The 49,700-nt window shown below is 65.3% G+C and carries 50 protein-coding genes (1 of these 50 running past the window's edge); 27 read left to right on the top strand and 23 right to left on the bottom strand.

The features are described 5' to 3' along the window. Positions 1 to 1,362: aldehyde dehydrogenase family protein (locus tag DN387_RS16280; RefSeq protein ID WP_254506117.1), on the bottom strand; the 1,362-nt coding region annotated here is incomplete at its 3' end. A 265-nt stretch (positions 1,363 to 1,627) separates the two neighbouring features. On the opposite strand from DN387_RS16280, the gene DN387_RS16275 reads away from it, so the two are divergent. The 4 genes from DN387_RS16275 to DN387_RS16260 all read left to right on the top strand — a co-directional run bounded on the left by DN387_RS16275 (position 1,628) and on the right by DN387_RS16260 (position 5,875). Beyond that, positions 1,628 to 3,547 (top strand): sigma-54-dependent Fis family transcriptional regulator, encoded by a 1,920-nt coding sequence (locus tag DN387_RS16275; protein WP_054916336.1) that lies wholly within the window; start codon positions 1,628 to 1,630, stop codon positions 3,545 to 3,547. Between the two features lie 65 nt (positions 3,548 to 3,612). Continuing rightward, the gene (mpl, locus tag DN387_RS16270) at positions 3,613 to 4,962 is read left to right on the top strand and encodes a UDP-N-acetylmuramate:L-alanyl-gamma-D-glutamyl-meso-diaminopimelate ligase (protein WP_043863918.1); all 1,350 of its coding nucleotides are present in this window, start codon (positions 3,613 to 3,615) and stop codon (positions 4,960 to 4,962) included. After that, on the top strand, positions 4,959 to 5,588 hold the full coding sequence (gene ubiX, locus DN387_RS16265) for a flavin prenyltransferase UbiX (protein ID WP_054916337.1): 630 nt from the start codon (positions 4,959 to 4,961) through the stop codon (positions 5,586 to 5,588). Before mpl ends, ubiX begins: the two co-directional genes overlap by 4 nt. Continuing rightward, complete coding sequence (locus tag DN387_RS16260; protein WP_043863916.1) at positions 5,585 to 5,875, top strand: YceK/YidQ family lipoprotein; 291 nt, start codon at positions 5,585 to 5,587, stop codon at positions 5,873 to 5,875. The genes ubiX and DN387_RS16260 overlap by 4 nt, the downstream gene beginning before the upstream one ends. A 90-nt stretch (positions 5,876 to 5,965) precedes the next feature. Here the strand turns inward: DN387_RS16260 and DN387_RS16255 are convergent, their stop codons facing one another. The 3 genes from DN387_RS16255 to DN387_RS16245 form a co-directional block, all read right to left on the bottom strand. Beyond that, positions 5,966 to 6,607: an oxidoreductase gene (locus DN387_RS16255; RefSeq protein WP_043863915.1), complete on the bottom strand. Its 642-nt coding sequence runs from the start codon at positions 6,605 to 6,607 to the stop codon at positions 5,966 to 5,968. 26 nt (positions 6,608 to 6,633) lie between these two features. Next, complete coding sequence (locus DN387_RS16250) at positions 6,634 to 8,355, bottom strand: C13 family peptidase (RefSeq protein ID WP_054916338.1); 1,722 nt, start codon at positions 8,353 to 8,355, stop codon at positions 6,634 to 6,636. A gap of 87 nt (positions 8,356 to 8,442) precedes the next feature. Beyond that, positions 8,443 to 8,898: a MaoC family dehydratase gene (locus DN387_RS16245; RefSeq protein ID WP_043863913.1), complete on the bottom strand. Its 456-nt coding sequence runs from the start codon at positions 8,896 to 8,898 to the stop codon at positions 8,443 to 8,445. Positions 8,899 to 9,068: 170 nt separating this feature from the next. Here DN387_RS16245 and DN387_RS16240 point away from each other — a divergent pair, with 170 nt between their 5' ends. From DN387_RS16240 to DN387_RS16230, 3 genes are read left to right on the top strand one after another with little or no spacing between them, the layout of a single operon-like run. Further along, positions 9,069 to 9,431 carry a CidA/LrgA family protein gene (locus DN387_RS16240; protein WP_043863912.1) on the top strand — a complete coding sequence of 121 codons (363 nt, stop codon included), beginning with the start codon at positions 9,069 to 9,071 and terminating at the stop codon, positions 9,429 to 9,431. A gap of 2 nt (positions 9,432 to 9,433) precedes the next feature. Then, positions 9,434 to 10,144, top strand: coding sequence for an LrgB family protein (locus DN387_RS16235; protein WP_177333010.1), 711 nt, complete (start codon positions 9,434 to 9,436; stop codon positions 10,142 to 10,144). Between the two features lie 9 nt (positions 10,145 to 10,153). Further along, on the top strand, positions 10,154 to 10,744 hold the full coding sequence (locus tag DN387_RS16230; RefSeq protein ID WP_043863910.1) for an LON peptidase substrate-binding domain-containing protein: 591 nt from the start codon (positions 10,154 to 10,156) through the stop codon (positions 10,742 to 10,744). Positions 10,745 to 10,747: 3 nt separating this feature from the next. Here DN387_RS16230 and DN387_RS16225 read toward each other — a convergent pair whose 3' ends face one another. Beyond that, positions 10,748 to 12,064: a bifunctional DedA family/phosphatase PAP2 family protein gene (locus DN387_RS16225; RefSeq protein WP_054916340.1), complete on the bottom strand. Its 1,317-nt coding sequence runs from the start codon at positions 12,062 to 12,064 to the stop codon at positions 10,748 to 10,750. A 4-nt stretch (positions 12,065 to 12,068) separates the two neighbouring features. Next, positions 12,069 to 12,761, bottom strand: a complete 693-nt coding sequence (locus tag DN387_RS16220; RefSeq protein ID WP_043863908.1) for a DNA-3-methyladenine glycosylase — start codon at positions 12,759 to 12,761, stop codon at positions 12,069 to 12,071. Positions 12,762 to 12,951: 190 nt separating this feature from the next. Here DN387_RS16220 and DN387_RS16215 point away from each other — a divergent pair, with 190 nt between their 5' ends. The 12 genes from DN387_RS16215 to lipA all read left to right on the top strand — a co-directional run bounded on the left by DN387_RS16215 (position 12,952) and on the right by lipA (position 24,311). Next, the gene (locus DN387_RS16215; RefSeq protein WP_043863907.1) at positions 12,952 to 14,223 is read left to right on the top strand and encodes a glutamate-5-semialdehyde dehydrogenase; all 1,272 of its coding nucleotides are present in this window, start codon (positions 12,952 to 12,954) and stop codon (positions 14,221 to 14,223) included. A 2-nt stretch (positions 14,224 to 14,225) separates the two neighbouring features. Further along, entirely contained in the window at positions 14,226 to 14,912 is a 687-nt protein-coding gene (gene nadD / locus DN387_RS16210; RefSeq protein WP_043863906.1) for a nicotinate-nucleotide adenylyltransferase, read from the top strand. A gap of 44 nt (positions 14,913 to 14,956) precedes the next feature. Further along, a complete protein-coding gene (gene rsfS / locus DN387_RS16205) occupies positions 14,957 to 15,382 on the top strand; it encodes a ribosome silencing factor (protein WP_088514344.1) in 426 nt (141 codons plus the stop codon). A 9-nt stretch (positions 15,383 to 15,391) separates the two neighbouring features. After that, on the top strand, positions 15,392 to 15,859 hold the full coding sequence (gene rlmH, locus DN387_RS16200) for a 23S rRNA (pseudouridine(1915)-N(3))-methyltransferase RlmH (RefSeq protein ID WP_010222895.1): 468 nt from the start codon (positions 15,392 to 15,394) through the stop codon (positions 15,857 to 15,859). 15 nt (positions 15,860 to 15,874) lie between these two features. After that, entirely contained in the window at positions 15,875 to 17,827 is a 1,953-nt protein-coding gene (gene mrdA, locus DN387_RS16195; protein ID WP_054916341.1) for a penicillin-binding protein 2, read from the top strand. A 31-nt stretch (positions 17,828 to 17,858) separates the two neighbouring features. After that, positions 17,859 to 18,962 carry a rod shape-determining protein RodA gene (gene rodA, locus DN387_RS16190; protein ID WP_043863944.1) on the top strand — a complete coding sequence of 368 codons (1,104 nt, stop codon included), beginning with the start codon at positions 17,859 to 17,861 and terminating at the stop codon, positions 18,960 to 18,962. 17 nt (positions 18,963 to 18,979) lie between these two features. Continuing rightward, positions 18,980 to 19,990 (top strand): lytic murein transglycosylase B, encoded by a 1,011-nt coding sequence (mltB, locus tag DN387_RS16185; protein WP_043863903.1) that lies wholly within the window; start codon positions 18,980 to 18,982, stop codon positions 19,988 to 19,990. Then, positions 19,990 to 20,991, top strand: a complete 1,002-nt coding sequence (locus DN387_RS16180; RefSeq protein WP_043863902.1) for a septal ring lytic transglycosylase RlpA family protein — start codon at positions 19,990 to 19,992, stop codon at positions 20,989 to 20,991. The genes mltB and DN387_RS16180 overlap by 1 nt, the downstream gene beginning before the upstream one ends. A 135-nt stretch (positions 20,992 to 21,126) precedes the next feature. Continuing rightward, a complete protein-coding gene (locus DN387_RS16175) occupies positions 21,127 to 22,287 on the top strand; it encodes a D-alanyl-D-alanine carboxypeptidase family protein (RefSeq protein WP_043863901.1) in 1,161 nt (386 codons plus the stop codon). Between the two features lie 76 nt (positions 22,288 to 22,363). Further along, positions 22,364 to 22,639, top strand: coding sequence for a DUF493 domain-containing protein (locus DN387_RS16170; protein WP_043863900.1), 276 nt, complete (start codon positions 22,364 to 22,366; stop codon positions 22,637 to 22,639). After that, complete coding sequence (lipB, locus tag DN387_RS16165) at positions 22,639 to 23,286, top strand: lipoyl(octanoyl) transferase LipB (RefSeq protein ID WP_043863899.1); 648 nt, start codon at positions 22,639 to 22,641, stop codon at positions 23,284 to 23,286. Before DN387_RS16170 ends, lipB begins: the two co-directional genes overlap by 1 nt. A gap of 2 nt (positions 23,287 to 23,288) precedes the next feature. Then, on the top strand, positions 23,289 to 24,311 hold the full coding sequence (lipA, locus tag DN387_RS16160; protein ID WP_043863898.1) for a lipoyl synthase: 1,023 nt from the start codon (positions 23,289 to 23,291) through the stop codon (positions 24,309 to 24,311). 135 nt (positions 24,312 to 24,446) lie between these two features. On the opposite strand, the gene DN387_RS16155 is transcribed toward lipA, so the two are convergent. From DN387_RS16155 to leuS, 5 genes are all read right to left on the bottom strand, one after another. Next, the gene (locus DN387_RS16155; RefSeq protein ID WP_054916342.1) at positions 24,447 to 25,763 is read right to left on the bottom strand and encodes a lytic murein transglycosylase; all 1,317 of its coding nucleotides are present in this window, start codon (positions 25,761 to 25,763) and stop codon (positions 24,447 to 24,449) included. A 61-nt stretch (positions 25,764 to 25,824) separates the two neighbouring features. After that, the gene (arfA, locus tag DN387_RS16150) at positions 25,825 to 25,989 is read right to left on the bottom strand and encodes an alternative ribosome rescue factor ArfA (protein WP_054916343.1); all 165 of its coding nucleotides are present in this window, start codon (positions 25,987 to 25,989) and stop codon (positions 25,825 to 25,827) included. A 137-nt stretch (positions 25,990 to 26,126) separates the two neighbouring features. After that, entirely contained in the window at positions 26,127 to 27,164 is a 1,038-nt protein-coding gene (gene holA, locus DN387_RS16145) for a DNA polymerase III subunit delta (RefSeq protein ID WP_054916344.1), read from the bottom strand. Positions 27,165 to 27,203: 39 nt separating this feature from the next. Beyond that, positions 27,204 to 27,809: an LPS assembly lipoprotein LptE gene (gene lptE / locus DN387_RS16140; protein WP_054916345.1), complete on the bottom strand. Its 606-nt coding sequence runs from the start codon at positions 27,807 to 27,809 to the stop codon at positions 27,204 to 27,206. A gap of 58 nt (positions 27,810 to 27,867) precedes the next feature. Further along, positions 27,868 to 30,474 carry a leucine--tRNA ligase gene (leuS, locus tag DN387_RS16135; protein WP_054916346.1) on the bottom strand — a complete coding sequence of 869 codons (2,607 nt, stop codon included), beginning with the start codon at positions 30,472 to 30,474 and terminating at the stop codon, positions 27,868 to 27,870. A 237-nt stretch (positions 30,475 to 30,711) separates the two neighbouring features. Between leuS and DN387_RS16130 the strand changes: the two genes are divergently transcribed. Then, positions 30,712 to 31,029, top strand: a complete 318-nt coding sequence (locus DN387_RS16130) for a hypothetical protein (protein WP_043863893.1) — start codon at positions 30,712 to 30,714, stop codon at positions 31,027 to 31,029. Positions 31,030 to 31,163: 134 nt separating this feature from the next. Then, on the top strand, positions 31,164 to 31,925 hold the full coding sequence (locus DN387_RS16125) for a YdcF family protein (protein WP_043863892.1): 762 nt from the start codon (positions 31,164 to 31,166) through the stop codon (positions 31,923 to 31,925). Here DN387_RS16125 and lnt read toward each other — a convergent pair. The 5 genes from lnt to miaB form a co-directional block, all read right to left on the bottom strand. Next, positions 31,922 to 33,439 (bottom strand): apolipoprotein N-acyltransferase, encoded by a 1,518-nt coding sequence (lnt, locus tag DN387_RS16120; RefSeq protein ID WP_043863891.1) that lies wholly within the window; start codon positions 33,437 to 33,439, stop codon positions 31,922 to 31,924. The two genes, DN387_RS16125 and lnt, sit on opposite strands and share 4 nt — an antisense overlap. Before the next feature lie 8 nt (positions 33,440 to 33,447). Continuing rightward, positions 33,448 to 34,287 carry an HlyC/CorC family transporter gene (locus DN387_RS16115; protein ID WP_043863890.1) on the bottom strand — a complete coding sequence of 280 codons (840 nt, stop codon included), beginning with the start codon at positions 34,285 to 34,287 and terminating at the stop codon, positions 33,448 to 33,450. Between the two features lie 5 nt (positions 34,288 to 34,292). After that, positions 34,293 to 34,787: an rRNA maturation RNase YbeY gene (gene ybeY / locus DN387_RS16110; protein ID WP_043863889.1), complete on the bottom strand. Its 495-nt coding sequence runs from the start codon at positions 34,785 to 34,787 to the stop codon at positions 34,293 to 34,295. Beyond that, positions 34,780 to 35,781 (bottom strand): PhoH family protein, encoded by a 1,002-nt coding sequence (locus tag DN387_RS16105; protein ID WP_043863888.1) that lies wholly within the window; start codon positions 35,779 to 35,781, stop codon positions 34,780 to 34,782. The genes ybeY and DN387_RS16105 overlap by 8 nt, the downstream gene beginning before the upstream one ends. Positions 35,782 to 35,903: 122 nt before the next feature. Next, positions 35,904 to 37,232 (bottom strand): tRNA (N6-isopentenyl adenosine(37)-C2)-methylthiotransferase MiaB, encoded by a 1,329-nt coding sequence (miaB, locus tag DN387_RS16100; protein ID WP_043863887.1) that lies wholly within the window; start codon positions 37,230 to 37,232, stop codon positions 35,904 to 35,906. Between the two features lie 129 nt (positions 37,233 to 37,361). Here miaB and DN387_RS16095 point away from each other — a divergent pair, with 129 nt between their 5' ends. Next, positions 37,362 to 37,688 (top strand): DUF1820 family protein, encoded by a 327-nt coding sequence (locus DN387_RS16095; protein ID WP_043863886.1) that lies wholly within the window; start codon positions 37,362 to 37,364, stop codon positions 37,686 to 37,688. An 8-nt stretch (positions 37,689 to 37,696) separates the two neighbouring features. Here the strand turns inward: DN387_RS16095 and DN387_RS16090 are convergent, their stop codons facing one another. The 4 genes from DN387_RS16090 to DN387_RS16075 all read right to left on the bottom strand — a co-directional run bounded on the left by DN387_RS16090 (position 37,697) and on the right by DN387_RS16075 (position 41,209). Further along, positions 37,697 to 38,245 (bottom strand): tetratricopeptide repeat protein, encoded by a 549-nt coding sequence (locus tag DN387_RS16090; protein WP_043863885.1) that lies wholly within the window; start codon positions 38,243 to 38,245, stop codon positions 37,697 to 37,699. A 224-nt stretch (positions 38,246 to 38,469) separates the two neighbouring features. Further along, positions 38,470 to 39,750 carry a glutamate-1-semialdehyde 2,1-aminomutase gene (hemL, locus tag DN387_RS16085; protein ID WP_054916347.1) on the bottom strand — a complete coding sequence of 427 codons (1,281 nt, stop codon included), beginning with the start codon at positions 39,748 to 39,750 and terminating at the stop codon, positions 38,470 to 38,472. A gap of 11 nt (positions 39,751 to 39,761) precedes the next feature. Then, positions 39,762 to 40,388: a thiamine phosphate synthase gene (gene thiE / locus DN387_RS16080; RefSeq protein ID WP_054916348.1), complete on the bottom strand. Its 627-nt coding sequence runs from the start codon at positions 40,386 to 40,388 to the stop codon at positions 39,762 to 39,764. Between the two features lie 23 nt (positions 40,389 to 40,411). Next, positions 40,412 to 41,209 carry a hydroxymethylpyrimidine/phosphomethylpyrimidine kinase gene (locus tag DN387_RS16075; protein ID WP_054916370.1) on the bottom strand — a complete coding sequence of 266 codons (798 nt, stop codon included), beginning with the start codon at positions 41,207 to 41,209 and terminating at the stop codon, positions 40,412 to 40,414. A gap of 261 nt (positions 41,210 to 41,470) precedes the next feature. Here DN387_RS16075 and DN387_RS16070 point away from each other — a divergent pair, with 261 nt between their 5' ends. From DN387_RS16070 to DN387_RS16055, 4 genes are all read left to right on the top strand, one after another. Next, positions 41,471 to 43,459, top strand: a complete 1,989-nt coding sequence (locus DN387_RS16070; RefSeq protein ID WP_054916371.1) for a sensor histidine kinase — start codon at positions 41,471 to 41,473, stop codon at positions 43,457 to 43,459. A 74-nt stretch (positions 43,460 to 43,533) separates the two neighbouring features. Then, positions 43,534 to 45,186 (top strand): acyl-CoA dehydrogenase family protein, encoded by a 1,653-nt coding sequence (locus DN387_RS16065; protein ID WP_054916349.1) that lies wholly within the window; start codon positions 43,534 to 43,536, stop codon positions 45,184 to 45,186. A gap of 69 nt (positions 45,187 to 45,255) precedes the next feature. Beyond that, the gene (gene amn, locus DN387_RS16060) at positions 45,256 to 46,728 is read left to right on the top strand and encodes an AMP nucleosidase (protein WP_043863881.1); all 1,473 of its coding nucleotides are present in this window, start codon (positions 45,256 to 45,258) and stop codon (positions 46,726 to 46,728) included. Between the two features lie 6 nt (positions 46,729 to 46,734). Beyond that, positions 46,735 to 47,364 (top strand): pseudouridine synthase, encoded by a 630-nt coding sequence (locus tag DN387_RS16055; protein ID WP_043863880.1) that lies wholly within the window; start codon positions 46,735 to 46,737, stop codon positions 47,362 to 47,364. Here DN387_RS16055 and DN387_RS16050 read toward each other — a convergent pair. After that, positions 47,361 to 47,564, bottom strand: a complete 204-nt coding sequence (locus tag DN387_RS16050; RefSeq protein ID WP_043863879.1) for a DUF2788 domain-containing protein — start codon at positions 47,562 to 47,564, stop codon at positions 47,361 to 47,363. The genes DN387_RS16055 and DN387_RS16050 overlap by 4 nt on opposite strands. 55 nt (positions 47,565 to 47,619) lie before the next feature. Continuing rightward, positions 47,620 to 48,096 carry an Lrp/AsnC family transcriptional regulator gene (locus DN387_RS16045; protein ID WP_043863878.1) on the bottom strand — a complete coding sequence of 159 codons (477 nt, stop codon included), beginning with the start codon at positions 48,094 to 48,096 and terminating at the stop codon, positions 47,620 to 47,622. Between the two features lie 400 nt (positions 48,097 to 48,496). On the opposite strand from DN387_RS16045, the gene DN387_RS16040 reads away from it, so the two are divergent. Continuing rightward, the gene (locus DN387_RS16040) at positions 48,497 to 49,294 is read left to right on the top strand and encodes a DUF6515 family protein (protein WP_054916350.1); all 798 of its coding nucleotides are present in this window, start codon (positions 48,497 to 48,499) and stop codon (positions 49,292 to 49,294) included. Positions 49,295 to 49,383: 89 nt separating this feature from the next. Here the strand turns inward: DN387_RS16040 and DN387_RS16035 are convergent, their stop codons facing one another. Beyond that, on the bottom strand, positions 49,384 to 49,700 hold the end of the coding sequence (locus DN387_RS16035) for a cation diffusion facilitator family transporter (protein WP_054916351.1). The gene runs 556 nt beyond the window's last position; the window shows 317 of its 873 coding nt (coding positions 557-873); its start codon lies off the right edge, out of view; the stop codon is at positions 49,384 to 49,386.

Here is a 49,700-nt window from a genome sequence, read left to right as displayed (position 1 = left end):
TACGCGGCCAGCCTTGATGCCGCGGCCCATGCGATAGGCGCGGTTGATGTCGCGGGTCCATACACCGGCGCCCAGGCCAAATTCGGTGTCGTTGGCAATGGCCAGGGCCTCGGCTTCGTCCTTGAAGGTGGTGATGCTGACCACCGGGCCGAAGATCTCTTCCTGGAACACGCGCATCTTGTTGGTGCCCTTGAGCAGGGTCGGCTGGATGTAGTAACCGGTCGACAGGTTGCCCTCGAGTTTTTCCACCTTGCCGCCCGTGAGCAGTTCGGCGCCTTCCTTCTCGGCGATTTCCAGGTACGAGAGAATCTTGTCGAACTGCTGCTCGGAGGCCTGGGCGCCGACCATGGTGTCGGTGTCCAGCGGGTCGCCACGCTTGATCTGCTTGATCTTCTTCATCACCTCCTGCATGAACGCCGGGTAGATCGATTCCTGCACCAGTGCGCGCGACGGGCAGGTGCACACCTCGCCCTGGTTGAAGAACGCCAGCACCAGGCCTTCGGCGGCCTTCTCGATGAAGCTCTGCTCGGCCTGCATGATGTCTTCGAAGAAGATGTTCGGCGACTTGCCGCCCAGCTCCACGGTGCTGGGGATGATGTTCTCGGCGGCGCATTTCATGATGTGCGAACCCACCGGGGTGGAGCCGGTGAAGGCGATCTTGGCGATGCGCTTGCTGGTGGCCAGCGCTTCGCCGGCTTCACGGCCATAGCCCTGCACCACGTTGAGCACGCCCGGTGGCAGCAGGTCGCCGATCACTTCGAGCAGCACGCTGATGCCCAGCGGGGTCTGTTCGGCCGGCTTGAGCACCACGCAGTTGCCGGCGGCCAGGGCCGGGGCGAGCTTCCAGGCGGCCATCAGGATCGGGAAGTTCCACGGGATGATCTGCCCGACCACGCCCAGCGGTTCGTGGATGTGATAGGCCACGGTGTTGCCGTCGATTTCAGCGGCGCTGCCTTCCTGGGCGCGCAGACAGCCGGCGAAGTAGCGAAAGTGATCGGCGGCCAGCGGGATGTCGGCGTTGAGGGTTTCGCGTACCGCCTTGCCGTTGTCCCAGGTTTCGGTGATGGCCAGCAGTTCGAGGTTCTGCTCGATGCGGTCGGCGATTTTCAGCAGGATCAGCGAGCGCGCCTGCACCGAGGTGGTGCCCCAGGCATCGGCGGCCGCATGGGCGGCGTCCAGCGCCTTGTCGATGTCTTCGGCACTGGAGCGTGGGAACTCGGCAATCGGCTGGCCGTTGACCGGCGAGGTGTTGGTGAAGTACTCGCCTTTGACCGGTGGCACGAACTCGCCGTTGATGTAGTTGCCGTAGCGGCTCTTGAAGGAAACGATCGCGCCGTCGGTACCGGGATGTGCGTAACGCATGGTGTGTCTCCTGGCTATTGTGCTTGTAGGGAGGATGTAAAGCGTAGTGCAAGGCACGGGCCACTGCCCGGTGGCCTAGTGAAATCAAGGGCTTGGCGCGGCGCGGAGGGCGCCCCGCAGGCGCTGTGTGCCAGCCCCGGCACAGCCTGGGTGACACTCTGTACCCGTTGTGGCACACAACGTGACCCGACGGTCCCGCCACCATTGCAATGCACTGGCGGCAGGAGGATGCTGGGTTCATCTCGTGTGCGGAGAACAATAAAAAGTGCAGAGCAATCATCTGAGCCGGCACGCCCGGCAAGTGCTCACCGTCACCCAGGGCAAGGCGCTGTTGCAGGGGCCGGGCAGCGACCCGTCGATCGCCCGTTCCTGGTTGCGCTGCCTGGAGGACTACCACCTCGACCCGGCCCAGAGCGTTGCGCCCACCGTGCTCGAGCACGGGCGGCTGCTGGAGAGCCGTGAGCGCCTGCAGCAGGTGCTGCAGATCGCCGGCAACGAGATGAACAGCCTGCACCAGCAACTCTGCGGCGCCGGGCACGCGGTTCTGCTGACCGATGCGCGCGGGGTGATCCTCAACTGCGTCACCGCACCCACCGAGCGGCGCATCTTCGAGCGCGCCGGGCTCTGGCTGGGCGCCGACTGGAGCGAGGCCTGCGAAGGCACCAACGGTATCGGCACCTGCCTGGTCGAGCGCCAGGCCCTGACCATTCATCAGGATGAACACTTTCGCGGGCGCCATACCGGGCTGACGTGCTCAGCCAGCCCGGTGTTCGATCCGCAGGGCGAGCTGCTGGCAGTGCTCGACGTATCGTCGGCGCGCCCCGACATGTCGCGCCAGAGCCAGTTCCACACCATGGCGCTGGTCAACCTCTCGGCCAAGATGATCGAGAGCTGCTACTTCCTGCGCCATTTCGAAAACCACTGGCTGTTGCGCTTTCACCTGCAGGCCGAATCGGTCGGGCTGTTCAGCGAGGGGCTGCTGGCGTTCGATGGCGAGGGGCGTATCTGTGCGGTCAACCAGAGTGCGCTGAACCTGCTGGCAACGGCACGCGGCGGGCTGCTCGGCCAGCCAGTGGAGGCGTTTTTCGACTGCGCGCTGGATGAACTGCTCGGGCGTGCCACGGCGGCCGCCAGCACCAGCTGGCCGCTGCGTACCCGCGATGGCCGTGTGCTGTTCGCCAGCCTGCGCGGCCAGGCCCGTGCGGTGGCGCCACCGCTTGCGCCGTCGGCCACCAGCACGCCAATGCCGGCACAACGCATCTGCCTGGTCGACCCGGCACTGCAACAGGATTTTCGGCGTGCGCTGCGGGTGTTCGAGCGCGACGTGCCGGTGCTGCTCAACGGCGAAACCGGGTGTGGCAAGGAGGCCTTCGCCAAGGCCGTGCACCAGGCCAGCCAGCGCGCGGGCAAACCGTTCGTCGCGCTCAACTGTGCGTCGATCCCGGAGAGCCTGATCGAGAGCGAGCTGTTCGGCTATCGCGGCGGCAGCTTTACCGGGGCGCGCAAGGAGGGCATGCGCGGCAAGCTGCAACAGGCCGACGGCGGCACCTTGCTGCTGGACGAGATCGGCGACATGCCGCTGGCCCTGCAGACGCGCCTGCTGCGGGTGCTCGAGGAGCGCCAGGTGGTACCGATCGGCGGCGAGCCGCAGGCGGTGGATGTGCGCATCATCAGTGCCACCCACCGTGACCTGCTGGGCCGGGTCGAGGCCGGCAGCTTTCGCGAAGACCTGTATTACCGCCTCAATGGCCTGGAGGTCGCCCTGCCGGCATTGCGTGAGCGCAGCGACAAGGCGCAGTTGCTCGACTTTGTCCTCGCCGAGGAAGCCGCGGGCCAACCTGTGCGGCTAGAGCCGTCGGCACGCCGGGCGCTGCTGGAATTTGCCTGGCCCGGCAACGTGCGCCAGTTGCGCAATGTGCTGCGTACCCTGGTGGCCCTGTGCGAGGATGGCCGCATTGCATTCGACGACCTGCCGCCGGTAGTGCGCCAGCCCCCGGCAGCGCTCGAGCCCAGGGTTGCCAGGCCGCAGGCCGAACACCCGCTGGACGACGCCGAGCGGGCCGCGCTGCTGCAGGCGCTGGAGCACAAGCGCTGGCACATGACCCAGGTGGCGGCGCAACTGGGGGTCAGCCGCAATACGCTGTACCGCAAGCTGCGCAAGCACGGGATTGCACGGGGCGCCTAGGCAAACTCAGGATGCGATTTTTCCCACCCTAAGCTACCCTGCCTCCACGTTTCGTGAGGTCGACCATGCACATTCATATTCTCGGTATCTGCGGTACTTTCATGGGCTCGCTGGCGGTGCTGGCCAAGGAGCTTGGCCACCGCGTCACCGGCTCCGACGCCAACGTCTATCCCCCCATGAGCACCCAGCTCCAGGCCCAGGGCATCGAGCTGCATCAAGGCTATGACGCCGCCCAGCTGGAGCCGGCCCCCGACCTGGTGGTGATCGGCAACGCACTGTCGCGGGGCAACCCGGCGGTGGAGTACGTGCTGAACAAGGGCCTGCCCTACGTGTCGGGCCCGCAGTGGCTGGCTGACCACGTGCTGCAGGGCCGCTGGGTACTGGCCGTGGCCGGCACCCACGGCAAGACCACCACCAGCAGCATGCTGGCCTGGGTGCTGGAGCATGCCGGGATGAGCCCGGGCTTTCTGATCGGCGGTGTGCCGCAGAACTTCTCGGTGTCGGCGCGCCTGGGCGCCACGCCGTTCTTCGTGGTCGAGGCCGACGAGTACGACAGCGCGTTCTTCGACAAGCGTTCCAAGTTCGTGCACTACCGTCCGCGCACCGCCATTTTGAACAACCTCGAGTTCGATCACGCAGACATCTTCCCTGATCTGGCTGCCATCGAGCGCCAGTTCCACCATCTGGTGCGCACCATCCCGAGCGAAGGCCTGGTCATTCACCCCACCACCGAACCGGCCCTGCAGAAGGTCATCGAGATGGGCTGCTGGACCCCGGTGCAGACCACCGGCGCCGGTGGTCAGTGGCAGGTGAAACTGCTCAGCGCCGACGGTTCGCGCTTCGAAGTCAGTTTTGAAGGCCAAGCCCAGGGCGTGGTGGAGTGGGAGCTGACCGGCCAGCACAACGTGGCCAACGCCCTGGCCACCCTGGCCGCTGCCCGCCATGTGGGCGTGGTGCCGGCCATCGGGATTGCCGCCTTGAGCGCGTTCAAGAGCGTCAAGCGGCGCATGGAAAAGGTCGCTGAAGTCCAGGGCGTGACCATCTATGATGACTTTGCCCACCATCCGACCGCCATTGCCACCACCCTCGACGGGCTGCGCAAGCGCATCGGCGACGCCCCGTTGATCGCGGTGATCGAGCCGCGCTCCAACTCCATGAAGCTGGGCGCCCACCGTGATGGCCTGCCCCAGAGCGTGTGCGATGCCGACCAGGTGATCTGGTATGCACCGCCCAATCTGGGCTGGGACCTGGCCGCCACCGCCGCCGAGTGCACGGTGCCGTCGATTGTCGCCGACAGTCTCGAGGCGATCATCGAGCGGGTCAAAAGCCAGGCCGCGCCGGGCACCCAGGTGGTGATCATGAGCAACGGCGGCTTTGGCGGGCTGCACGGCAAGCTGGCCGAGGCACTGCGATGAGCGGCCCGGAGCGCATCACGCTGGCCATGACCGGTGCCTCCGGGGCGCAGTACGGGTTGCGCCTGCTCGATTGCCTGGTGCGTGAAGACCGCGAGGTGCATTTTCTGATCTCCAAGGCTGCGCAACTGGTGATGTCGACCGAGACCGACGTGGTGTTGCCGGCCAAGCCGCAGTCGATCCAGGCGTTTCTGACCGAGTACACCGGCGCTGCGGCCGGGCAGATCCGGGTATACGGGCGCGAGGACTGGATGTCGCCGGTGGCCTCGGGCTCCGGGGCGCCGGCAGCGATGGTGGTGGTGCCCTGTTCCACCGGCACGCTGTCGGCAATCGCCACCGGGGCCTGCAACAACCTGATCGAGCGGGCCGTGGACGTGACCCTGAAGGAGCGTCGGCAGTTGATTCTGGTGCCGCGCGAGGCGCCTTTCTCGACCATCCACCTGGAGAACATGCTCAAGCTGTCGCAGATGGGCGCGGTGATATTGCCGGCCTCGCCGGGCTTCTATCACCAACCGCAGACCATCGACGACCTGGTGGACTTTGTGGTGGCGCGGATTCTCAACCTGCTGGATATTCCGCAGGACATGCTGCCGCGCTGGGGCGAGCACCATGTTGGCGGCGAGGAGTGAAGGCGCTGCTGGTGGCAGGCCTGGCGGTGCTGGCACTGAGCAGCGGCTGCGCCACGGTGCGCACGCTGGATGCGGCCAAGCCGGGGGCACCGGTGGTGTATTCGGGTACGCGGCTGGATCTGTATGCGCTGCAGGGCGGTTGCTGCCCTGAAGACCGTTTTGGCGCGCCGGCACCGGCGTACCCGGGGCTGGACCTGCCGGGCAGTGCACTGCTCGATACGGTGTTGCTGCCGTTGTCGGTGCTGACGGTGCTGGGGGTGGGGTTTCAGGCTACCGGCGGGTTGTAGCCAGCGGCCTCATCGCGGGTCGAGCCCGCTCCCACAAGGGGCTGAGCTGTCCTTGTGGGAGCGGGCTCGACCCGCGATGAGGCCTTTGAATTACTTACCCAATCTACGCAGTTCATCGGACTCCACGGTCCGGACCCCGTCCTGCTCTTCCAGCGCCAGGCGCCACAGCGCCCGCGCCAGTTGGCAGGCTTCGATGCCGCGGTACTTGCCCGGCAGCAGCCGCGACAACGGCCCGGCAAACTGTTCACCGAGCCGAGGCTCGATACGCTCGCCCAGCAGTACCGACGGCCGCGCGATGGTCAATTGCGGCCAGTCCTGCGCCATGAGTGCCTGTTCCATCTCGCCCTTGACCCGGTTGTAGAACACCGACGACTTGGGGTCGGCGCCAATCGCGCTGACCACCAGCAGGTGCCGTGCACCCATTTCCCGCGCCCGCTTGCTGAACGCTACCACCATGTCCAGGTCGACGGCGCGAAACGCCGTTTCCGAACCTGCCTGCTTGATGGTGGTGCCCAGGCAGCAGAAGGCGATGTCCACCCGGCCGCTCAACTGCGGCAGGAACACCGCCGGGTCGCCGACCGGGTTCTCCAGGTGCGGGTGTTCGGCCAGCGGCCGGCGCGTGGGGGCCAGCACACGGCTCACGGTCGGCTCGTTGAGCAGCCGATCCAGCAAATGCTCACCAGTCAGCCCGGTGGCTCCGGCAATCAGGATGTGCTGAGGCGTCAGGTACATGATGTCTCTCCCTTGATACAGTCAGCTTAGTGGCTGCTTGTATTTTCTGCTTGTGCCGCATCGGCACTTTGCAGTGCTTTTCGTGCCTGTTGCTGGCGCAGTTTCTGCCAGTGCTGCAGCACCCGTTGCGGCGCCCACAGCTGAGGTTCGGAAGCCTCGAAGCCATCGGCCTGCTCGCGCTGCTGCACCGTGGTCTTGGCCAGTTCGAAGGCCTGCTGCAGGTCGTCGGTCTGGTTCAGTGCCCGGGCGAACAGTGCTTCGCCGAAATAGGTGAAGTCGGCCTCTTCGGAGCAGCCGAACGACACCCGGTCGGCACGCGATGCGGTCATGATCAAGGTCTTGTCGTCCTTGAGTGAATCGATGTAACCCCCCGAGTAGCACGCAGAGATCACGATTATCTTGTCACGTTCCTTTAGTGGGGCAAGCGCGGCCGAGAGTTCATCGGCGGGCAGGTCGGCCAGTTGCAGGCGCGGCAGATCCAGCACCAGTTCATGTTCGTGGCTGCCGTGGCTGGTCAGGTAGATGAACACCAGGTCTTCGGGGCCGCTGCGCTCGGCCAGGGTGCGTGCGGCCCGCGCCAGGTTCTCGCGGGTGGCCAGGGGGCGGTCGGCCATGTGGTCGCGGTGGTTGACCAGGGCGACCTGGCCAGTGGCGCCGAAACGGGTCTTGAGCATGTCGCTGACGTAGTCGGCCTCGCGCATGAACACGCTCTGGTTGCCATCGCCGGCCAGGGCCAGGCTGTACAGTTCGATGGCCGGGGTGGAGGCCGGTACCTGGGCCAGCGCCTTGTCGAGCAGGGTGCCCTGCTTGAGCAGGGCCAGCTCCAGGGGGTCGGGCAACAGGCGCCCGTGTTCGTCGCGCACGCGCAGGCCGTTGACCCAGTGGCCGCTTTCGACGCTGCCGTCGACCTGCGTCAGCCGGCCTTTGCCCTGGTAGGTGTCGTTTTCGAAACCGCCGACGTACAGGCTGCCGTCGGGCAATTGCAGGCGGCCCTGGCCGGCGAAGCGCCAGTCGCGAAACTCGCCCTTGTAGTGGCTGGCGTCGCTGCCGAACAGCTCGCCCTTGCCGGTCAGCGAGCCGTCGCGGAACTGGCCGATCCAAACGTCGCCATCGGCGTTTTCGTAACGGCCGCGACCTTGCAGGTGGTTGTCCTTGAATTCGCCGATGTACTGGTCGCCTTCGGCGCTGTTGAAGGTGCCGCTGCCCTGCAACTGGCCGTCGACGAAGCGCCCGCTGAACTGGTTGCCACTGGCATCGCTGCGGATGCCTTCGCCGTGGGGTTTGCCCTTGGCGAACAGGCCCTGGTACTGGCTGCCGTCGGCCAGGGTCAGTTCGCCGGCGCCGTTGTACTGGTCGTCCTTGAACTGCCCGCGATACTGTACCTGGCCTTCCCTGAGGGTGCCTTCGCCGTCACGCCGGCCAAGCTTGAAGCCGCCGCTGTAGTGGCTGCCCGGGGTGGTCAGCTCGCCCTGGCCGTGAAACAGACCCTGCTGGAACTCGCCGCGGTACACCTCGCCATTGCTGCCGTGCCATTCGCCGCGGCCCTGCCACTGGCCCTGCTGGAAGTTGCCGGCATACCAGCTGCCGTTGGGGTAGTCGATGCGCCCCGGGCCCTGCAGCAGGCCATTGACCACGTCGCCACGGTAGCGGCCGCCATCGGGCAGGCGGGCGTCGGGCGGTGACAGCGGTTCACCGTCGCCACAGGCGGCGAGCAGCAGGGTCAGGGCAAGGGGTACGAATGGGCGCATGGCGGGGTCCGGGCAAGTCAGGCCCCGAGTATGCCGCAGTTTGTCGCGGGTGAAACAGCCGCTGGCAGCTGTTTCACCTTGGTCGGGTCAGACGAAGCAGAGCGACAGCGGCTCGGCGATATAGGCGGGTTTGTCCTGGCCTTCGATTTCCAGGGTGGTGGTGGCCTTGAGCAGCCACTGGCCCGGTTTCTTCTCGATGGCCTCGCTCAGGTCGACCTTGAGACGAACCCGCGAACCGACCTTCACCGGCTGGATGAAGCGCACGCTGTCCAGGCCATAGTTGACGACCATCTTCAGCCCCTCGGGCAGCACGAGGATGTCTTCCATCAGCTTGGGAATCAGCGAAAGGGTGAGAAAACCGTGGGCAATGGTGCTGCCAAATGGCGTTTTTGCCGCCTTCACCGGGTCCACATGAATGAACTGGAAGTCGCCGGTAGCCTCGGCGAACAGGTTGATGCGCTCCTGGTCGATGGTCAGCCACTCGGAACGTCCAAGTTCCTTTCCAACGTACTGCGCCAGCTCTGCAACGGGTACATAGGGCATTGCGACTCTCCTGGTTGTCTTTGATTTTGTTGTGACTGCTACAGGTTCGACTGCTTAAGATCAGCACGCCGACCGGATGCGGTCAAGTCACCGTTGTTTCAGCGAATATCGGGGTATAGACCAGTCGTTAGCGTGCTTATAATGGCCGCCAGGCCTGAGGGAGAAGTGCAATGTTGTTGCGTGGTTTGACGTGGCTCGTGCTGTTCCAGTTGCTGGGGACGGCGATCAATCACCTGTTTCTGTCGATGCTGCCGGGGCCGATCATCGGGCTGGTGCTGTTGCTGGCGTACCTGATGCTGCGCGGCGAGGTCAGTGCGCCGTTGAGCGAGGCGGCCAGCAGCCTGCTGCGCTACCTGCCGTTGCTGCTGGTGCCGCCGGCAGTGGGTGTGATGGTGTACGCCGCCGACATTGCTGCCGACTTCTGGGCCATCGTCGGTTCGCTGGTGCTGTCGGTGCTGATCGCCCTGGCGTTCTGTGGCGTGCTCATGCAGAAGATGATTGCCCGTCAGGCCCGTCGTGAGGAAAAGCCATGAGCCTGGACTGGCACGGCGCCCTCAATGCGGTCATCCACCACCCGCTGTTCGGCATCGGTATCACCCTGGGGGCCTATCAGCTGGTGCTGGCGGCCTACGACAAGACCCGCTGGATCTTCCTGCAGCCGGTACTGGTATCGATGCTGGTGGTGATCGGTGTACTGGTGACGTGCGGCGTGTCCTATGCCGAGTACCGCAAGAGCACCGAGATCATGAACATCCTGCTGGGCCCGGCCACCGTGGCCCTGGCGGTCCCGCTCTACCTGAACCTGCGGCGTATTCGCCAGCTGTTGTGGCCGACCTTGACTACGCTGGTAATCGGCGGCCTGGTCGCGACCTGTGCCTGCCTGTTGCTGGGCTGGTGGTTCGGTGCCGAACACATGATCCTGATGACCATGGCGCCCAAGTCGGTGACTTCGCCGATTGCGATGCTGGTGGCCGAGCAGATCGGCGGGGTGGCGGCGCTGGCGGCAGTGTTCGTGCTGATCACCGGTGTGATCGGGGCGATCTTCGGCCCGGCCCTGCTGTCGGCCTGCGGGGTGAGCAGCCCGGAAGCCCGCGGCATGGCACTGGGCATCAGTGCGCACGCGGTGGGCACGGCGGTGGCGTTGGAAGAAAGCGAGGAAACCGGGGCCTTCGCGGCCCTGGGCATGAGCCTGATGGGAGTGGTCACGGCGGTGTTCCTGCCGTTGGCGGTCAGCCTGGTTGCCTGAGGATATTCGATGACATTGCCCCTGTTTCCACTCAATACCGTGCTGTTCCCCGGCTGCAAGCTCGACCTGCAGATCTTCGAGGCGCGTTACCTGGACATGATCGGCCGCTGCATGAAGCAGGGCGGCGGGTTCGGCGTGGTGTGCATCCTCGAAGGCGAGCAGGTGGGCAATGCCCCGTCGGGGTTCGCGACAATCGGCTGCGAGGCGTTGATACGCGACTTCCAGCAGCAGGACAACGGACTGCTGGGCATTCGCGTCGAGGGTGTGCGGCGCTTCGATGTCGGCCCCTACGAGGTGCAGAAGGACCAACTGCTGCTGGCCGACGTGAACTGGCGCAGCGAACAGCCCGACGCCCCCCTGGAGGAGGACGATCACGACCTGCTGGCCTTGCTCGGCGCGCTGGGCGAGCACCCGATGGTGGCGGCACTGGACATGCCGGTCGAAGTCATCGGCCAGCAGGCACTGGCCAACCAGCTGGCCTACCTGCTGCCCTTCGAGGATGAAGACAAGCTCGACCTGCTGGCCATCGATTCGCCCCGCCAGCGCCTGGACGCGATCCAGGCGCTGCTCGAGCGGCTGCAGGGCGAGTTGTTCGCCTAGGTCTCAGTACTGGTAGCGCAGCAGGGCATGGGGCAAGGCATGCAGGGCGAAGAACGCCAGGGTGCCGGCGCAGGCCGGCAGGATCAGCCACCACACCTTGAGCGGCATGGCGCCGAGCGGCTCGCGGTGCTGCACCAGGCTCAGGCTGGCGGCGCACACGCAGCAGGCCAGCAGCGAGCCGGCGAGGATGTCGGTGGGCCAGTGTGCACCCAGGTAGACCCTGGACAGGGCAATCGACATCGCCGGCAGGCACCCCAGCAGAATCCAGGTCAGGCGCATGCGTGGCGGCTGGCCACGACCGGCCAGCACCGCCAGCGTCAGAAAGAACGCGAATGACGCCGAACTGTGGCCACTGGGCATGCTGTAGGAGGTCAGCGGGTCGCTGAGCACTTCGGGGCGCGCGCGGGCGAACAGCCACTTGAGTGTGCCGTTGGCCAGCGCCGTGCCCATCAGCGTGCAGGCGGCGAAGATCGCCGGGCGCCACTGCCGGCTCAGCAGCAGCAGGCCGGTGAGCACACCGCCCACCACGAACTGCGTGCGGAAGTCGCCCAGGCGGGTGATCAGTACGATGGTGCCGTCCAGCGTGGCGCGGCGGTGTTCCTGCACCAGGGTCATCAGGCCCTGGTCGAAATCGTTCAGGTACGGCCAGCCGATGAACACCGCAGCCAGCATTACCAGGCTCAGGCCGGCGATCAGCCGTGTGCCGTAGCGCTTGCTGCGCAGGCTGGTGCTGATGCTCAGGCCGATCAATAGTGCGAGGCCGGCGGCGATGATGCCTGCTTCGGTCCAGAACCCTTCGGGCAGCGGCAGGCGCATGGCCGCGCCGGTGGCCCAGCCGGGCAGCAGGTAGGCCACCGCCCAGCCGGCACCTGCCAACAGGCTGACGGCGATGAAGCGTGGCAAGGGCATGTCGAACATGCCCGCCACCATCGGCAGCATCGGCCGCAGCGGGCCGATGAAGCGCCCCACCAGCAGGCTGGCGATGCCATAGCGCTGGAAGTAGCTCTCGGCGCTGCCGATCCATTCGGGGTGGTGGCGCAGCAGCGGTAGGCGCCGGATGTTCTGGTGGAAGCGCCGGCCCAGGGTGTAGGAAATCGCATCGCCCAGCAGCCCGCCCAGAAAGCCCAGCAGCAGGGTTTCGCTCAGGCCCAGTGCGCCGCTGCCGGCGAGAACCGCCACGGCGAACAGCAGGATGGTGCCGGGCACGATGAGCCCGGCGATGGCCAGGCATTCGACGCAGGCCACGATGAAGATTGCCAGGCCGAGCCATTGCGGGTTCGCGGTCAGCCAGCCGGTCAGGCTGTCGAGCCATGGGCCCATGGTGTCAGTTTCCTTGTGTCAGTAAGAAATAGTCGCGGCCTTCGACTTGCCCACGGCGCAGCGGGTTCCGGGTGCAGTGCGCGGCGAAGTCGGCGTCGACGAAACGGTAGGGCAGATGTTCGTCGCGCCCTTGGGGAATGCCCAGGCGTGTGGTCTGAATAATGTGTTTCACGGTTATGCCGCAGTCTTCGACGAACAGCCGCTCGGGGTCGAAACGCTGGGCGTCCCAGTGCGGGACTTTCAGCCCCAGGGCCTTGCATAGCAGGGTCTGGCCGGCACACAGGCGCTGATCGGCGCGCGGCTGGCCGCTGGCGTCGGGGTTGTTCAGCTGCATCTGCGCCAGGCTGTTGTGGTCGCTGACGGCATCCACCCAGGGGTAGGCCGACTTGATCAGCACCGCGTTGCCGGGGCCGTGGGCGCTGAAGTTGAGCGAATCGCCGCCACGGGCGTAGTACATGTAGATGTGGCCGCCATCGAGGAACAGGGCCTTGCGTTTTTCGGTGTAGCCCAGCGAGGCGTGGCTGCCCTTGTCGGTGACGTAATAGGCTTCGGTCTCGATGATGCGCGCCGACAGCCACAGCTCGCCCTGACGATGGCGGATTACCTTGCCGAGCAGGGCCTTGGCCAGGGTCTGGGCGTCGCGGTCGAAGAAGCTGTCGGGGAGGGCCCGGGGCGGGCAGGGGGCGAATTCGGTCATGGGCGCGATAATAGCAATTTATGGTCCGGGTCGGCGGCGGGGCTTTGCTGGAGCCGGCCTTGCCGGCGAAGGGACGCGCTACGGTACATCTTAATACACTGTTTTCGACCATCCGCCTGACACCGCTGGGCGTATACCTGCATGACAGTTATAATCAGCCGATTTTCCCCTCCGCCAAGACACTGAGCCCATGACTGAGTCCGTTCTTGACTACATGACCCGCCTGGGTCGCGCCGCCCGTGAGGCCGCGCGCGTGATTGCCCGCGCCAGCACCGCGCAGAAGAACCGCGCCCTGCACGCTGCCGCCAATGCCCTGGACGCCGCCCGCGCCGAGCTGGGTGCCGCCAACGAACTGGACCTGGCTGCCGGTCGCGCCAATGGTCTGGAGCCGGCCATGCTCGAGCGCCTGGCGCTGACCCCGGCCCGCATCGACGGCATGATCGTCGGCCTGCGCCAGGTGGCCAGCCTGCCGGACCCGGTCGGTGCCATCCGCGACATGAGCTATCGCCCCTCCGGCATCCAGGTCGGCAAGATGCGCGTACCGCTGGGCGTCATCGGCATCATCTACGAGTCGCGCCCCAACGTGACCATCGACGCTGCCAGCCTGTGCCTGAAGTCGGGCAACGCCACCATCCTGCGTGGCGGCTCCGAAGCCATTCATTCCAACCGTGCCATTGCCGCCTGCATCCAGCGCGGCCTGGCCGAGGCCGACCTGCCCGCGGCGGTGGTGCAGGTGGTCGAGGTCACCGACCGCGAGGCGGTGGGCGCGCTGATCAGCATGCCCGAGTACGTCGACGTGATCGTGCCCCGTGGCGGCAAGGGCCTGATCGAACGGGTCAGCCGCGACGCACGGGTGCCGGTGATCAAGCACCTGGACGGCATCTGCCACGTGTACGTGGCCGAGCACGCCGAGCTGGACAAGGCCCAGCGCATCGCCTTCAACGCCAAGACCTATCGCTACGGCATCTGCGGCGCCATGGAAACCCTGCTGGTCGACCAGTCGGTCGCCGCGGCGTTCCTGCCGGCGATGGCCAGCCAGTTTCGCGACAAGGGCGTGGAGCTGCGGGGCTGCGAGCGCACCCGGCAGATCATCGAGGCACTGCCGGCCAGCGAAGACGACTGGAGCACCGAGTACCTGGCGGCGATTCTGTCGATTCGCGTGGTCGATGGCCTGGATGCGGCCATCGAGCACATCAACCACTATGGTTCGCACCATACCGATTCGATCGTCACCGAACACCAGGGTCAGGCCCGGCGCTTTACCGCCGAGGTCGACTCCTCGTCGGTGATGATCAACACCCCGACCTGCTTTGCCGACGGCTTCGAGTACGGCCTGGGGGCCGAGATCGGCATTTCCACCGACAAGCTGCATGCACGCGGCCCGGTCGGCCTGGAAGGGCTGACCTGCGAGAAGTACGTGGTGATCGGTGACGGCCAGCTGCGCGGTCAGGAGTCGTTCTGACCTTGGCCGAGCACAGCCCGCTCGCCGTTGCTGCCACGCCGTCGCCCGCCCGGCGCATCGGCGTGCTCGGCGGCACGTTCGATCCGGTGCACATCGGTCACCTGCGCAGTGCGCTGGAGGTGGCCGAGGTGCTGACGCTGGACGAACTGCGCCTGATGCCCAATGCGCGCCCGCCGCACCGCGACATGCCGCAGGTGTCGGCGCAGGATCGCCTGGCCATGGTCGAGCGCGCGGTCGAGGGCGTGCCCCTGCTGAGCGTCGATGCGCGTGAGCTGGCCCGGGACAAGCCGTCCTACACCATCGATACGCTGGAGCTGATGCGCGCCGAAATGGCCGCTGACGACCAGTTGTTCCTGCTGCTGGGCTGGGACGCATTCTGCGGCCTGCCGAGCTGGCATCGCTGGGAAGAGTTGTTGCAACACTGTCATATCCTGGTGCTTCAGCGCCCGGATGCCGACGTCGAGTCGCCGGATGCCCTGCGCAACCTGCTGGCCGCACGTTCGGTGAGTGACCCGCAAGCCCTGCAGGGGCCGGCCGGGCACATAGCATTCGTCTGGCAGACACCCTTGTCGGTGTCGGCCACGCAGATCCGACAGCTGCTGGCCAGCGGCAAGTCGGTGCGGTTTCTGGTGCCGGACGCAGTACTGGCCTATATCGATGCGCACGGCCTGTACCGTGTGCCGAACTGAGTGCGCCAACGGCGCCTCATACCTACGAGTTGAATGAGTTTTATATGAGCAAGCAAGAAATGATTAAAGGCGAAGAGCTGGTCAAGGTCGCGGTAGCTGCCCTTGAAGACGTCAAGGCCCAGGACGTCCTGGTCATCGACGTTCGCGACAAGCAGAGCATCACCGACTACATGATCATCGCCACCGGTACCTCCAACCGTCAGATCAGCGCGATGCTGGACAAGGTCCGCCAGATGGTCAAGGAGAAGGGCGTTCGTCCGCTGGGCGAAGAAGGCAAGGGCGACAGCGACTGGGTGCTGCTGGACCTGGACGACGTCATCGTGCACATGATGACCGCCTCGGCCCGTCAGTTCTACGACCTGGAGCGCCTGTGGAAAGGTGCCGAGCAGAGCCGTGCCGCCGATGGCAAGCACCACAGCCCGGAGCACACCCACGAGCACTTCGCCAAGCTCAACAAAGACCAGGAATAAGGTAGCCCCGTGCGTCTGCGTCTGATCGCGGTCGGCTCGCGCATGCCCAAATGGGTCGAGGACGGCTGGCATGAATATGCCAAGCGCCTGCCGTCGGAGCTGTCCCTGGAGCTGGTGGAGATACCGCTCAACACGCGCGGCAAGAATGCCGACGTTGCCCGCCTGATCCGTCAGGAGGGCGAGGCCATGCTGGCCAAGGTCCAGCCGGGCGAGCGTATCGTCACCCTCGAGGTGCACGGCAAGCCGTGGAGCACCGAACAGCTGGCGGTCGAACTGGACCGCTGGCGCCTCGACTCGCGTACCGTCAACTTCATGGTCGGCGGCCCCGAAGGGCTGGCGCCGGAAGTCTGTGCGCGGGCCGAGCAGCGCTGGTCGCTGTCGCCGCTGACCTTGCCGCACCCGTTGGTAAGGATACTGATCGGCGAGCAGCTGTACCGCGCCTGGACCGTGTTGTCCGGGCACCCTTACCACAAATAGTCGTAAGCCTTTTCAATGTCGCAGCCGATTCGCCTCAAGGACCACGAGAAAGACGCCCGCCTGGTGCGTAGCCGCGTCGTGGTCGGCGCAGTCGCGATCGTGCTGCTGATTTGCGTGCTGATCGCCCGGCTGTACTACCTGCAGGTCATTCAGTACGACTACCACTCCACGCTGTCGGAGAACAACCGGGTGCATGTGCAGCCGATCCCGCCGACACGCGGGCTGATCTTCGACCGCAACGGAGTGATCGTCGCCGACAACCGGCCAAGTTTCAGCCTCACCATGACCCGCGAGCGTTCCGGTGACTGGCAGCAGGTGCTCGATTCCATCGTCGAGGTGCTGGAGCTGACCGAGGACGACCGGGCACTGTTCGAAAAACGCATGCGCCAGGGGCGTCGGCCCTTCGAGCCGGTACCGATCCTGTTCGAGCTGACCGAAGAGCAGATCGCCCGGATAGCGGTGAACCAGTTCCGTCTGCCGGGTGTGGAGGTGGCGGCGCAGCTGGTACGCCATTACCCGCAGGGTGCGCACTTTGCGCATTCGGTCGGCTATGTGGGGCGCATCAACGAAAAAGAGCTCAAGTCCCTCGACCCGGTCAACTACAGTGGCACCCACCATATCGGCAAGACCGGTATCGAGCGCTTCTACGAAGCCGAGCTGCATGGCCAGGTCGGCTACGAAGAGGTCGAGACCAACGCCCGTGGCCGGGTGCTGCGGGTGCTCAAGCGTACCGATCCGATCCCCGGCAAGGACATCGTCCTGAGCCTGGACATCAAGCTGCAGGAAGCCGCCGAAGCAGCGCTGGGCGGTCGTCGTGGCGCGATCGTGGCGCTCGACCCGAACACAGGTGAAGTGCTGGCGATGGTCAGTCAGCCGAGCTTCGACCCCAACCCCTTCGTCACCGGCATCAGCTTCAAGGCCTATGCCGAGCTGCGCGACTCGATCGACCGCCCGCTGTTCAACCGCGTACTGCGCGGCCTGTACCCGCCGGGGTCGACGATCAAGCCGGCAGTGGCCATCGTCGGCCTGGACACCGGCGCGGTCACGGCCACCTCGCGAGTGTTCGACCCGGGCTACTACCAACTGCCCAACTATGACCACAAGTACCGCAACTGGAACCGCACCGGCGATGGCTGGGTCGACCTCGACACGGCGATCATGCGTTCCAACGACACCTATTTCTACGACCTGGCGCACAAGGTCGGCATCGACCGGCTTTCGGCCTACATGAACCGCTTCGGCATCGGCCAGAAGGTCGCGCTGGACATGTTCGAGGAATCCTCCGGGCTGATGCCGTCGCGTGACTGGAAGCGCGCGACCCGGCGCCAGGCCTGGTTCCCCGGCGAAACACTGATCCTCGGCATCGGCCAGGGCTACATGCAGGCCACGCCGCTGCAACTGGCCCAGGCCACCGCGCTGATCGCCAGCAAGGGCAAGTGGAACCGCCCGCACCTGGCCAAGACCGTCGAGGGCGTGCGCCCGGTGGACGAGAACCCGATGGAAGACATCGTGCTGCGTGACAAGGCCGACTGGAACAGGGTCACCCACGGCATGGAGATGGTGATGCACGGTGCCCGTGGTACCGCGCGCAAGGCCGCCATCGGCGCGCAGTACCGCATCGCCGGCAAGAGTGGTACTGCGCAGGTGGTCGCGATCAAGCAGGGCGAGAAGTATGACCGCAACAAGGTGCAGGAGCGTCACCGCGACCACGCCCTGTTCGTGTCCTTCGCCCCGGCCGAAAACCCGAAGATCGTGGTGTCGGTGATGGTCGAGAACGGCGAGTCCGGCTCCGGCGTGGCCGCCCCCGTGGTGCGCCAGGTGATGGACGCCTGGCTGCTCGACCAGAACGGTCGCCTCAAGCCTGAATACGCCAACCCCGCGGGTGCCCCGACCAATGTGTCGGTGACCACCCCGGCCGCCCCGCCAGCCAACCCTACAACCGCGCAGGAAACGGCCCGTGAAGAGTAATTTCGATCGCATGCTCTCCAGCGAGGACGTGATGCGCCGCCGCGCCAGCTTCCTGCAGCGCATCCACGTCGACGGCCCGCTGCTGGTGCTGCTGCTGACCCTGGCCGCCGGCAGCCTGTTCGTGCTGTATTCGGCCAGCGGCAAGAACTGGGACATGCTGCTCAAGCAGGCGTCCTCGTTCGGCCTGGGCCTGGTGTCGATGTTCGTCATCGCCCAGCTGGAGCCACGCTTCATGGCGCGCTGGGTGCCACTGGCGTACGTCGGCGGGGTGATCCTGCTGGTGGTGGTGGACGTGATGGGCCACAACGCCATGGGCGCCACGCGCTGGATCAACATCCCCGGGGTGATCCGCTTCCAGCCGTCGGAGTTCATGAAGATCATCATGCCGGCGACCATCGCCTGGTACCTGGCCAAGCGCACCCTGCCGCCGCACCTCAAGCACGTGATGATCAGCCTGATCCTGATCGGTGTGCCGTTCATTCTCATCGTGCGCCAGCCTGACCTGGGCACCGCGTTGCTGATCCTGGCCTCGGGCGCGTTCGTGCTGTTCATGGGCGGGCTGCGCTGGCGCTGGATCCTCAGCGTGCTGGCGGCGGCAGTGCCGGTGGCGGTGGCGATGTGGTTCTTCGTCATGCACGACTACCAGAAGCAGCGCGTGCTGACCTTCCTCGACCCGGAAAGCGACCCGTTGGGCACCGGCTGGAACATCATCCAGTCCAAGGCGGCGATCGGCTCGGGCGGGGTATTCGGCAAGGGCTGGCTGCTCGGCACCCAGTCGCACCTGGACTTTCTGCCCGAGAGCCACACCGACTTCATCATCGCCGTGCTCGGCGAGGAATTCGGCCTGGTGGGCATCTGCGCGCTGCTGCTGATCTACCTGCTGCTGATCGGTCGCGGCCTGGTGATCACGGCCCAGGCGCAGACGCTGTACGGCAAGCTGCTGGCCGGCAGCCTGACCATGACCTTCTTCGTATACGTGTTCGTCAATATCGGTATGGTGAGCGGCCTGTTGCCCGTGGTGGGCGTGCCGCTGCCCTTCATCAGCTATGGCGGAACTTCGCTCGTGACGCTGCTGTCAGCGTTTGGGGTTTTGATGTCGATCCACACGCACCGCAAATGGATCGCGCAGGTTTGAATAAGGTGAACAATTCAATGCAAGCAATGCGTGGCTGGGTGGCTCGCTGTGCCCCCTGGGTCGGGCTGTTGGGGCTGCTGGCCCCAGGTCAGCAGGCGAGTGCCGCCGATTATGACGGCTCGCCCCAGGTGGCCGAGTTCGTCGGCGAGATGACCCGCGACTACGGCTTTGCCGGCGAGCAACTGATGGCGGTGTTTCGCGAGGCGCAGCGCAAGCAGTCGATCCTGGATGCGATCTCGCGCCCGGCCGAGCGGGTCAAGCCGTGGAAGGAATACCGGCCGATGTTCATCACCGACGCGCGCATCGCCCGCGGTGTGGACTTCTGGCGCCAGCACGAGGCCACCCTGGCGCGCGCCGAAAAGGAATACGGCGTGCCTGCCCAGGTGATCGTGGCGATCATCGGCGTGGAGACCTTCTTTGGCCGCAACACCGGCAATTACCGGGTGATCGACGCGCTGTCGACCCTGGGCTTCGATTACCCGCCGCGGGCCGAGTTCTTCCGCAAGGAGCTGCGCGAGTTCCTGCTGCTGGCCCGCGAAGAACAGGTCGACCCGCTGACCCTCAAGGGCTCGTACGCCGGCGCCATGGGCCTGCCGCAGTTCATGCCCAGCAGCTTTCGCGCCTATGCCGTGGACTTCGACGGCGACGGCCACATCAATATCTGGACCAACCCGGACGATGCCATCGGCAGCGTGGCCAGCTACTTCAAGCGCCATGGCTGGGTGGCCGGCGAGGGCGTGGTCAGCCGCGCCCAGGTGCGTGGCGAACGTGTCGACGAGGGCCTGAGCCCGGGTATCGAGGCGGTCAAGACCGTCGCGCAGTTGCGGGCACTGGGCTGGTCGAGTCATGATGCGCTGCGCGATGATCTGCCGGTCACCGCCTTCCGGCTCGAAGGCGACAACGGCCCGGAATACTGGCTGGGCCTGAAGAATTTCTACGCGATCACTCGCTACAACCGCAGCGTGATGTACGCCATGGCGGTACATCAACTCTCGGATCAGCTGGTCCAGGCAAGGGGCGCCAGGTAATGCGCGTACTGTTTACTGACACATCTCTCAAACTGATCGGTTGCGCGGCCCTGGGCCTGTTGCTGGTCAGCTGCTCCTCCAGCCGCCCGACGCCGCAAGGTGGCAGCAACGTGGTTCGCGCCAAGCCGGGCCTGGACATCAACCGGGCCCACAAGGACGGCGCGCCGTGGTGGGACGTGGATGTCTCGAAGATCCCCGACGCCACCCCAACGGTGCACACCGGCAACTACAAGGCCAACCCCTACACGGTGCTGGGCAAGACCTACTTCCCGATCCAGGACTCGCGCAACTACCGCGCCGAGGGCACGGCGTCGTGGTACGGCACCAAGTTCCACGGGCAGAACACCGCCAATGGCGAGGTGTACGACCTGTACGGCATGAGTGCGGCGCACAAGACCCTGCCACTGCCGGCCTACGTCAAGGTGACCAACCTGGACAACCAGCGCAGCGTGATCCTGCGGGTCAACGACCGTGGTCCGTTCTATTCGGACCGCATCATCGACCTGTCCTACGCCGCGGCCAAGAAGCTCGGCTACGCCGAAACCGGTACCGCCCGGGTGCGCGTCGAGGGCATCGACCCGCAGCAATGGTGGGCCCAGCGTGGTCAGCAGGCGCCGATGGTGCTCAACCAGCCCCAGGTGGCCCAGACCCAGCCGCTGCCGGCCAGTACCGGCACCGTCGAGCAATGGACCCCGCCGCCGCAGCAGCACGCGGCGGCCGTGGTGCCGGTGCAGGTTGCCAACAACGGCAGCGGGCCGGCGAGCAATGGTCTTTACTTGCAGGTCGGCGCGTTCGCCAACCCGGATGCGGCCGAACTGCTGCGCTCCAAGCTCAGCGGCATGGTCAGCGCGCCGGTGTTCATCAGTTCCATCGTGCGCAACCAGCAGACCCTGCACCGCGTGCGCCTGGGGCCGATCAACAGCCAGGGCGAGGCCCAGCAGATGCAGGACAGCGTACGCCTCGCCAACCTGGGGCAACCCAAAGTCGTCACGGCAGACTGATCGGGGGGACTGATCGGTTTGTCATGCAGTCGGGCAGAGCAGCCATGTACAATGGCCGTTTTGCTCGCCAGGCCCAGCGCCTGGAATACGTTTTGCCCGCGAGGGCATGAGCCCAATAGCCATTTCGAGAGACGGATGAACATAACCAGCTTTGCCAAACGCCTTTGCCTGCTTGTACCGCTGATGATCGCTCCTGCCGCTTTCGCGGCAGAGCAGATGATGCCGTCGCCGCCGCAACTGGCAGCCAAGTCCTACGTGCTCATGGAAGCCTCCAGCGGCAACATCCTGGTCGAGAACAATGGCGACCAGCGCCTGCCTCCGGCGAGCCTGACCAAGCTGATGACCGCCTACATCGCCACCCTGGACATCCGTCGCGGGCAGATCGGCGAGAACGATCCGGTCACCGTCAGCGAAAACGCCTGGCGTACCGGCGGTTCGCGCATGTTCATCAAGGTCGGCACCCAGGTCAGCGTCAGCGACCTGCTGCACGGCATCATCATCCAGTCCGGCAACGACGCCAGCGTCGCCCTGGCCGAGCACATTGCCGGCAGTGAAGACGCCTTCGCCGACATGATGAACAAGACTGCCACCGACCTGGGCATGAGCAACAGCCACTTCATGAACCCCACCGGCCTGCCGAACCCCGAGCACTACTCCTCGGCGCACGACATGGCGGTGCTGGCACGGGCGATCATCCACGAGGATCCGGCGCACTACGCGATCTACTCGCAGAAGGAATTTTTCTGGAACAACATCAAGCAGCCCAACCGCAACCTGCTGCTGTGGCGCGACAAGACCGTCGACGGCCTGAAGACCGGCCACACCGACGAGGCGGGCTACTGCATGGTGTCCTCGGCAGTACGTGACGGCATGCGCCTGATCGCCGTGGTGTTCGGTACCAACAGCGAGCAATCGCGCGCTGCCGAAACCCAGAAGCTGCTGACCTATGGTTTCCGCTTCTTCGAGACCCAGACCTTCTACCAGAAGGGCACCGAACTGGCCCAGGCGCCGGTGTGGAAGGGCAAGACAGCCCAGGTCAAGGCAGGTCTTGCCGAAGACCTGAGCATGACTTTGCCTAAAGGCCAATTGAAGAAGCTGGCTGCAAGCATGACCATGAACCCGCAGCTGACCGCGCCCATCGCCAAAGGTGACGTGATCGGTAAAGTGGAAGTCAAACTGGATGACAATGTGGTACACAGCGCCGACCTGATCGCGCTGGACGACGTGGAGGAAGGTGGTTTCCTGCGTCGTGCGTGGGATAGCATTCGGCTATTCTTCTACGGGCTGTTCAACTGATATCGTGACCTGCCATGCCCCCGCACACTCACGCGGGGGCATTGTTGTTGCCACGGCTTACGAGGCCGTTACTGCCATGACCGAACCAGACGTCAAGTCGCACAAGATCGAATTCCCCTGCGCCGATTACCCGATCAAGATAATCGGCGACACCGTGGTCCATTTCAGGGACACGGTGATCGAGATTCTCAAGAAATACGCCGAGGTCGACCTCAAGACCCTGGCCGAGCGCCAGAGCAAGGAAGGCAAGTACACCACGGTGCAGCTGCACATCATTGCCACCAGTGAAGACCAGTTGCAGAACATCAACAGTGCCCTGCGCGCGACCGGAATCGTGAAAATGGTGCTCTGATGTCGGCCAGCCTCGGCTTTCGCGACCTCGGCCTGCTGCCTTACACGGCCGTGCTCGAGGCCATGCGTCGGTTCACCGACCAGCGTGGCCCGGGCACGGCCGATGAAGTGTGGCTGGTTGAACACCCGCCGGTGTTCACCCAGGGCCAGGCCGGCAAGGCCGAGCACCTGCTGCTGCCGGGAGATATCCCGGTGGTGCAGACCGACCGCGGTGGCCAGGTGACCTACCATGGACCGGGTCAGCTGGTGGCCTACCTGTTGCTCGATGTACGCCGCCTGGGCTTTGGCGTGCGTGACCTGGTCAGCCGCATGGAGCGCTGCCTGATCGAGCTGCTGGGCAGTTATGGCGTCGAGGCGGCGGCCAAGCCCGACGCGCCTGGCGTCTACGTCGACGGGGCGAAGATCGCCTCCCTCGGCTTGCGCATTCGCAATGGCTGTTCTTTCCATGGCCTTGCCTTGAACGTGGACATGGACCTTGCGCCATTCCGCCGGATTAACCCCTGCGGGTATGCGGGGCTGGCCATGACCCAGCTGCGCGATCAGGCAGGCCCGATCGAACTCACCGAGGTAAGGGCAAGGCTGCGCGGGCAGCTGGTCAAGCACCTCGACTATGCTGAGCAGACGACCCTTGCGGGCGGAATCGACTGAATATGAATACTGTTGTGCAAGAACCGCAGCAAACCCTTATTCCCACTCAGGACGTCAGCGCGCGCCCGGCCCCACGGCCCAAGGTCGAAGCTGGCGTCAAGCTGCGTGGCGCCGAAAAGGTTGCACGTATCCCGGTCAAGATCATCCCGACCGAAGAACTGCCGAAAAAACCTGACTGGATCCGCGTGCGCATCCCGGTGTCGCCGGAAGTCGACCGCATCAAGCAATTGCTGCGCAAGCACAAGCTGCACAGCGTGTGCGAAGAGGCTTCCTGCCCGAACCTGGGCGAGTGCTTCTCGGGTGGCACCGCCACCTTCATGATCATGGGTGACATCTGCACCCGTCGCTGCCCGTTCTGCGACGTCGGCCACGGCCGGCCCAAAGCGCTGGATGTCGACGAGCCGATGAACCTGGCCGTGGCCATCGCCGACCTGCGCCTGAAGTACGTGGTGATCACCTCGGTGGACCGCGACGACCTGCGTGACGGCGGTGCCCAGCACTTTGCCGACTGCCTGCGCGAGATCCGCAAGCTGTCGCCGGGCGTGCAGCTGGAAACCCTGGTGCCGGACTACCGCGGACGCATGGACGTGGCACTGGCGATCACGGCGCAAGAGCCGCCGGATGTGTTCAACCACAACCTGGAAACCGTGCCACGCCTGTACAAGGCCGCGCGTCCGGGTTCGGACTACCAGTGGTCGCTGACCCTGCTGCAGAAGTTCAAGGAGCTGGTGCCGCACGTACCGACCAAGTCCGGCCTGATGCTGGGCCTGGGCGAGACCGACGAGGAAGTGATCGAGGTGATGCATCGCATGCGCGAGCACAACATCGACATGCTGACCCTGGGCCAGTACCTGCAGCCATCGCGCAGCCACTTGCCGGTGCAGCGTTTCGTGCACCCGGACACCTTCGCCTGGTTCGCCGAGGAAGGCTACAAGATGGGCTTCAAGAACGTCGCCTCGGGCCCGCTGGTGCGTTCGTCGTACCATGCCGACCAACAGGCGCACGAGGCCAAGATCAAGCTGTGACCGGCGTGTGACTGGCTGAAAAAAGGCCCCCGTACCAGCGATGGTACGGGGGCCTTTTTGTTGATGGCTTCACTGGCTTCTTCGCCGGCAAGGCCGGCTCCTACCGCTGTGGGAGCCGGCCCTGCTGTCGCGCTGTCAGCGCTTGCGCAGGCTTTCCAGCAACTTGTGCGTCGGGTATCCATCGGCCGGCCAGCCCTGCGCCTGCTGCGCACTGCGGATGGCCTTGCGCGTGTTGGCGCCGATGATCCCGTCTGCGGTGCCCGCGTCATAATTGTTGGCGCTGAGCAGTTGCTGCAGCTCGATCCGCTCGCTGCGGCTCAGCGGCAGGTCATCCTTGGGCCACGACCCGCGAATGAAGCCCGAGTTGTCGAAGCGTTCCGCCAGCAGGCTTACGGCCAGCGCATAGGACGACGAGTTGTTGTACTTGAGGATCGCGCGGAAGTTGTCCAGCACCAGGAATGCCGGGCCACGGGCGCCCGCCGGCAGCAGCAGGGCGGCCGAGAGCTGTTCGGTACCGGCCGGGGCACGGGCACCGGCTGGCAGGGTCACACCCAGTTGCTGCCACTCGGCCACGCTCTTGCGCAGGCTGCCATCGGCCAGCCAGTAGTCGAAGCTGCCTGGCACCTGGACTTCGAAGCCCCAGGGCTCGCCACGTTTCCAGCCGGAGCTCTGCAGGTAGTGCGCGGTGGAGGCCAGCGCATCGGCCGAGCTCTTCCAGATGTCGCGACGACCGTCGCCGTCGAAGTCCACGGCGTGGGTGTTGTAGGTGGTCGGGATGAACTGGGTCTGGCCCATTGCGCCGGCCCACGAACCCAGCATGGCCTCGGGCTGGATATCGCCGTTCTGCAGGATCTGCAGGGCCGCGATCAGCTGCGCCTGGGCAAATGCCGGGCGGCGTCCTTCATAGGCCAGGGTGGCCAGGGAGCGGATCACCGACTTGCTGCCTTGGAACTGGCCGAAGTTGCTCTCCATGCCCCATACCGACACCAGTACGCTGCGGTCCACGCCATAGCGTTGCTCCAGCTGGCTGAGCAGGACGGCATGCTGGTCGAGCAGCTTCTTGCCGTTGCGAACGCGCAGGGGCGACAGCGCGCCCTCGAGGTATTCCCACACCGGCCGGGTGAATTCGGGTTGGCTGCGGTCGGCCTTGATCACGTCCATGTCGGGGGTGATTCCGATGAACGCGCGGTCGAAGGTGGCCGGGGCGATGCCGGCCTGCAGGGCCTGCTGACGAAAGCCGGCTTGCCATTGGGCAAAGGTCTGCAGGGGCTGGATTTCCGGGCTGGCGTCGGTGTTCGGGGTGGGCAGGGTGACCACCGGGGCAGGTTGCGCGGGAGCCAGGGGCAGGGTGTCGGCGACGGTAGGTTGCTCGGCACAGGCGACGAGCAGGATAAGGCTGGAAGCTGCGGTCAGCTGGCGAAGTTGCCGGCGACGGGAGGGGCATAAGGGCATGCATGGGTCCAGGTATTTCAGGTCAGGTGACGACCATATCATGCCTGTGGGTTTCTTGCTTTCATGCGGCCAAAAAGTGAGAAGCCTCCCAATCTCTCGATTGGAAGGCTTCGCGGCGGTAGCTGCCTTTGCCTTTGCCGGCGGGTTCCTGACGGCTGCGGAACAAGGGCTGGGCGATGATCGATTTGGCCTTGTTGGGCCGGTGCTTTGCGGGCTTTTTGCTCATGGCAGAGGTCCTGCTCAGATGGGTGTGGGCGCAATATAGGCGCTGAACCCCTCGCAGGCAAGGGCAGAGCCGGCATTGCCGGCGATGGGCTGCGCAGCGGCCCCCAGAAGCTTCGCCGGTGCTGACCGTCAGGGGGGTTACTCGGCAGGCAATGCCAGCCGCTGACCCGCCATCAACAGCGACAGCCGCGACAGGCTCACCCAGGGCGAGCCCTGGGCCTGGCCCTTTATTTGCGCATCGATGCGCTGGGCATCCTGCAGCAGCTGCGCCCAGCGTTGCGCCGAGTAACGCTGCAGGGCCTTGCTCATCAACGGCTTGCGCTTGTCCCACACTGGCGGGCGAGCCTGGCTGAACGCCTTGTCCAGCGGCACGCCCTGGGCGAACTGCTGGGCCAGGCCGGCCAGTACACGCAGCTCGCGCGTCAGTGCCCAGAGGATCACCGGTGGCTCGACCCCTTCGCCGCGCAGCCCCTCGAGCATGCGCAGCGCATGCGCGGCCTCGCCGTTGAGGATCGCATCGACCAGGCCAAACACGTCGAAACGTGCACTGTCGGCCACTGCTGCCTGCACGGTTTCCACCGTGATCGTGTTGCCGTCGGCCAGCAGCTTGAGCTTTTCGATCTCCTGCGCTGCGGCCAGCAGGTTGCCTTCGACCCGTGCGGCGATCAGCTCTACCGCATCACGCTGGGCCGAGAGCCCGGCCTGGGCCAGGCGCTGGTTGATCCATTGCGGCAGCTGCTGGGTGTCGACCGGCCAGATCTGCACGAACTGCACCTGCTGGCCTTCGATCAGGGCCTTGCCCCACTTGGTCTTCTGCGCGCTGCCATCAAGCTTGGGCAGGCTGATCAGCAGCAGGGTGTCGTCGGCCGGGCGCGCACAGTATTCGATCAGTGCCGCCGCGCCCTTGTCGCCGGGCTTGCCCGATGGCAGGCGCAGCTCCAGCACACGCTTTTGCGCGAACAGCGACAGGCTGGCACCGGCCTGCAGCAGGGTGCCCCAGTCGAAGTTGGCGTCGGCGCTGAACACCTGGCGTTCGTCGAACCCTTGCTGGCGAGCCGCCAGGCGCACCGCATCGGCGGCTTCCTGGCACAGCAACGGGTCGTCGCCACTGATCACGTAGACCGGTGCGAGGTTGCCTTGCAGGTGTTTGGGCAGTTGGGCAGGTGTGAGCTTCATAGGACAGATAGACGGGGCGCCGAAGCGCCCCGTTCAGGCTCAGTTGGCCGGCAGTTCCAGCGGCGATTGCTGGGGGGTTGCATCTTGGGCACGGCGTGCAGCTTCAAGCGCCTGGGCTTCGGCCTTAGCCCGCTCATCGGCCTGCTGTTGCAGGCTGTCGAGCTGCTCGGGGGTCAGTTGCTGCAGGCGCAGCACCATGCGCTGTACCAGCTCGCGACGAATCTCGTCACGGATCTGGCCGGCTTCCTGATCGGAACCGGTCAGGTTGTTGCTGTCGTGCACGTAGACCTTCTGCACTTCGATCTTGTCGTTCAGCAGGCTCAGGTTGTCCAGGCCCTTGATCTCGTAGCTAAGCTCGGTGGTCAGCTCGTACTCCACCGAACGGCCGGCGCCGGCATAGCTGGCCGCGCGCTGGTTTTCCTGTTCGTTGGTCAGGATCAGCTTGTACGGCGCACCTGTGTGCACGTTGACGCCGCTGGTTTGCAGTACCTGGCGCAGCTGGGTCACGGTTTCGCCATAGGCATTGCGCGCGCTCAGGTCGATTTCCTTGAGGCTCAGCTCGGTGACACCGGTGCCACGCAGCTGGAAACCGCAGGCGCTGAGCAGGACCGCCAGGCCCATCACCAGCAGATTGCGTTTGATCATCTTGTTGCTCCCTTGAACCTTGTAGGCGGTGCGGGCGCCATCAAGGCGCCCGTTGCTCTCAGTTGGCGACGATATTGACCAGCTTGCCAGGTACCACGATGACCTTGCGGATGCTCAGGCCTTCGGTGAAACGCAGCACGTTCTCGTTGCTGCGCGCGGCGGCCTCGATTTCTTCACGGCTGGCGCCGGCCGGCATTTCGATGTGCCCGCGCAGTTTGCCGTTGACCTGGATGACCAGTTCGAGGGTGTCCTGCACCAGCGCGCTTTCGTCGACCGCCGGCCAGCCGGCATCGATGATGGCCTGGGTGTGGCCCAGGCGCTGCCACAGCTCGTGGCTGATGTGCGGGGTGATCGGCGCCAGTATCAGGGCCACGGTCTCCAGGCCTTCCTGGATCAGTGCACGGTCCAGGTCGGTGGCTTGCGAGGCCTTTTCCAGCACGTTCATCAGGGTCATCACCTGGGCGATGGCGGTGTTGAACTTGTTGTGCTGGCCCACGTCGATGCTGGCCTGGCGGATCGCCGAATGGGTGGCACGGCGTACCAGCTTCTGTGCGTCGTTCAGGTTGCCCAGCTCCAGCTTGCCCGGCAGACCCTGGCCAACGTGGGCCTGGGCCAGGCGCCAGACGCGGCGCAGGAAGCGGTTGGCACCCTCGACGCCGGAGTCGGACCACTCCAGGCTCATGTCGGGCGGCGAAGCGAACATCATGAACAGGCGGCAGGTGTCGGCACCGTAGGCTTCGATCATCGATTGCGGGTCGACGCCGTTGTTCTTGGACTTGGACATCTTTTCGGTGCCACCGATGATCACCGGCAGGCCGTCGGTCTTCAGGCGTGCACTGATGGCCTTGCCCTTGGCATCCAGCTCGACTTCGACGTCGGCCGGGTTGAACCAGTCCTGGCCGCCGTTGCTGGCGACACGGTAGTAGGTGTCGGCCACGACCATGCCCTGGGTCAGCAGGTTCTTGAACGGCTCGTTGGAGGTGACCAGCCCTTCGTCGCGCATCAGCTTGTGGAAGAAGCGCGCGTACAGCAGGTGCAGGATCGCGTGCTCGATACCGCCGATGTATTGATCGACCGGCAGCCAGTGGTTGGCCGCCTTAGGGTCGACCAGGCCCTGGTCGTAGTTGGGCGAGGCATAACGGGCGAAGTACCAGGACGACTCGACGAAGGTGTCCATGGTGTCGGTTTCGCGCTTGGCCGGCTGGCCGCATTTCGGGCAGCTGCATTCGTAGAATTCAGGCAGGCGCGCCAGCGGCGAGCCGGCGCCGTCCGGAACCACGTTCTCCGGCAGGATGACCGGCAGTTGGTCTTCCGGCACCGGTACGTCGCCACAGGCGTCGCAATGGATGATCGGGATCGGGCAGCCCCAGTAGCGCTGGCGGCTGATGCCCCAGTCGCGCAGGCGGAACTGGGTGCGGGATTGGCCCAGGCCCTTGGTGATCAGGGCGGCTTCGATGGCATCGAAGGCGCCGGGGAAGTCCAGGCCGTCGAACGCGCCGGAGTTGATCAGCTGGCCGTGCTCGTTGTAGGCGGCCTGCCATTCGCTGCCCACTTGATCGCCGGCACTGGTGCGCACCACGGTCTTGATCGGCAGCTTGTACTTGGTGGCGAACTCGAAGTCGCGTTCGTCGTGGGCCGGTACGGCCATGACTGCGCCGTCGCCGTAGTGCATCAGCACGTAGTTGGCGACCCACACCGGGAGCTTCTCGCCGGTCAGCGGGTGCTCGACCAGCAGCGAAGTGGCCAGGCCCTTCTTCTCCTGGGTGGCGACGTCGGCTTCGGCAACGCTGCCGCTCTTGCACTCGTCGATGAACGCCTGCAGCTCAGGGTTGCCCTTGGCTGCGAGGGTCGCCAGCGGGTGCTCTGCGGCCACTGCCACGTAGGTGGCGCCCATCAGGGTGTCGGGGCGGGTGGTGAAGACTTTCAGCGTGCCCGCTTCGCCGATGCTGGCCTGGTCGTAGGGGAACTGCACTTCCATGCCGCGCGACTTGCCGATCCAGTTGCGCTGCATGGTCTTGACCTGTTCAGGCCAGCCCGGCAGCTCGTCGAGGCTTTCCAGCAGCTCGTCGGCGTAGGCGGTGATCTTGAAGTAGTACATCGGGATTTCGCGCTTTTCGATCAGCGCGCCGGAACGCCAGCCACGGCCGTCGATGACCTGCTCGTTGGCCAGTACGGTCTGGTCGGCCGGGTCCCAGTTCACGGTGCCGTTCTTGCGGTAGATCACGCCCTTTTCGAACAGGCGGGTGAACAGCCACTGCTCCCAGCGGTAGTAGTCCGGCTTGCAGGTGGTGATCTCGCGGGTCCAGTCGATCGCCAGGCCCAGGCTCTTGAGCTGGGTCTTCATGTAATCGATGTTTTCGTAGGTCCACTTGGCCGGTGCCACGTTGTTCTTCATCGCGGCGTTTTCCGCCGGCATGCCGAAGGCGTCCCAGCCCATTGGCTGCAGGACGTTCTTGCCGAGCATGCGCTGGTAGCGCGCGATCACGTCGCCTATGGTGTAGTTGCGCACGTGCCCCATGTGTAGCTTGCCGCTTGGGTAAGGGAACATCGACAGGCAGTAGTAGGTGTCCTTGCCTGGCTGTTCACTGACGTCAAAAGAGTGGTGCTCGTTCCAGTAAGACTGGGCGGCGGCTTCGATTTCGCGGGGCTGATAGAGTTCGTGCATGGCTACTTTGCGCTGAGAAATGGGAGACCTTATCCAGGCTGGTTCAAAACCGTTGTGCCCGGCAATCCGGTGTCAAGAGTGAACGCCGTAGCATACATGACCCCCGTCCATCGTGGGAAACCCTGATTGCACCGGATCGGCCGGCGTTCCGTTGGTCGCGGCAACGGGCTGGTTTTGGGAGTGCCGCTAAGCTGACGTGTGGGGGGAGATGAATCTTATCTTCAATGAGGTGAACGGATGGGAGAGTCGCAGCTGGAACCACTGAAGCCGGAGATTTACGAGCGGTTGCTCGATCGCCTGGGGCTTGCCCTGGATGTCGCCCGTACGGCCGCTCGATTGCGTGATGAAATGCCTGCCGAACTGGAACTGCGTGGCCTGAGCCGCGCCGAATTCGACGTGATCAGGGCCTATCTGGCGTCGTTGCCGGAGGGGGCGCCGGGTCGTGCCGAAGCGATGCAGCAAGCGCAGCCGCCGTCCAGGGCCAAGGTCGTCTGGCTCAAGCAGGCGGCGCGTTCCACCCACACGGCAAAGCCCGGAAAGCTGCACTGCAAATAGATAGGCAGTTGCCGGGCACAATCAGGCGCAGGCGGAGTGCGCCACTGGCACCATGATTCCCATTGATCGGCGCCTGGCGGCATTGTTGCCAGGCGCCGTTTGTCTGTAGCCTTGGGCATCCATGGAGGTGCCTGATGCCATTTCGCTATTTCATCAAACAACTGATTCTGCCGCCCGGCGTGCTGCTGTTGCTGCTGCTGGCAGCGTGGTGGCTGCGCCGGTCCTGGCCGCGTACCTCGCTGTTGTGTTTCATCGCCGGCCTGGGCGGGCTGTGGCTGATGAGCCTGCCGGTGGTGGTGGAGTTCGCGGCGCGCCAGCTGGAGCGTGTGCCGCCGCTTGCGCCGCAGCAGTGGCAGGCGCTGGCCGGCCAGGCCGACGCGATCGTAGTGCTGGGCGCCGGGCGCGAGCGCGGTGATCCGGCCTGGGGTGGGGCCGACCAGCCCACCGGCGTGGCACTGGAGCGCATGCGCTACGCGGCGCAACTGGCCAAGGCCAGCGGCCTGCCGCTGTTGACCAGCGGTGGGCTGCACTACGGTACGCCGCCGAGCGAGGCGCGATTGATGGCCGATTCGTTGCAGCGCGATTTCGACGTGCCGGTACGCTGGCTCGAAGAGCAGAGCCGTACCACCTGGGAGAACGCCCAGATGAGCGCCGCGCTGCTGTTGCCGCAGGGCGTGAAGCGTGTGGTGGTGGTCACCCAGGCCTGGCACATGCCGCGTTCGGTGTGGAGTTTCGAACAGGCGGGGTTCGACGTGGTGGCGGCGCCGGTTGGCTATCTGGGGCATGCCTATGCACGCCCGTTCGGCGGCTGGATGCCCGAGAGCCGCGCCATGTGGCAGAGCGGCCAACTGCTCAACGAAGCAGTCGGCCTGCTGGGTTATCGCCTGTTCTACTAGACCGTCTTGGCAATGCGGCTGGCCAGCAGGGCCCAGCCGAACAGGCCCAGGCACAGGAGGGTCAGCGGCCAGGAGCGCCAGTGCAGGTAGGGCGTGAGTTTCTGCATCGGCACCACTTCACCGTAGAGGATGCCGCGTTCGAACTGCGGAATCTGCGCGGTGATCTTGCCGAACGGGTCGATCAGGCCGGTGACGCCGTTGTTGGTGGCGCGGATCATCCAGCGCCCGGCTTCCAGCGCGCGCATCTGCGCCATCTGCAGGTGCTGGATGGGGCCGATCGACTTGCCGAACCAGGTGTCGTTGCTGATGGTCAGCAGGATGTCGCTCTTGGCGGCAAGGCTGGCGGCCAGTTCCGGGTAGACCACTTCGTAGCAGATCATCGGCGCCAGGTGGTAACCCTTGGCCTGCAGCATGGCCTGGTCTTCGGGGCCGCGGGCGAAGTCCGACATCGGCAGGTCGAAGAAGGCGATCAGGCCACGCAGCATGTCCTGCAGGGGCACGTACTCGCCAAAGGGCACCAGCTTCTGCTTGAGGTAGGTGCCGTCACCCTCGCCGACCACGGTGATGCCGTTGTAGTAGCGCCGCTGCTGGTGCACCACCTCACGTACCGGCACACCCGTGATCAGCGCCGAATGCCGGTCAGTGGCGAAGCTGCCCATCATGTCCAGGTAGCCCTGGGCCTGCTCCTTGAGCACCGGCACTGCGGTTTCGGGCCACACGATCAGGTCCACGGGCCGGGAACTGAAGCTCATGTCGCGGTACAGCGCCAGTTGCCGGTTGAGCTGCTCGGGGTCCCACTTCAGTTCCTGCTCGATGTTGCCCTGGATTGCCGCGACCTTCAGCGGCTCGCCCGAAGGCACGGTCCAGGCATGGCCCTTGAGCGCCAGGCCGATGATCCACGGGGCGAACAGCAGCAGCGCGCCGATGGCCATGAAGCCCTTGCGCTCGCGCAGGCGATGCAGGTTGCACAGCAGGGCGGCGGTCAGGGCCAAGGTGAAGGACACCAGCCACATGCCGCCCAGCGGAGCCAGGCCCGCCAGCGGACCGTCCAGCTGACTGTAGCCGGCATAGAGCCACGGGAAACCGGTGAGAAACCAGCCGCGGAACGCCTCCTGGCCCACCCACAGGGCGGCAAAGCACAGGGCGTCGGCCAGCGGTGCTTCAGGGCGGCGCAGCCAGCGCGCCCACAGCCAGGCCGGCAGGGCGAAAAACCACGCGATGGCGGCGAAGAACAGCAGCATCAGGCCGCCGGCCAGCAGCGCCGAGGCGCCGCCGTAGTCGTGGATGCTGACGTAGATCCACCAGGTGCCGGCACCGAACAGGCCGAAGCCGTAGCACCAGCCGCGCCACAGCGCCTGGCGCGGGCTCAGCTCGCGCAGGCCGAGGTAGAACAGCGCCAGCGACAGCAGCGACAGCGACCAGATATCGAACGGGGCCAGGCTCAGCGGGGTGAGGGCGCCGGCCGCCACGGCCAGCAGGTTACCGGGCCAGCCGGGGCGGGTGATCCAGCGCATGGTTGTCCTTAACGGGTGATGGGGGTCAGGCGCAGCAGGTGAATCCGGCGGCTGTCGGCATTGAGGATGCGAAAGCGGTACGGGCCGATTTCGGTGGTTTCGTTGCGCTTGGGCAGGTGGCCGAAGGCGCTCATGACCAGGCCGCCGACGGTGTCGAACTCGTCGTCGGAGAACTCGCTGTCGAAGAATGCATTGAAGTTCTCGATCGGCGTCAGGGCCTTGATCAGGAAGTCGCCGCTGGGCAGCGGCTTGATGTAGCTGTCTTCCTCGACGTCATGCTCGTCCTCGATGTCGCCGACGATCTGCTCCAGCACGTCCTCGATGGTCACCAGGCCCGCCACGCCGCCGTATTCGTCGATGACGATGGCCATGTGGTTGTGGTTGGCGCGAAACTCGCGCAGCAGCACGTTCAGGCGCTTGGACTCGGGCACGAAGGTGGCCGGGCGCAGCAGGTCCTTGATGTTGAAGCTGTCGCCGTTCTCCTTGAGGATCAGCGGCAACAGGTCCTTGGCCAGCAATACGCCAAGCACATCGTCGTGGCTCTCGCCGACCACCGGGTAGCGCGAATGCGCGGCGTCGATCACTGCCGGCAGGAACTCGCGCGGGGTCTGCGACGCCTTGATGCTGATCATCTGCGAGCGCGGCACCATGATGTCGCGCACCTGCAGGTCGGCGACCTGGATCGCACCTTCGACGATGGTCAGGGCCTCGCTGTCGAGCAGCTTGTTCTGGTGCGCTTCGCGCAGCAGCTCGAGGAGCTCCTGGCGGTTTTTCGGCTCATGGGCAAAAGCCTGGGTCAGTTTGCCCAGCCAGGACTTTTGCCCGTTGCTCGATCGATCTTCGCTCATGGCGGTTACTCGTGATCCTTGCAGATATCAGTGTGGGGTGCGTCGTGTTCGTCGTCGGCGTACGGGTCGGGGTGACCCAGTTCGGCAAGCAACGTTCGTTCCAGTGCTTCCATTTCCTCGGCCTCATCGTCGTCGATGTGGTCGTAGCCCAGCAGGTGCAGGCAACCGTGGATGACCAGGTGGGCCCAGTGGGCTTCGAGGGCTTTGCCCTGCTCGGCGGCCTCGCGCTCCACCACCGCCACGCAGATCACCAGGTCGCCCAGCAGCGGGATGTCGAGCAGGTCGTCGGGCACATCGGCCGGGAAGGACAGCACGTTGGTGGCGTAGTCCTTGTGCCGCCAGGTGTGGTTCAGCTCGCGACCTTCGGCTTCGTCGACCAGGCGGATGGTCAGTTCCGAATCGGCACTGCGCTGGCGCAGGGCCAGGGCGCACCATTGGCGGAACTGTTCTTCACTCGGGGCGCTTGCCTGGGTGGCCAGTTGCAGATCGAGCTCAAGCATCGTGCGGTTTGCCTTCGGTCGGGCCCGCCTGTGCATTCTCGAAGCGCTCGTAGGCTTCGACGATGCGCTGGACCAACGGGTGGCGCACGACGTCCTTGGGCTGGAAATGGGTGAAGCTGATGCCCGGCACGTCCTTGAGCACGCTGATGACGTGGGCCAGGCCCGACTTGGTGCCGCGCGGCAGGTCGACCTGGGTGATGTCACCGGTGATCACGGCAGTGGAACCGAAGCCGATACGGGTGAGGAACATCTTCATCTGCTCGACGGTGGTGTTCTGGCTCTCGTCGAGGATGATGAAACTGTTGTTCAGGGTGCGGCCGCGCATGTAGGCCAGCGGGGCGATCTCGATCACCTGGCGTTCGATCAGCTTGGCCACGTGTTCGAAGCCGAGCATCTCGTACAGGGCGTCGTACAGCGGGCGCAGGTACGGGTCGATCTTCTGGGCCAGGTCGCCGGGCAGGAAGCCGAGCTTCTCACCGGCCTCGACTGCCGGGCGTACCAGCAAGATGCGACGTACCTGTTCACGCTCCAGCGCGTCGACCGCGCAGGCCACGGCCAGGTAGGTCTTGCCGGTACCGGCAGGGCCGATACCGAAGTTGATGTCGTTGCCGAGGATTTCCTTCACGTAGCGCTGCTGGTTGAGCCCGCGTGGGCGAATCATGCCCTTGCGCGTGCGCAGCGAAACGCTGACTTCGTTGACTGCCGGGTTCTCCAGCGCTTCAACGGCCGATTCCTGCAGGAACAGGTGGACCATTTCCGGGGACAGCTCGGTGGCCTTGGTCTCGCGGTAGAGACGGCGCAGCAGCTGCTCGGCAGAGGAGGTCAGTTTGGGTTCGCCGATCAGTTCGAACTGATTGCCGCGGTTGCGGATCTCGATGGCCAGGCGCTGTTCGATCAGGCGCAGGTGCTCGTCGAACTGCCCGCACAGGTTGGCGAAGCGATGAGCCTCGAAGGGCTCGAGGATGAAGCGATGAGGTTCTATGGGTGCGTTCAAGGTCGTTTTTAGCCGCCCTACGGCAATTTGGATGAATTCAAGGATAACCCCACCCGCGCTACGGTGAAAGCGCTGAAACGATCAAGGGTCGCCGGGCCGCTCGTCGGGCCCGGCACAGGCCCTTATTGCACCAGCGAACCGAACAGCGAATGTGGCCGTGCATCGTCGATATGGATGTCGACGAACTGGCCGATCAGCGTGGGATTGTCGCAGCGGAAGTTGACGATACGGTTATTCTCCGTGCGCCCCTGCAACTGCCCCGGGTCGCGTCGCGAATAGTCGGTTACCAGGATGCGCTGCAGGGTGCCGACCATCTGTCGGCTGATCTCGAAGCCCTGGTGGTCCAGGCGGTGCTGCAGTGCAGCCAGGCGTTCCTTCTTCAGCGCCTCGGGGGTGTCGTCCGGCAGGTCGGAGGCCGGGGTGCCCGGACGCGGGCTGTAGATGAACGAGTAGGAGAAGTCGAAGCCGACCTCGGCCACCAGCTTCATGGTGTTCTCGAAGTCTTTCTCGGTTTCGCCGGGGAAGCCGATGATGAAGTCGGAACTGATGCAGATGCCCGGTACCGCCGCCTTGAGCTTGCGCAGCTTGGACTTGTACTCCAGCACTGTGTGCCCGCGCTTCATCGCCGCCAGCACGCGGTCCGAGCCCGACTGCACCGGCAGGTGCAGGTGCTTGACCAGCTCCGGCACCTCGGCGTGTGCCTGGATCAGGCTGTCGGAGAACTCCAGCGGGTGCGAGGTGGTGTAGCGGATGCGGTCGATGCCGTCGACGGCCGCCACCACCCGGATCAGCTCGGCGAGATCGGCCACGCGACCGTCGTGGGTCTGGCCCCGGTAGCCGTTGACGTTCTGGCCCAGCAGGGTGACTTCACGCACGCCGTTCTCGGCCAGGTGGATGATCTCGGCCAGCACGTCGTCGAACGGGCGGCTGACCTCTTCGCCGCGGGTATAGGGCACCACGCAGAAGGTGCAGTACTTGCTGCAGCCTTCCATCACCGACACGTAGGCGGTGGGGCCGTCGATACGCGGTTCGGGCAGGTGGTCGAACTTCTCGATCTCGGGGAACGACACGTCGACTTGCGGCAGGCGCGTGGTGCGCGCCGCGTCGATCATCTCGGGCAGGCGGTGCAGGGTCTGCGGGCCGAACACCACGTCGACATAGGGCGCGCGCTTGCGGATCGAATCACCTTCCTGGCTGGCCACGCAACCGCCCACGGCGATCACCATGTCGGGCTTGGCGTCCTTGAGCTCGCGCCAGCGGCCGAGCTGGGAGTAGACGCGGTCCTGGGCCCGTTCGCGGATCGAGCAGGTGTTGAGCAGGATGACATCGGCGTCTTCGGCCCGCTCGGTCACCTCCAGCGCTTGATGTTCACCCAGCAGGTCGACCATGCGCGAGCTGTCATACTCGTTCATCTGGCAGCCATGGGTTTCGATATAGAGCTTCTTGGCCATGCGTGATCATCAGGTGATTCAAAGAACCGCGCATTATAGGGCGCGTGGTCGAGGGTTCCTAGCGCTGTCGTTCGGGCGGCTATGTTATAGTTTGCGGCTTATTTCCCCCTGTGACTGTTCCAGCCCCCAATGACCAAACGCGAAGCTCCCATCTACAAAGTCATCTTTCTCAACCAGGGCCAGGTGTTCGAGATGTACGCCAAACAGATCTACCAGAGTGACCTGTGGGGTTTTCTGGAGATCGAGGAATTCGTGTTCGGCGAGCGCACTCAGGTCGTTGTCGACCCGAGCGAGGAGAAGCTCAAGGCTCAGTTCGAGGGTGTGGTGCGCAGCTTCGTGCCCATGCATTCGATCGTGCGCATCGACGAGGTCGAGCGCCTGGGCACGCCGAAGGTCAGTGAAGCCCGTGGCGTCAGCAACGTGATGCCGTTCCCGATGCCGATGCCCGAGAAGTAACGGCTGCGTTACGGAAGGGGTGCGAAGGGGGTGCGACCGTCGACGGTCTGCAGCTCCAGCAGGTACTTGCGAAAGATCTGACCGAGCACCTGGGTGGCCATCTCCAGTTCGTCGCGCTGCATTTTTGCAGACACTTCGTCGGCCATGTCCAGCGCGTCTTCGGCGCCGTTCACCGCGGCCATCTTCAGCACGATATAGGCCTGCACGTTGTTGGCGGCGACGCCTTCGCCGCGAAAGAACATGCTGCCCAGGCGATATTGCGCTTCGGCGTGGCCTTGCAGCGAGGCCTGCTCGAAATAGTTGAGTGCCTTGTTCAGGTCTTGCGGGGCGTTCTTGCCGTCGTAATAGAACTCGCCCAGCTCGTACTGCGCCTGTGCGTCGCCGGACTGCGCGGCCTGCTGGCAGCTGGCCAGGGCCTGTTGCAGTTCGTCGGCAGGCGTATTGAGGGTGCAGCGGCCTGCTGCCGGGATCAGCAACGAGTTACCGCCTGCGGTGGCCAGCAGGGGCTGAAGTAGCAACAGGCAGCCCAGTGCGAGGGCGCGGCCGGCGCGGTTCATGGTGATCGACTTACCTCTGCAAAGCTGCGGCCAATGTGTCTGGTGGCACATTATGGGATAAGCAGCGCCCACCTTACAAAGTCTTTACTCGATTTTCTGCCGAGGGAGGAAGGCGGGGAGGCTTGCGGTGGCTGTTCTGGCGTCTTTGCCGGCCAGGCCGGCCCGTGCAGATTGCATGAGATTGCATGCAACCTGCACGGGCCGGCCTGGCCGGCGAAGCGGTTTCACAGCTTGGCGAAGGCCCGCTCGGCGGCATCCAGGGTGATTTTCAGCTCGGTCTCGCCGTGGGCGATGGAGGTGAAGCCGGCTTCGAATGCGCTCGGCGCCAGGTAAACGCCGCCTTCGAGCATCAGGTGGAAGAAGCGCTTGAAGCGCTCGGCATCGCTGGCCATCACGTCGTCGAAGGTGACGATGTCGTCGGCGCCGCTGAAGTACAGGCCGAACATGCCACCGGCCTGGGTGGTGACGAACGGCACGCTGGCCGCATCGGCGCGCTGCTGCAGGCCATCGAGCAGGCGGCTGGTGAAGGCGCTCAGCTCGTCATGGAAGCCCGGACGGCTGATCAGCTTGAGGGTGGTCAGGCCCGCGGCCATGGCCAGCGGGTTGCCCGACAGGGTGCCGGCCTGGTACACCGGGCCCAGCGGCGCGATCTGTTCCATGATGTGGCGCTTGCCGCCGAAGCAGCCCACCGGCATGCCGCCACCAACGATCTTGCCGAAGGTCGACAGGTCCGGGGTTACGCCGTAGTGCGCCTGGGCGCCGCCCAGGGCCACGCGGAAACCGGTCATCACTTCGTCGAAGATCAGCACCACGCCGTGCTGGTCGCACAGGCTGCGCAGGCCTTCGAGGAAGCCCGGCGCCGGTGGCACGCAGTTCATGTTGCCGGCCACCGGCTCGACAATGATGCACGCCACGTCCTGGCCGACTTCACCGAGCATCTTCGCTACCGCGTCGATATCGTTGAACGGCAGGGTCAGGGTGTGCTTGGCGAACGCCGCCGGCACGCCGGCCGAGCTTGGCACGCCCTGGGTCAGCAGGCCAGAGCCGGCCTTGACCAGCAGGCTGTCGGAGTGGCCGTGGTAGCAGCCTTCGAACTTGATGATGCTGTCGCGACCGGTGAAGCCACGGGCCAGGCGGATCGCGCTCATGGTCGCTTCGGTGCCGGAGCTGACCATGCGCACCATTTCCATCGATGGCACGATCGAGCAGACCAGGTCGGCCATCTCGGTTTCCATCGCGGTCGGGGCGCCATAGGACAGGCCGTGGGCCAGTTGCTTGCGCACCGACTCCAGCACGTCCGGGTGGCTGTGGCCGAGGATCATCGGGCCCCACGAGCCGACGTAGTCGACATAGCGCTTGTCGTCTTCGTCAGTGACATAGGCGCCTTCGGCGTGCTTGAAGAACAGCGGCGTGCCGCCCACGCTCTTGAACGCACGCACGGGCGAGTTCACGCCACCGGGGATGTGCTTCTGGGCATTGGCAAACAGGGTTTCGGAACGAGACATGTCGGGCTCTCTCAGGCAGATGCGAACAGGGCGTTGAAGGCGCGGGCGCGGCGAGTGACCTCGGCCGTGCTGTCGGCGCCGAACAGGCCGTGAATCACCGCCAGCAGGTCGGCGCCATGGGCGACCAGCAGTGCGGCGTTGTCCAGGGTGATGCCGCCGATCACGGCAATCGGCAATTTGATGCGGCCACGGGCGTCGTCCAGCAGTTGCACGTTGCAGGCCGGGGCGCCGGGTTTGGTGACCGAGTTGAAGAAGCGGCCGAAGGCGACATAGTCGGCGCCTTCGCGGGCCGCCTGCTCGGCCAGGTCGAGCTGGGCGTGACAGGTGGCGCCGATGATCGCGCTGCGCCCCAGCAGGGTGCGCGCCGGGGTCAGCGGGCCGTCGGTCTGGCCCAGGTGCACGCCGACGTCCAGGCGCGCGGCCAGCTCGGCATCGTCATTGATGATCAGGCGGGTGTTGTAGCGCTCGCACAGGGCCTTGAGCGCTTCGGCCTCGCCCAGGCGACGTGCGTGGTCCTGGCTCTTGTCGCGGTATTGCAGCAGGGTCACGCCACCTTCGAGGGCCGCTTCGACATAGGCAAGAAAGCGGCCAGCCAACAGTTGGCTGTCGGTGATGGCATACAAACCACGTAACTTCATCGTGCAGGCCTCGGGGCGGTCGGTCAGGAACAGAAATCCAGGGGCAGGCGGCGTGGCACGTACTGGCCCTGGCCGAGTTTTTCGGCGTCACGCAGGGTGCGCCAGGTGTAGTCCAGCGCCGAGCGTACCGCGCTGTGCAACTGCTCGCCCAGGGCCAGGCGTCCGGCCAGGGCGCTGGCCAGGGTGCAGCCCGAGCCATGGTAGTCGCCCGGCAGGCGCTGGCAGGTCCAGGTGTGGTGCTCGCCGTCGCGGCTGTACAGGCGGTTGTGAATTTCGTGTTCGTCGCCGTGGCCGCCGGTGATCAGCAGGTGCTTGACGAATGGCAGCAGTTTTTCGGCGCATTCATCGGCACTGCCTTCGGGCAGTTCGGCCAGGATGCGGGCCTCGGGCAGGTTGGGCGTGGCAATGGTGGCCAGCGGCAGCAGGCGTTCGCGCATGGCGTAGCCGACCTCGTCCTTGCCCAGGCGACCACCGCCACCGGCGCGCAGCACCGGGTCGCACACCAGCGGCAGGTGCGGGTGGGCGCTGAGCAGTTCGACGATGGTGTCGACCATGGCCAGCGAGCCAAGCATGCCAAGCTTCACCGCTGCGACGGTCGAGTCGGTCAGCACGGCATTGGCCTGGGCCAGAACCCACTCGCGGTCGAGCACGCGGAAGTCACTGACATTGACGGTATTCTGCACGGTCAGGGCGGTGACGGCCGGGGCGGCGTGACAACCTTGAGCGATCAGGGCTTCGATATCTGCCTGCAAGCCGGCGCCGCCACTGGGGTCGTGGCCGGAGAGACAGAGGACAACGGGGCGGGAGCTGTAGGTATTCATGGTGCGCGAGCTTACCACCAAACGCTTTTGGCGGGTCTTCCAGGCAGGCGGCGTTTTTGATCGACAGGTCAGATTGCTTCTCTGATATAGGCTGAAAGCCGCGAGATAGAGCCTCTGAATTGAATTGAAACAACACCGCTGGAAGCGCCGGGAACCTATGCTAGAGTGCTCGCCAATCGATAACAGGTACTGTCGGATTTCGTCGCCTCAAACGGACAGGAGGCCAACGCGACGCGACTGCACATGCCACGCCGGGGCTGTATGCGTAATTTGCTGACTTTCTTGCTGTGCTGTTTGCCACTGTTGGCCAGCGCTGCCGATTTCGACGACACCACCCGGCAGTTGCCGCTGGGCCGCCTGATGCAGGTGTATGAAGACCCCGATGGCAGCGCCAGCATCGCCCAGGTGAGCTCGCCGGACTTCGCCAGCCGGTTCGAGCCGCACCAGGCCGACGTGCTCAACGCCGGCTATTCGACCTCGGTCTTCTGGATCAGGCTCGACCTGCGCTACACCGCCACGGCCCAGGCCGCGCCACGTCACTGGTTGCTGGAACTGGCCTACCCGCCACTCGATTACCTGGAACTCTACCTGCCCGATGCCGCCGGGCACTACTACCTGGCGCAGCGCACCGGGGATGCCTTGCCCTACGCCAGCCGCCAGATCCGCCAGAACAACTACCTGTTCAATCTGCCGTTCGCCCCCGGCCAGGCGACCACTTTGTACCTGCGCCTGCACAGCGAGGGTTCGGTACAGGCGCCGCTGACGTTGTGGTCGAGCGATGCGTACCTGGAGGCGCAGCCCACGCGGCTGTATGTGCTGGGGCTGATCTACGGCGTGCTGCTGGGGATGCTGGTGTACAACCTGTTCATCTTCATCAGTGTGCGCGACAGGAGCTACCTCTACTACATCCTTTACATCGCCTCGTTCGGCCTGTACCAGGTCTCGGTCAATGGCGCCGGGGTAGCGTACTTCTGGCCGGACCACCCGTGGTGGGCCAACGCCGCCACCCCGTTGTTCATCGGCGCCGCGGGCCTGTTCGGTTGCCAGTTCGCGCGCAGTTTCCTGCAGATGGCCAGCCACAGCCGCGCCTTCGACCGCTTCCTTCAGGGGCTGATGGCCTGTTCGGTGCTGGTGATGGTGATGTCGCTGGCGCAGGACTACGGGATCGCCCTGCGCCTGGCTACCGCGCTGGCGCTGCTGTTCACGGTGAGCATCTTCGCCGCCGGGCTGTTTGCCTGGTGGCGCGGCATGCGCGTGGCACGCTACTTCATCATCGCCTGGTCGGCCTTTTTGCTCGGCGGGCTGGTCAACACCCTGATGGTGCTGGGCTACCTGCCCAATGTGTTCCTGACCATGTACGCCAGCCAGATCGGTTCGGCGCTGGAGGTGGGGCTGTTGTCGCTGGCCCTGGCCGACCGCATCAACAGCATGCGCGAAGAACAGGCGCGCACGCTGCGCGAGGCCGGGCTGACACTGGAGCAGGCCAACCTGCAGCTGGCGCGCAGCAATCGCCTCAAGGACGAGTTCCTGGCCACCGTCACCCATGAGCTGCGCACCCCCATGAACGGTGTGATCGGCTCGCTGGAACTGATGCAGATGGCCACCAGCGAGCAGGAGCGTACCCCCTACCAGCACACCGCCAACGCTGCCGCGCAGAACATGATGCGCATGGTCGACGACATCCTGATTCTCACCGAGCTCAAGGCCGGACGCCTGCAGGTGCAGACCGAGCTGTTCAGCGTGCATGGGTTGCTTCACGAACTGCGTGTGCGCTTTCTGCCCAAGGCCCAGGAAAAGGGCCTGTTCTTCAACCTGGACCCGGGCATGGATCTGCCGGATGTGATCCACGGCGACCGGCGCAAGCTGGCCATGTGCCTGAGCTACCTGCTCGACAACGGGCTCAAGTTCACCCATCGCGGCGGCGTGCTGCTCAAGGTGCGGGCCACGCCCATGGGCGTCGATCAGGCGAGCCTGACCTTCAGTGTGCGCGACAGCGGTATCGGCTTTCACTGCCTGGACGAGGCAGCGCCCTACCAGCGTTTCTTCCAGGTCGATGGGTCGATGACCCGCGAGTACGGCGGCCTGGGCATTGGCCTGTCGATCTGTCGCAAGTTGGCGCTGTTGATCGATGCACAGCTGAGCCATCAGTCGAGCCCGGGCGAGGGCAGTTGCTTCGAACTGACCCTGACGGCCCGGGTGCCCAGCGGGTTTTCCGGGGCGCCCAGATCGGGGCAAATCGCGGCTGATTAGGCGTTTTTGTCACTTTGAGCCGGGGGCGGGGCGTGATTCACTGGGGTCACGTCCGGATCTGCCAGGAGCCCCCGATGAACCTGCACCAGTACGCCGAAACCCACGAAGTCACCAACCAGCCGCCCAGCCTCGACGGCGCCAATCTGTATCGCCTCGACCTGCCGCTGCAGCAATGGTCGCGCCATTACGGCGCAGGCTGGGCCGAGGCACGTATCGATGCCTACGGCGCGCTGGCCGGTGGGCCGCTGATGGCCGCAGGCTTTCTGGCCAACCAGAACAAGCCGCAGTTCAGCAGCCATGACCGTTATGGGCATCGGATCGATCTGGTGGAGTTTCACCCGGCCTACCATGAGCTGATGCGGACTGCCATCGAGCATGGCCTGCCCTCGCTGCCCTGGGCCGAGCCGCGTGCCGGTGCGCATGTGGCCCGTGCTTCGATGACCTACCTGCACAGCCAGGCCGAAGCCGGTAGCGGCTGCCCGCTGACCATGACCTTTGCCGCGGTGCCGGCGCTCAGGCTGCAACCGGAGCTGGCCGAGTACTGGGTACCCAAGGTGCTGGCCACCGCCTACGACCCGCGCAATGTCGGCGACCGGCACAAGGTGGGGGTTACGCTGGGCATGGCCATGACCGAGAAGCAGGGCGGTACCGATGTGCGTGCCAATACCACCCGGGCCTACCCGGTGGGCGCGCCGGGGCCGGGCCAGGCCTACGAGCTGGTGGGCCACAAGTGGTTCTGTTCGGCACCGATGTGCGACGCGTTCCTGACCCTGGCACAGACCGACAAGGGCCTGAGCTGCTTTTTGCTGCCGCGCCATCGCCCGGACGACACGCGCAACCAGTTCTATATCCAGCGCCTGAAGAACAAGCTGGGCAACTGTTCGAACGCGTCCAGCGAGGTGGAGTTTCGCGGCGCCCTGGCCTGGATGATCGGCGAGGAAGGCCGTGGCGTGCCGACCATCATCGAGATGGTGGCCATGACCCGTTTCGACTGCATGGTCGGCTCCAGCGCGCTGATGCGCCAGGCCCTGACCCAGGCCGCGCACCACTGCGCCCACCGCACGGTCGGGGGCCGGGTGCTGGCCGAGCAGCCATTGATGCAGAACGTGCTCGCCGACCTGGCCCTGGAAAGCGAGGCGGCGCTGGCCCTGAGCCTGCGCATGGGGCATGCGCTGGACCAGCCCGACGACCCGCACCAGGCGCGCTTTGCGCGGCTGATGACGGCGGTGGGCAAGTACTGGATCTGCAAGCGCGCGCCGGCCATGATCAACGAGGCCGCCGAATGCATGGGCGGCGCCGGTTACGTGGAAGAGAGCATCCTGCCCCGGCTGTACCGCGAGGCCCCGGTCAACTCGACCTGGGAAGGCTCGGGCAACGTGCAGTGCCTGGACGTGTTGCGTGCCCTGTCCAAGGAGCCCGGTGTACTGGACACGCTGTTTGCGGAGCTGGGCGATGGCCATGGCGACCCGCGTCTGGCCGCACACATCGGCAACCTCAAGGCGGCCTTCGCCGATACCGGCGACATCCAGTACCGCGCCCGCCAGCTCACCGAGGACATCGCCCTGGCGGTGCAGGCCAAGCTGTTGCTGGAGGCCGGCAATGCGGCGGTCAGTGACGCCTTCATCGGCAGCCGGCTGTCCGGCAGCGGCCGGGTCTACGGCACGTTGCCGCGCGGGGCGGACGTGGCGGCGCTGGTGCAGCGGGCCACACCGAACTGGCCGCTCTAACGTGCGTGCCTTTGCCGGCGGATATAGGCAAGATGGGCCCATGCATGTCAGACAGACAGGAAGTACATTGTGAGCCGTACCGATGAAACCTTCGTTGTCGTGGAAACCGCCGAGCAAGCCGTCGACCAGTTGGCCGCCTTGCACGAATCCGCCACCGCCGCACTGAGCCAGGCGCTAAAGCGCTACCTCAAGGACCGCACCGAGCCCAATGCGGCCGAGCGCGCGCAGTTTCGTTACCCCGAACTGCGCCTGACCTACCAGTATCAGGGTGACGTACCGGTGATCACCCGGGCCTACGCCAAGGTTCAGTTGCCGGGCACCTACAGCATCACCGTGACTCAGCCGGCCGCGTTTCGCGGCTACCTGCTGGAGCAGCTCGGGCCCTTGATGCGCGACTTTACCGTGACGGTCGAAGTGGGGCTGAGCGAGCAGAACATTCCCTACCCCTATGTGGTCGAGCAGGGCGATGAACTGGCCGGCACCGGCATCACCGCTGCGGCGCTGGCGCGGGTGTTCCCCAGCACCGACCTGTCGGCGGCCACCGACGGCATCGCCGACGGGCTGTACGACTGGGCCAACGTCGACCCGCTGCCGCTGGCGCTGTTCGACGCGGCGCGGGTCGATTTCTCGCTGCGCCGGCTGGTGCATTACACCGGCAGCGACTGGCGGCATGTGCAGCCATGGATCCTGCTCACCAACTACCACCGCTATGTCGACCAGTTCATCACCCACGGCCTGGAGCAACTGCGCCAAGACCCGCGCTTCGTGCGCATGGTGCTGCCGGGCAACGTGGTGATCGAAAAGGCCATGGACAATGGCGAGGCACAGGCGCTGGTGGCCGGGGTGGTGTGGCACCGCTACCAGATGCCGGCGTATCACCTGATTGCTGCCGACGGCCATGGCATCACCCTGGTCAATATCGGCGTGGGCCCGTCCAACGCCAAGAACATCACCGACCATCTGGCGGTGCTGCGCCCGCACTGCTGGCTGATGATCGGCCACTGCGGCGGCCTGCGCCAATCCCAGACCATCGGCGACTACGTGCTGGCCCACGCCTACATGCGCCGCGACGGCATCCTTGACCGTGTGCTGCCGCCCAATATTCCGATCCCGGCCCTGGCCGAGGTGCAGCTGGCGTTGCAGGAAGCGGCGGCGCAGGTGACCGGCGAACGTGGCGACGAGCTGAAAAAGCGCCTGCGCACCGGCACCGTGCTGACCTACGACGACCGCAACTGGGAGCTGCGCTGGGCCCAGGAGCGCCCGTTGATCAACCTGTCGCGGGCTGTGGCAGTGGACATGGAAAGCGGCACCATCGCCGCCCAGGGCTACCGCCTGCGCGTGCCCTACGGCACCTTGCTGTGCGTGTCCGACAAGCCGCTGCACAGCGAGATCAAGCTGCCGGGGGCGGCCAACGCCTTCTACAACCGGGCGGTCAGCCAGCACCTGAAGATAGGTATTGCGGCGCTCGACCTGCTGCGCACCGAACTGAACTCGCTGCACTCGCGTAAACTGCGCAGTTTCGACGAGCCGCCGTTCCGCTGAGGCCCCATGCCGTTACCCCCCCGTTCCAAGCCGCGGCCCGCCGCGGCCAAACCCGCCGGCCCGCGTCGCCAGGCCAAGGCGCCGCCGGCCGCGCCGCGCCTGCTCCTGTTCAACAAGCCCTTCGACGTGCTGACCCAGTTCAGCGACGGCGAGGGCCGCGCCACCCTCAAGGACTTCATCGATGTACCGGGCGTATACCCGGCCGGGCGTCTGGACCGCGACAGCGAAGGGTTGTTGCTGCTGACCAATGACGGCCAGTTGCAGGCGCGCATTGCCGACCCCAGGCACAAGTTGCCCAAGACGTACTGGGTACAGGTGGAGGGCGAGCCGACCGAGGAGCAGCTGCAGCGCTTGCGCGAGGGTGTGCAACTGAATGACGGCATGACCTTGCCGGCCCAGGCGCGTCATCTGGAAGAGCCGCAACTGTGGCCGCGCAACCCGCCGGTACGCTTTCGCAAGAGCGTGCCGACCGCCTGGCTGGAGTTGGTGATCAAGGAAGGGCGCAACCGCCAGGTGCGACGCATGACCGCGGCGGTAGGCTTGCCGACCCTGCGCCTGGTGCGCGTGCGGATCGGCGACTGGAGCCTGGATGGGCTGGACCAGGGCTGCTGGCGCGAGGTGCCGGCGCGGCGCTAGACGCCTTCGATGAAGCCGATGACCACGCTCTTGATGACGAAGGCGAGAATGCCCAGGCCCAGCACGAAAAACAGGATGAAGGTGCCGAACTTGCCAGCCTTGGATTTTTTCGCCAGGTCCCAGACGATGAAACCCATGAAACCAATCAGGATGGTGACCAGGATGGTCATCATCCATTCTTCGAACAACGCAGGATCCATCGATCTTCTCCGCCAGGTTGAAGCGCGCGATTATACGCCCGGCCCGCAGCGCTGACTAACGCAGGTGCGTAAGGGGCAGCTCGGTGCTGGCCAGCACCTGGTTGAGCACGAAGCTCGAACGCACGCTGGTGACGCCTTCGATGCGGGTCAGGTGGCCGAGCAGCAGCTTCTGGTAGTGGTCCATGTCTGGCACCACTACCTTGAGCTGGTAGTCGGCATCCATGCCGGTGACCAGGCTGCACTCCAGCACCTGGGGCAGGCTGCGGATGGCGGCCTCGAAGGTTTCGAAGCGCTCGGGGGTGTGTCGGTCCATGCCGATCAGCACGTAGGCGGTGAGGCTCAGGCCCAGCTTCTTGCGGTCGAGCAGGGCGACCTGGCGCGAGATGTAGCCATCGTCCTCCAGTTGCTTTACCCGCCGCGAGCAGGGCGAGGGCGACAGGCCGATCCGTTCGGCCAGTTCCTGGTTGGAGATGCGCGCATCGCGCTGCAGTTCGGCAAGAATGCTCAGGTCGTATCGGTCGAGCTTGCTCATGAATGAAGCCTTTTCTGTTTCGATTGCTGCGGATTATCAATCCTTAGTTAAAAATTGCGCAAGTAATGTTTTGTTGAGCAATTTTAGCAATCCTCTGTCGCAGCGCTTGCCTATGATGGTCAACAGAATCACTGCCCGGACACATGTCCACAGCGGCGGCCCCAATCAGGGGCGCTGCGGCCAGCAACCCCACCGGGTTGTGCTCGGCCCCCGGGCTGCACACTGTTCACAAGACAGCGTGAGGTGAGCCGGCGTCACAAGCGCCGAGCACGGACGAAAATCTCGAAGGGTGGCCTCAGGGTCACCCTTTTTTAATGTCCGCAATTTCATCTGGCGCCTGCTGGCGCGTGGCAGGCGGCCTGATAGAGTAGGCCATGAATGCCAGCGGGAGAGAAACAGCATGAAGTCGCGCATCTGGCAGTTGGCAGGTGTTGGTCTGCTTTGCCTGAGCCTGGGCGTACAGGCCCAGGACGAGCGTCGCGGACCACAGCAGGACCCCAATGGCGGCGAGCGCCCGCCTGCGTCCTCGCCGCTCAACGCGCGCCCGGACGAGGTTCGCCAGACCCAGCCGCCACGCCAGGGGTACTATCAGGACGTGCCGCGGCGCAATGACGCCAATCAGCACTGGCAGGCCGGCGGGCCGGGGCAGCGCCCTGGCGAAGGGCACGGCAATGGCTGGGGCCCCGGGCCTCAGTATCGGCCGGGGCACACCATAGACCGCTTCCCGGAACCGTACCGGCGCGTGCCGTATCGTGGCAGTGACTACTACTATTCCGGTGGCTACTGGTATCGCCCGCAGGGGCCGCATTACGTGGTGGTGGCGCCGCCTTACGGGGTACGGGTGAACTACCTGCCCGACTATGCGCGGCAGGTGTGGGTGGGCAGTGCGCTGTTCTTTCTGGCTGCAGGCACCTATTACCAGTACCTGGACGACAGCCGCGACTATGTGGTGGTAAGCCCGCCGGTGGCTGCGGCGCCGGCGCAACCGGGCAATGGCTATGACGTGATTGCCTACCCGGCCAACGGGCAGTCGCCACAGCAGGTCGATCAGGACCGCTACCAGTGTCACCGCTGGGCGGTGCAGCAGACCGGGTTCGACCCGGCATCGGCGACCTACGCGCCTGCGGCGCAGGTGGCGGACACCTATCGACGGGCGCTGGGGGCGTGTTTGAGCGGGCGCGGTTACAGCGTCAACTGAAGCGCAACAGCTTCGCCGGCAAGGCCGGCTCCTACACGCACAGCGTGAATCCCGTAGGCGCCGGCCTTGCCGGCGAAGGGGCTGCTGTGTCACTCCACCGGGTCGGCATGCACCAGCACTTCGGCCTTGGGGTACTCCCGGCGGATCGCCGCCGCTGCCGCATCGCACAGCACGTGGGCCTCGGTCAGCGTCAAGGTGCCCGGCAGCTCCAGGTCCACCTGCACGAACCAGCGGTTGCCCGACACCCGGGTGCGCAGGTCATGCGCGCCCTGCACGCCAGGCACCGCGCACACCAGTGTCATCATCTGCTCGCTCACCTCGCCGGGCAGCTCCTTGTCCATCAGGATGGCCGAGCTTTCACGGGCGATCTGCAAGGCACTCCATAGAATGTACAGCGCGATGCCCA

It is taken from the genome of Pseudomonas sp. FBF18 (assembly GCF_024261405.1).
GTDB lineage: Bacteria > Pseudomonadota > Gammaproteobacteria > Pseudomonadales > Pseudomonadaceae > Aquipseudomonas > Aquipseudomonas palmensis.
Note: the sequence above shows the minus strand (reverse complement) of the source record. Positions and strands in the feature narration are given on the sequence as shown.

Bases quoted from the DNA above. Each gene is read 5' to 3' on its own strand.
- DN387_RS16255 (WP_043863915.1), bottom strand. From the start codon at position 6,607: ATGTACCTGACGCCTCAGCACATCCTGATTGCCGGAGCCACCGGGCTG.
- DN387_RS16250 (WP_054916338.1), bottom strand. From the start codon at position 8,355: ATGCGCCCATTCGTACCCCTTGCCCTGACCCTGCTGCTCGCCGCCTGT.
- rsfS (WP_088514344.1), top strand. From the start codon at position 14,957: ATGAGCAAGCAAGAAATGATTAAAGGCGAAGAGCTGGTCAAGGTCGCG.
- mrdA (WP_054916341.1), top strand. From the start codon at position 15,875: ATGTCGCAGCCGATTCGCCTCAAGGACCACGAGAAAGACGCCCGCCTG.
- DN387_RS16045 (WP_043863878.1), bottom strand. From the start codon at position 48,096: ATGAGCAAGCTCGACCGATACGACCTGAGCATTCTTGCCGAACTGCAG.
- lptE (WP_054916345.1), bottom strand. From the start codon at position 27,809: ATGATCAAACGCAATCTGCTGGTGATGGGCCTGGCGGTCCTGCTCAGC.
- mpl (WP_043863918.1), top strand. From the start codon at position 3,613: ATGCACATTCATATTCTCGGTATCTGCGGTACTTTCATGGGCTCGCTG.
- DN387_RS16040 (WP_054916350.1), top strand. From the start codon at position 48,497: ATGAAGTCGCGCATCTGGCAGTTGGCAGGTGTTGGTCTGCTTTGCCTG.
- DN387_RS16245 (WP_043863913.1), bottom strand. From the start codon at position 8,898: ATGCCCTATGTACCCGTTGCAGAGCTGGCGCAGTACGTTGGAAAGGAA.
- lipB (WP_043863899.1), top strand. From the start codon at position 22,639: ATGTCGGCCAGCCTCGGCTTTCGCGACCTCGGCCTGCTGCCTTACACG.
- DN387_RS16155 (WP_054916342.1), bottom strand. From the start codon at position 25,763: ATGCCCTTATGCCCCTCCCGTCGCCGGCAACTTCGCCAGCTGACCGCA.
- DN387_RS16130 (WP_043863893.1), top strand. From the start codon at position 30,712: ATGGGAGAGTCGCAGCTGGAACCACTGAAGCCGGAGATTTACGAGCGG.
- rodA (WP_043863944.1), top strand. From the start codon at position 17,859: ATGCGCCGCCGCGCCAGCTTCCTGCAGCGCATCCACGTCGACGGCCCG.
- hemL (WP_054916347.1), bottom strand. From the start codon at position 39,750: ATGTCTCGTTCCGAAACCCTGTTTGCCAATGCCCAGAAGCACATCCCC.
- DN387_RS16170 (WP_043863900.1), top strand. From the start codon at position 22,364: ATGACCGAACCAGACGTCAAGTCGCACAAGATCGAATTCCCCTGCGCC.
- DN387_RS16220 (WP_043863908.1), bottom strand. From the start codon at position 12,761: ATGACCGAATTCGCCCCCTGCCCGCCCCGGGCCCTCCCCGACAGCTTC.
- DN387_RS16050 (WP_043863879.1), bottom strand. From the start codon at position 47,564: ATGGATCCTGCGTTGTTCGAAGAATGGATGATGACCATCCTGGTCACC.
- ybeY (WP_043863889.1), bottom strand. From the start codon at position 34,787: ATGCTTGAGCTCGATCTGCAACTGGCCACCCAGGCAAGCGCCCCGAGT.
- DN387_RS16230 (WP_043863910.1), top strand. From the start codon at position 10,154: ATGACATTGCCCCTGTTTCCACTCAATACCGTGCTGTTCCCCGGCTGC.
- DN387_RS16125 (WP_043863892.1), top strand. From the start codon at position 31,164: ATGCCATTTCGCTATTTCATCAAACAACTGATTCTGCCGCCCGGCGTG.
- DN387_RS16215 (WP_043863907.1), top strand. From the start codon at position 12,952: ATGACTGAGTCCGTTCTTGACTACATGACCCGCCTGGGTCGCGCCGCC.
- holA (WP_054916344.1), bottom strand. From the start codon at position 27,164: ATGAAGCTCACACCTGCCCAACTGCCCAAACACCTGCAAGGCAACCTC.
- DN387_RS16175 (WP_043863901.1), top strand. From the start codon at position 21,127: ATGAACATAACCAGCTTTGCCAAACGCCTTTGCCTGCTTGTACCGCTG.
- DN387_RS16115 (WP_043863890.1), bottom strand. From the start codon at position 34,287: ATGAGCGAAGATCGATCGAGCAACGGGCAAAAGTCCTGGCTGGGCAAA.
- thiE (WP_054916348.1), bottom strand. From the start codon at position 40,388: ATGAAGTTACGTGGTTTGTATGCCATCACCGACAGCCAACTGTTGGCT.
- DN387_RS16090 (WP_043863885.1), bottom strand. From the start codon at position 38,245: ATGAACCGCGCCGGCCGCGCCCTCGCACTGGGCTGCCTGTTGCTACTT.
- DN387_RS16075 (WP_054916370.1), bottom strand. From the start codon at position 41,209: ATGAATACCTACAGCTCCCGCCCCGTTGTCCTCTGTCTCTCCGGCCAC.
- DN387_RS16065 (WP_054916349.1), top strand. From the start codon at position 43,534: ATGAACCTGCACCAGTACGCCGAAACCCACGAAGTCACCAACCAGCCG.
- DN387_RS16180 (WP_043863902.1), top strand. From the start codon at position 19,990: ATGCGCGTACTGTTTACTGACACATCTCTCAAACTGATCGGTTGCGCG.
- mltB (WP_043863903.1), top strand. From the start codon at position 18,980: ATGCAAGCAATGCGTGGCTGGGTGGCTCGCTGTGCCCCCTGGGTCGGG.
- DN387_RS16070 (WP_054916371.1), top strand. From the start codon at position 41,471: ATGCGTAATTTGCTGACTTTCTTGCTGTGCTGTTTGCCACTGTTGGCC.
- DN387_RS16225 (WP_054916340.1), bottom strand. From the start codon at position 12,064: ATGGGCCCATGGCTCGACAGCCTGACCGGCTGGCTGACCGCGAACCCG.
- miaB (WP_043863887.1), bottom strand. From the start codon at position 37,232: ATGGCCAAGAAGCTCTATATCGAAACCCATGGCTGCCAGATGAACGAG.
- ubiX (WP_054916337.1), top strand. From the start codon at position 4,959: ATGAGCGGCCCGGAGCGCATCACGCTGGCCATGACCGGTGCCTCCGGG.
- DN387_RS16095 (WP_043863886.1), top strand. From the start codon at position 37,362: ATGACCAAACGCGAAGCTCCCATCTACAAAGTCATCTTTCTCAACCAG.
- DN387_RS16240 (WP_043863912.1), top strand. From the start codon at position 9,069: ATGTTGTTGCGTGGTTTGACGTGGCTCGTGCTGTTCCAGTTGCTGGGG.
- lipA (WP_043863898.1), top strand. From the start codon at position 23,289: ATGAATACTGTTGTGCAAGAACCGCAGCAAACCCTTATTCCCACTCAG.
- DN387_RS16055 (WP_043863880.1), top strand. From the start codon at position 46,735: ATGCCGTTACCCCCCCGTTCCAAGCCGCGGCCCGCCGCGGCCAAACCC.
- lnt (WP_043863891.1), bottom strand. From the start codon at position 33,439: ATGCGCTGGATCACCCGCCCCGGCTGGCCCGGTAACCTGCTGGCCGTG.
- arfA (WP_054916343.1), bottom strand. From the start codon at position 25,989: ATGAGCAAAAAGCCCGCAAAGCACCGGCCCAACAAGGCCAAATCGATC.
- leuS (WP_054916346.1), bottom strand. From the start codon at position 30,474: ATGCACGAACTCTATCAGCCCCGCGAAATCGAAGCCGCCGCCCAGTCT.